51 protein-coding genes (1 of these 51 cut by a window edge) are annotated in these 57,294 nt (G+C 71.7%); 29 read left to right on the forward strand and 22 right to left on the reverse strand.

What is annotated here, in order from left to right:
• Positions 1-149: 149 nt before the first annotated feature.
• Together dapC and fdxA are read right to left on the reverse strand one after the other, a co-directional pair.
• Positions 150-1,235 (reverse strand): succinyldiaminopimelate transaminase, encoded by a 1,086-nt coding sequence (gene dapC, locus SM418_RS01955; protein WP_371938629.1) that lies wholly within the window; start codon positions 1,233-1,235, stop codon positions 150-152.
• A gap of 133 nt (positions 1,236-1,368) precedes the next feature.
• On the reverse strand, positions 1,369-1,695 hold the full coding sequence (fdxA, locus tag SM418_RS01960; RefSeq protein WP_371938628.1) for a ferredoxin: 327 nt from the start codon (positions 1,693-1,695) through the stop codon (positions 1,369-1,371).
• 112 nt (positions 1,696-1,807) lie between these two features.
• Here fdxA and SM418_RS01965 point away from each other — a divergent pair, with 112 nt between their 5' ends.
• Positions 1,808-2,086: a putative acetyltransferase gene (locus tag SM418_RS01965; protein WP_371938627.1), complete on the forward strand. Its 279-nt coding sequence runs from the start codon at positions 1,808-1,810 to the stop codon at positions 2,084-2,086.
• Positions 2,087-2,095: 9 nt separating this feature from the next.
• On the opposite strand, the gene SM418_RS01970 is transcribed toward SM418_RS01965, so the two are convergent.
• The 3 genes from SM418_RS01970 to SM418_RS01980 form a co-directional block, all read right to left on the reverse strand.
• The gene (locus tag SM418_RS01970; RefSeq protein ID WP_371938626.1) at positions 2,096-3,043 is read right to left on the reverse strand and encodes a polysaccharide deacetylase family protein; all 948 of its coding nucleotides are present in this window, start codon (positions 3,041-3,043) and stop codon (positions 2,096-2,098) included.
• Positions 3,044-3,214: 171 nt separating this feature from the next.
• Positions 3,215-4,087, reverse strand: coding sequence for a crotonase/enoyl-CoA hydratase family protein (locus SM418_RS01975; RefSeq protein WP_371938625.1), 873 nt, complete (start codon positions 4,085-4,087; stop codon positions 3,215-3,217).
• Between the two features lie 71 nt (positions 4,088-4,158).
• Positions 4,159-4,494: a hypothetical protein gene (locus SM418_RS01980; protein ID WP_371938624.1), complete on the reverse strand. Its 336-nt coding sequence runs from the start codon at positions 4,492-4,494 to the stop codon at positions 4,159-4,161.
• A gap of 40 nt (positions 4,495-4,534) precedes the next feature.
• On the opposite strand from SM418_RS01980, the gene SM418_RS01985 reads away from it, so the two are divergent.
• From SM418_RS01985 to SM418_RS01995, 3 genes are all read left to right on the forward strand, one after another.
• Complete coding sequence (locus tag SM418_RS01985; RefSeq protein ID WP_371966038.1) at positions 4,535-5,347, forward strand: class I SAM-dependent methyltransferase; 813 nt, start codon at positions 4,535-4,537, stop codon at positions 5,345-5,347.
• Positions 5,348-5,380: 33 nt separating this feature from the next.
• Positions 5,381-6,061 carry a hypothetical protein gene (locus SM418_RS01990; protein WP_371938622.1) on the forward strand — a complete coding sequence of 227 codons (681 nt, stop codon included), beginning with the start codon at positions 5,381-5,383 and terminating at the stop codon, positions 6,059-6,061.
• 135 nt (positions 6,062-6,196) lie between these two features.
• Positions 6,197-7,372 carry an alpha/beta hydrolase family protein gene (locus SM418_RS01995; RefSeq protein ID WP_371966039.1) on the forward strand — a complete coding sequence of 392 codons (1,176 nt, stop codon included), beginning with the start codon at positions 6,197-6,199 and terminating at the stop codon, positions 7,370-7,372.
• Here SM418_RS01995 and SM418_RS02000 read toward each other — a convergent pair.
• Entirely contained in the window at positions 7,369-8,325 is a 957-nt protein-coding gene (locus SM418_RS02000) for a zinc-binding dehydrogenase (RefSeq protein ID WP_371938620.1), read from the reverse strand. The genes SM418_RS01995 and SM418_RS02000 overlap by 4 nt on opposite strands.
• A 159-nt stretch (positions 8,326-8,484) precedes the next feature.
• Between SM418_RS02000 and SM418_RS02005 the strand changes: the two genes are divergently transcribed.
• The 8 genes from SM418_RS02005 to SM418_RS02040 all read left to right on the forward strand — a co-directional run bounded on the left by SM418_RS02005 (position 8,485) and on the right by SM418_RS02040 (position 16,968).
• On the forward strand, positions 8,485-9,078 hold the full coding sequence (locus SM418_RS02005) for a hypothetical protein (protein ID WP_371938619.1): 594 nt from the start codon (positions 8,485-8,487) through the stop codon (positions 9,076-9,078).
• Positions 9,079-9,164: 86 nt separating this feature from the next.
• Positions 9,165-9,860, forward strand: coding sequence for a hypothetical protein (locus SM418_RS02010; RefSeq protein ID WP_371938618.1), 696 nt, complete (start codon positions 9,165-9,167; stop codon positions 9,858-9,860).
• Positions 9,857-11,617, forward strand: coding sequence for a serine/threonine-protein kinase (locus SM418_RS02015; RefSeq protein WP_371938617.1), 1,761 nt, complete (start codon positions 9,857-9,859; stop codon positions 11,615-11,617). The genes SM418_RS02010 and SM418_RS02015 overlap by 4 nt, the downstream gene beginning before the upstream one ends.
• Before the next feature lie 177 nt (positions 11,618-11,794).
• Complete coding sequence (locus SM418_RS02020; RefSeq protein WP_371938616.1) at positions 11,795-12,010, forward strand: hypothetical protein; 216 nt, start codon at positions 11,795-11,797, stop codon at positions 12,008-12,010.
• 241 nt (positions 12,011-12,251) lie between these two features.
• A complete protein-coding gene (locus tag SM418_RS02025) occupies positions 12,252-14,141 on the forward strand; it encodes a P-loop ATPase, Sll1717 family (protein ID WP_371938615.1) in 1,890 nt (629 codons plus the stop codon).
• A gap of 121 nt (positions 14,142-14,262) precedes the next feature.
• Positions 14,263-14,544 (forward strand): hypothetical protein, encoded by a 282-nt coding sequence (locus tag SM418_RS02030; protein WP_371938614.1) that lies wholly within the window; start codon positions 14,263-14,265, stop codon positions 14,542-14,544.
• Between the two features lie 136 nt (positions 14,545-14,680).
• On the forward strand, positions 14,681-16,114 hold the full coding sequence (locus SM418_RS02035; RefSeq protein ID WP_371938613.1) for a hypothetical protein: 1,434 nt from the start codon (positions 14,681-14,683) through the stop codon (positions 16,112-16,114).
• Positions 16,115-16,215: 101 nt separating this feature from the next.
• Complete coding sequence (locus SM418_RS02040; RefSeq protein WP_371938612.1) at positions 16,216-16,968, forward strand: hypothetical protein; 753 nt, start codon at positions 16,216-16,218, stop codon at positions 16,966-16,968.
• On the opposite strand, the gene SM418_RS02045 is transcribed toward SM418_RS02040, so the two are convergent.
• Positions 16,965-17,345, reverse strand: coding sequence for an MmcQ/YjbR family DNA-binding protein (locus SM418_RS02045; RefSeq protein WP_371938611.1), 381 nt, complete (start codon positions 17,343-17,345; stop codon positions 16,965-16,967). The genes SM418_RS02040 and SM418_RS02045 overlap by 4 nt on opposite strands.
• Positions 17,346-17,414: 69 nt before the next feature.
• Here SM418_RS02045 and SM418_RS02050 point away from each other — a divergent pair, with 69 nt between their 5' ends.
• The 5 genes from SM418_RS02050 to SM418_RS02070 are packed head-to-tail and all read left to right on the forward strand — an operon-like array spanning position 17,415 to position 26,286.
• Positions 17,415-17,759 (forward strand): CU044_2847 family protein, encoded by a 345-nt coding sequence (locus SM418_RS02050; protein ID WP_371938610.1) that lies wholly within the window; start codon positions 17,415-17,417, stop codon positions 17,757-17,759.
• Positions 17,760-17,766: 7 nt separating this feature from the next.
• Positions 17,767-19,437 (forward strand): VMAP-C domain-containing protein, encoded by a 1,671-nt coding sequence (locus tag SM418_RS02055; RefSeq protein WP_371938609.1) that lies wholly within the window; start codon positions 17,767-17,769, stop codon positions 19,435-19,437.
• The gene (locus tag SM418_RS02060) at positions 19,438-20,409 is read left to right on the forward strand and encodes an AAA family ATPase (RefSeq protein ID WP_371938608.1); all 972 of its coding nucleotides are present in this window, start codon (positions 19,438-19,440) and stop codon (positions 20,407-20,409) included. It begins immediately after the preceding gene.
• A 25-nt stretch (positions 20,410-20,434) separates the two neighbouring features.
• Positions 20,435-25,663: a caspase, EACC1-associated type gene (locus SM418_RS02065; protein WP_371938607.1), complete on the forward strand. Its 5,229-nt coding sequence runs from the start codon at positions 20,435-20,437 to the stop codon at positions 25,661-25,663.
• A gap of 47 nt (positions 25,664-25,710) precedes the next feature.
• Complete coding sequence (locus tag SM418_RS02070; protein WP_371938606.1) at positions 25,711-26,286, forward strand: TetR/AcrR family transcriptional regulator; 576 nt, start codon at positions 25,711-25,713, stop codon at positions 26,284-26,286.
• Positions 26,287-26,355: 69 nt separating this feature from the next.
• On the opposite strand, the gene SM418_RS02075 is transcribed toward SM418_RS02070, so the two are convergent.
• The 3 genes from SM418_RS02075 to SM418_RS02085 form a co-directional block, all read right to left on the reverse strand.
• Entirely contained in the window at positions 26,356-27,582 is a 1,227-nt protein-coding gene (locus tag SM418_RS02075) for a hypothetical protein (RefSeq protein WP_371938605.1), read from the reverse strand.
• Between the two features lie 173 nt (positions 27,583-27,755).
• The gene (gene rraA / locus SM418_RS02080; RefSeq protein ID WP_371938604.1) at positions 27,756-28,238 is read right to left on the reverse strand and encodes a ribonuclease E activity regulator RraA; all 483 of its coding nucleotides are present in this window, start codon (positions 28,236-28,238) and stop codon (positions 27,756-27,758) included.
• A gap of 27 nt (positions 28,239-28,265) precedes the next feature.
• Positions 28,266-28,721, reverse strand: a complete 456-nt coding sequence (locus tag SM418_RS02085) for an Lrp/AsnC family transcriptional regulator (protein WP_371938603.1) — start codon at positions 28,719-28,721, stop codon at positions 28,266-28,268.
• 180 nt (positions 28,722-28,901) lie between these two features.
• Here SM418_RS02085 and rocD point away from each other — a divergent pair, with 180 nt between their 5' ends.
• The 4 genes from rocD (at position 28,902) to SM418_RS02105 (ending at position 33,551) form a co-directional block, all read left to right on the forward strand.
• Positions 28,902-30,095, forward strand: coding sequence for an ornithine--oxo-acid transaminase (gene rocD / locus SM418_RS02090; RefSeq protein ID WP_371938602.1), 1,194 nt, complete (start codon positions 28,902-28,904; stop codon positions 30,093-30,095).
• 140 nt (positions 30,096-30,235) lie between these two features.
• A complete protein-coding gene (locus SM418_RS02095; RefSeq protein WP_371938601.1) occupies positions 30,236-31,204 on the forward strand; it encodes an LCP family protein in 969 nt (322 codons plus the stop codon).
• 104 nt (positions 31,205-31,308) lie between these two features.
• Positions 31,309-31,938, forward strand: a complete 630-nt coding sequence (locus SM418_RS02100; protein ID WP_371938600.1) for a PadR family transcriptional regulator — start codon at positions 31,309-31,311, stop codon at positions 31,936-31,938.
• Positions 31,935-33,551 (forward strand): DHA2 family efflux MFS transporter permease subunit, encoded by a 1,617-nt coding sequence (locus SM418_RS02105; protein WP_371938599.1) that lies wholly within the window; start codon positions 31,935-31,937, stop codon positions 33,549-33,551. The genes SM418_RS02100 and SM418_RS02105 overlap by 4 nt, the downstream gene beginning before the upstream one ends.
• A 5-nt stretch (positions 33,552-33,556) precedes the next feature.
• On the opposite strand, the gene SM418_RS02110 is transcribed toward SM418_RS02105, so the two are convergent.
• The 3 genes from SM418_RS02110 to SM418_RS02120 all read right to left on the reverse strand — a co-directional run bounded on the left by SM418_RS02110 (position 33,557) and on the right by SM418_RS02120 (position 36,610).
• Positions 33,557-34,060 (reverse strand): DUF6113 family protein, encoded by a 504-nt coding sequence (locus tag SM418_RS02110; protein WP_371938598.1) that lies wholly within the window; start codon positions 34,058-34,060, stop codon positions 33,557-33,559.
• A gap of 125 nt (positions 34,061-34,185) precedes the next feature.
• Complete coding sequence (mshB, locus tag SM418_RS02115) at positions 34,186-35,085, reverse strand: N-acetyl-1-D-myo-inositol-2-amino-2-deoxy-alpha-D-glucopyranoside deacetylase (RefSeq protein WP_371938597.1); 900 nt, start codon at positions 35,083-35,085, stop codon at positions 34,186-34,188.
• A gap of 82 nt (positions 35,086-35,167) precedes the next feature.
• On the reverse strand, positions 35,168-36,610 hold the full coding sequence (locus SM418_RS02120) for a serine/threonine-protein kinase (protein WP_371938596.1): 1,443 nt from the start codon (positions 36,608-36,610) through the stop codon (positions 35,168-35,170).
• A gap of 172 nt (positions 36,611-36,782) precedes the next feature.
• Here SM418_RS02120 and SM418_RS02125 point away from each other — a divergent pair, with 172 nt between their 5' ends.
• Positions 36,783-38,867, forward strand: coding sequence for a S9 family peptidase (locus SM418_RS02125; protein ID WP_371938595.1), 2,085 nt, complete (start codon positions 36,783-36,785; stop codon positions 38,865-38,867).
• Positions 38,868-38,902: 35 nt separating this feature from the next.
• Here SM418_RS02125 and SM418_RS02130 read toward each other — a convergent pair whose 3' ends face one another.
• Positions 38,903-40,654 carry an ABC transporter ATP-binding protein gene (locus SM418_RS02130; RefSeq protein ID WP_371938594.1) on the reverse strand — a complete coding sequence of 584 codons (1,752 nt, stop codon included), beginning with the start codon at positions 40,652-40,654 and terminating at the stop codon, positions 38,903-38,905.
• Positions 40,651-42,405 (reverse strand): ABC transporter transmembrane domain-containing protein, encoded by a 1,755-nt coding sequence (locus SM418_RS02135; protein ID WP_371938593.1) that lies wholly within the window; start codon positions 42,403-42,405, stop codon positions 40,651-40,653. The genes SM418_RS02130 and SM418_RS02135 overlap by 4 nt, the downstream gene beginning before the upstream one ends.
• A gap of 301 nt (positions 42,406-42,706) precedes the next feature.
• Between SM418_RS02135 and SM418_RS02140 the strand changes: the two genes are divergently transcribed.
• From SM418_RS02140 to SM418_RS02160, 5 genes are all read left to right on the forward strand, one after another.
• Positions 42,707-43,969: a PP2C family protein-serine/threonine phosphatase gene (locus tag SM418_RS02140; protein WP_371938592.1), complete on the forward strand. Its 1,263-nt coding sequence runs from the start codon at positions 42,707-42,709 to the stop codon at positions 43,967-43,969.
• 201 nt (positions 43,970-44,170) lie between these two features.
• Positions 44,171-44,860 (forward strand): succinate dehydrogenase cytochrome b subunit, encoded by a 690-nt coding sequence (locus SM418_RS02145; protein WP_371938591.1) that lies wholly within the window; start codon positions 44,171-44,173, stop codon positions 44,858-44,860.
• A gap of 2 nt (positions 44,861-44,862) precedes the next feature.
• The gene (locus SM418_RS02150; RefSeq protein WP_371939006.1) at positions 44,863-46,800 is read left to right on the forward strand and encodes a fumarate reductase/succinate dehydrogenase flavoprotein subunit; all 1,938 of its coding nucleotides are present in this window, start codon (positions 44,863-44,865) and stop codon (positions 46,798-46,800) included.
• Between the two features lie 2 nt (positions 46,801-46,802).
• The gene (locus SM418_RS02155) at positions 46,803-47,555 is read left to right on the forward strand and encodes a succinate dehydrogenase/fumarate reductase iron-sulfur subunit (RefSeq protein WP_371938590.1); all 753 of its coding nucleotides are present in this window, start codon (positions 46,803-46,805) and stop codon (positions 47,553-47,555) included.
• A gap of 60 nt (positions 47,556-47,615) precedes the next feature.
• Positions 47,616-48,359, forward strand: a complete 744-nt coding sequence (locus tag SM418_RS02160; protein ID WP_371938589.1) for an arginase family protein — start codon at positions 47,616-47,618, stop codon at positions 48,357-48,359.
• Positions 48,360-48,419: 60 nt separating this feature from the next.
• Here the strand turns inward: SM418_RS02160 and SM418_RS02165 are convergent, their stop codons facing one another.
• The 6 genes from SM418_RS02165 to SM418_RS02190 all read right to left on the reverse strand — a co-directional run bounded on the left by SM418_RS02165 (position 48,420) and on the right by SM418_RS02190 (position 55,094).
• Positions 48,420-49,406, reverse strand: a complete 987-nt coding sequence (locus tag SM418_RS02165; RefSeq protein ID WP_371938588.1) for a LysR family transcriptional regulator — start codon at positions 49,404-49,406, stop codon at positions 48,420-48,422.
• A 44-nt stretch (positions 49,407-49,450) separates the two neighbouring features.
• The gene (locus SM418_RS02170) at positions 49,451-50,137 is read right to left on the reverse strand and encodes a Crp/Fnr family transcriptional regulator (RefSeq protein WP_371938587.1); all 687 of its coding nucleotides are present in this window, start codon (positions 50,135-50,137) and stop codon (positions 49,451-49,453) included.
• A gap of 334 nt (positions 50,138-50,471) precedes the next feature.
• Positions 50,472-51,242, reverse strand: coding sequence for a succinate dehydrogenase/fumarate reductase iron-sulfur subunit (locus tag SM418_RS02175; RefSeq protein ID WP_371938586.1), 771 nt, complete (start codon positions 51,240-51,242; stop codon positions 50,472-50,474).
• Positions 51,239-53,242, reverse strand: coding sequence for a fumarate reductase/succinate dehydrogenase flavoprotein subunit (locus tag SM418_RS02180; protein ID WP_371938585.1), 2,004 nt, complete (start codon positions 53,240-53,242; stop codon positions 51,239-51,241). The genes SM418_RS02175 and SM418_RS02180 overlap by 4 nt, the downstream gene beginning before the upstream one ends.
• Before the next feature lie 12 nt (positions 53,243-53,254).
• Entirely contained in the window at positions 53,255-54,085 is an 831-nt protein-coding gene (gene sdhC, locus SM418_RS02185) for a succinate dehydrogenase subunit SdhC (protein WP_371938584.1), read from the reverse strand.
• Between the two features lie 349 nt (positions 54,086-54,434).
• On the reverse strand, positions 54,435-55,094 hold the full coding sequence (locus tag SM418_RS02190; RefSeq protein ID WP_371938583.1) for a DNA-binding protein: 660 nt from the start codon (positions 55,092-55,094) through the stop codon (positions 54,435-54,437).
• A gap of 127 nt (positions 55,095-55,221) precedes the next feature.
• On the opposite strand from SM418_RS02190, the gene SM418_RS02195 reads away from it, so the two are divergent.
• Positions 55,222-55,797 carry a hypothetical protein gene (locus tag SM418_RS02195; RefSeq protein WP_371938582.1) on the forward strand — a complete coding sequence of 192 codons (576 nt, stop codon included), beginning with the start codon at positions 55,222-55,224 and terminating at the stop codon, positions 55,795-55,797.
• A 5-nt stretch (positions 55,798-55,802) separates the two neighbouring features.
• Positions 55,803-56,360: an OmpA family protein gene (locus SM418_RS02200; protein WP_371938581.1), complete on the forward strand. Its 558-nt coding sequence runs from the start codon at positions 55,803-55,805 to the stop codon at positions 56,358-56,360.
• A gap of 88 nt (positions 56,361-56,448) precedes the next feature.
• Here the strand turns inward: SM418_RS02200 and SM418_RS02205 are convergent, their stop codons facing one another.
• Positions 56,449-57,294, reverse strand: partial view of a serine/threonine-protein kinase gene (locus SM418_RS02205; RefSeq protein ID WP_371938580.1) — the 3' portion only. It continues 3 nt past the right edge of the window; only the last 846 of its 849 coding nucleotides appear in the window; its start codon lies off the right edge, out of view; the stop codon is at positions 56,449-56,451.

The raw sequence follows: 57,294 nt of genomic DNA on the forward strand, positions 1-57,294 counted from the left end.
CGAGGATCCGATGCGAGGCCGGTATCCGGCCCGGAGTGCCGCCAGGGCAGAGGCGGCCCGTCAGAGGCGGCCCGTCAGAGGCGGCCCGTCAGAGGCGCTCGGCGGCGGCCTCAGAGGCGGCCGTCAGAGTCGGCCGTCAGAGGCGGCCGTCAGAGGCGCTGGGCGGCGGCGGCGACGCGCTCGTCCGTCGCGGTGAAGGCGATCCTGATGTGCCGGGCGCCGGCCGGGCCGTAGAACTCGCCGGGGCCGACGAGGACACCGAGGGACGACAGGTGGGCGACGGTGTCCCAGCACGGCTCGTCCCGCGTGGCCCACAGGTACAGCGACGCCTCGGAGTGGTCGATGCGGAAGCCGTGCCGCTCGAACGCCTCCCGCAGGGCGGCGCGGCGCCGCGCGTACCGTCCGCGCTGCTCGTCCACGTGCGCGTCGTCGGCGAACGCCACCGTCATCGCGGCCTGCACCGGCGCCGGGACGATCATGCCGGCGTGCTTGCGGACCTCCAGCAGCCGCTTCACGAGCGCGAGGTCGCCGGTGACGAAACCGGCCCGGTAGCCCGCCAGGTTGGAGCGCTTGGAGAGGGAGTTGACCGCGAGCAGCCCCTCGTGGGAGCCGTCGCACACGTCCGGGTGCAGGATCGAGACCGGCGGCCGCTCCTCGTCCCAGCCGAACTCCAGGTAGCACTCGTCGCTGACGACGATCGCGCCCCGGCCGCGCGCCCACGCGACGACCTTGCGCAGGTGCTCGGCGGGCAGCACCTTGCCCGTCGGGTTGGACGGCGAGTTCACCCACACGATCTTCGGGTTCACCGGGCCGAGCGCGAGGAGCCCGTCGGTCGCGACGGGCGCGGCCCCGGCCAGCCGGGCGCCGACGTCATAGGTCGGGTAGGCCAGTTCGGGGAAGACGACCTTGTCGCCGGGGCCGGCGCCGAGCAGCGTCGGCAGCCAGGCGACCAGTTCCTTGGTGCCGATGACGGGGAGCACCGCGTCCGGGTCGGCGCCGGACACGCCGGCGCGGCGGCGCAGCCAGCCCGCCACCGACTCGCGCAGCGCGGGCGTCCCGTAGGTCTGCGGGTAGCCGGGCGCGTCGGCCGCGGCGGCGAGGGCCTCCCGGATCGGCTCGGGCGTCGGGTCGACGGGCGTCCCGACGGACAGGTCGACGATGCCGTCCGGGTGCGCCAGCGCGCGCTCCTTGTACGGCGCGAGCCGATCCCACGGAAAGTCCGGCAGCGTGAACACTGGCCCTGCTCCTCACTCTGGAGACCGTGCGGGCCGTGGCTTCCCGAACTCGGGAGGCCACGGCCCGGAAATCGACGCAGAGGGACCCTAGGGCGCGCCGGTGCGGAACGCGCCAACGGGTCCCCCGGGTCGGCTACTCGTCGTGGCTCTGCGGAGGCAGCGCGGCGACGATCGGGTGGTCCTTGTCGATCTTCCCGACCTTGGACGCACCGCCCGGCGAGCCGAGGTCGTCGAAGAACTCGACGTTCACCTTGTAGAAGTCCTTCCACTGCTCGGGGACGTCGTCCTCGTAGTAGATGGCCTCCACCGGGCAGACCGGCTCGCACGCACCGCAGTCGACGCACTCGTCCGGGTGGATGTAGAGCTGACGCTTCCCTTCGTAGATGCAGTCGACCGGGCACTCCTCGATGCATGCCTTGTCGAGCAGGTCCACGCAGGGCTGCGCAATGACGTAGGTCACGTCAGTGACTCCTCTCGGATATCCGGCCCCGCCGCACGTCACGGGTCGCCGCAAGCTCGCTGTGAATAGTATGGCCACCACGGCTCAGTCGATTCGACATGGGGGTCCTCACATGTCCGCCCGCTTCGCCGCGCGGCTGGTGGTGTCCATCAGTGACGCGGACGTGGGCCAGCGGATCTCGCTGCGCCGCCGTCTGCCAACGGGAGAGTACAGCGACGTCGTCGGCGTGCTCGAATCGTGGTCCGGCAAGACGCTCACGGTGCGCCGGCGCGACGGCGAGCTGGTCGAGGTGCCCGAGGAGATCATGGTCGCGGCGAAGGTCGTCCCGCCGCGTCCGCCGGCGCGCCGCCGCCCCCGCCGGGAGGAGCCGGAGCAGCCGGAGGACGGCTGATCGGGCCGGTCAGCCCGAGCCAGACGGCGCAGGGCTCGACGGTGCCTGACTCGACGGCACCGGGCTCGACGGGACGGGGCTCGACGGCGGCGGGCTCGCCGGGGCCGGGCTCGGCGGCGCCGGCCTGGCGGGCGAGGTGGTCGCGGACGGCGCGCCCCCGGGCGATCCGGGCGGCGGCGGGCTCGCCGTGACCGGCTCCGGCCTGCTGATGCGCTCGCTGTAGGTCGCGCCCGGCTTGAGGGGCTGCCCCTGGAACAGCTCCGACACGGTGACGAACGTGAACCCGCGCTTCTTCAGGCCGTCCACCACCTTCGGGATGGACTGGACGCTCGCCTCGTGGATGTCGTGGAACAGGATGATGCCGCCGCGCTTGGGCTCCTTGACCGCGATCCGGGTGTCGCGGGCGACGTTGTGGTAGCGCCAGTCGAGCGTGTCGACGCTCCAGAGGATCAGCGGCATGCCGACGCTGCGTCCGACCCGCTTGTCCGCGGCCCCGTACGGCGGGCGCATCAGCGTCGGCTTCACGCCGCCCGACGCGTCCGAGACGGCCTGCTGCGTCCGCTGGATCTGCGACCGCACCTCGGCGGACGACAGCCCGGTGAGCTGCGGATGGGACCAGCTGTGGTTGGCCAGTTCGTGGCCTTCGAGGGCCATCCTGCGGACCACGTCGCGGTGGCTGCCGACGTTCTCGCCGAGCATGAAGAATGTGGCGCGCACGCCACCCTTCTTCAGCGTGTCGAGCAGGCCCGCCGTGTAGGGGCCCGGCCCGTCGTCGAACGTGAGCGCGACGCACTGCACCCGGTCACAGTCGATCTTCCGCGGCGGGGGCGGCGCCGGCGGCCGGGGCGCCTGCGTCCGCTTCCCCAGGGCTGCGTTCTCCCCGGCGGTCCGCGCCTCCCGCTTGTCCGCGTGGCTGCACCCCGCGACGAGGAGCAGCCCGGCCGCAATGACGGCCATTCTCCTGATCCGCACCACGCACCCCCGAACGTGTCGCTTCGGGGCGGCTAATACCCTCCGTCACGCTAAAGACACACGAAGTCGCGGCGACACATGCCTGACCGTTTCGTCGGCCCCGCCGGGACCAGCCGGGACCCAGCCGGGACAGGCCGGGCCGGGCCGGCGGGCGGGTCAGCGAAGGGGCCAGTCGGGGACTTCGGGCGGGAGGTCCTTGCTGACGCGCATCGGGAAGTCGGCGTCGCGCTTCTCCAGGAAGGACGAGACGCCCTCGATCGCGTCGGCGCCGCCGCCGAGGGCGGCCATGAGGCGGGAGTCGGCGACGTGCGCGTCCCACGGGGACGGGGCCGACAGGCCCGACCACATCAGGCGGCGGATCGCGGCGACGGAGACCGCCGAGGTGTTCTCGGCGATCTCGCGGGCGAGCGCGTAGGCGGCGGGGAGCAGTTCGTCCGGCGCGTGGACGCGGGAGACGAGGCGGCCGGCGAGGGCCTCCCGGGCGTCGAAGACGCGTCCGGTCGCGGCCCACTCCATGGCCTGCGCGATGCCGACGAGCCGCGGCAGGAACCAGCTGGACGCCGCCTCGGTGACGATGCCGCGGCGCGCGAACACGAAGCCGAACCTGGCCTTCTCGCTGGCGAGGCGGACGTCCATCGGGAGGGTCATGGTGACGCCGACGCCCACCGCGGCGCCGTTGAACGCGCCGATGACGGGCTTGAGGCAGCGGGCGATGCGGAGCGCGACCGTGCCGCCGCCGTCGCGCGGGGTGCCGTCCTCCAGGACGTCGTCCTCGCCGGCGTACATGTCCTTCGACTTCTCCTTGTCGAAGGTGTCGCCGCCGCCGCTCAGGTCGGCGCCCGCGCAGAACGCGCGGCCCGCGCCGGTCACGACGACCGCGCGGACGTCGTCGTCGGCGTCGATCCGGTCGAAGACGTCGAGCAGTTCGTTGCGCATGACGAACGTGTAGGCGTTCATCTTCTGCGGCCGGTTCAGCGTGACGGTGGCGATCCCGTCGCGGACCTCGTACTCGATCTCTCTGTACGGCACCTGCGGACCCCTCTCGCGCTGGACAGAACCTGATTCTAGAACGAGACTTCAGCTTCGAGCCGCGGGAGCGTTCAGCTCCGGGCTTCGGGGAAGAGCCGGAGCAGGACGTCCCGGCGCCACTCCCCGGTCTCGCGGCCCGGCGGCGGGACGGGGATCAGCGCGCCGTCCCCGGCCTCGGTGAACCGGACCTCGACGCCCGGGGCGAGTTCGGCGGGAGGCTCGCCGGTGGCCGCGAGGCGCTGCGCGAGGGCGCCGAGGACCCGCGCCCAGCCGTCCCCCAGATAGGGCGGCAGGCCCTCGGCGCGCAACTCGGGCAGGCCGCGCGCGGCGAGGCCGATGGTGCGCAGGCTCAGGCCGTCCGGGCGCTCGGCGCCGACGATCCGTACCTCGGACGTGACGTCCGCCATTGCCAACCCCGCATCCCTCCAGGACTTTCTCCGATAAATTATGACAGTGAACTGGGCCGTGACGACGTACGACTCCGCCTTCGGGTACGTCTCCGCGCACGGTGCGCCCCTGGTCGACCTTCTCGATCCGCAGCCCGGCGAACGGGTCATCGACCTCGGGTGCGGTACCGGGATGTTCAGCGCGGAGATCGCAGAGCGGGGCGCCGGGGTGCTGGGCATCGACGGCAGCCCCGACATGGTCGCGCAGGCGACCGCCCTGCACCCGGGGCTGTCCTTCATCGTCGGCGACGCCCACGACTTCACGGTCGGCGAGTCCTTCGACGCGGTCGCCTCCAACGCGGCCCTGCACTGGATGACCCGCGACCCCGACGCCGTCATCGGGCGCGTGCACGCGGCGCTGCGTCCCGGCGGCCGGTTCGTCGGCGAGATGGGCGGCGCCGGCAACTGCGCCGAGCTGATCGTCGCGATGCAGACGGCGTGGCGGGTGTTCGGCCTCGGCGAGCCCGAACTGCCCTGGTACTTCCCCTCCCCGGCCGCGTACGCGACCAAGCTGGAGGACGCCGGGTTCACGCTGCGGCTGCTGGAGCACGCCGACCGTCCGACCCGGATGACCGAGGGTCCGAACGGCGCCGCCGACTGGGTCCGCGCCTACGCCTCGCGCGCGCTGGCGGACGTCCCGCCGGAGATGGTCGACCCGCTGCTCGACCGGGTCAACGACCTGGCCGCGCCCGCGCTGCGCCGCGAGTCCGGGTGGGTCGCCGACTACGTGCGGCTGCGGTTCGCCGCCGTCCGCCGGTCGGACGGCGCCGCGCCGCAGCCGTTCGGGCCGCTGGCGTCCGACCGGCCGCTGTGATCCCTTCGGTCTGACCCGCCTAGGGTGGGAGGCATGCTGCGGTTGTACGACCATCGGACGGGCCGTGCGGAGCCACTGCCGACCGGGCAGGGGCTGCGCGTCCAGGTCCTTCCCGGAGCGGGGCGCCGCGCGCTGGTGGTCGCCGATCTGTTGCGGCGGGTGGCGCAGCGGGGCGGGCGCCGCGTCCGGCTGGTGAGCACTCCCCCCGGCACGGACGACTACGCGGACTACAGCGTCGCGTCACTCGAGGTGCGCGAAGAGCCGCTGGCCGACGCCGACGTCTACATCTCCGACAGCGTCTCCGGCGGCGTCTCCAGAGGCGCGGACGTGGATGCGCTGTGCCTGGCCGTGCCCGCCGAGACCGGCGGTTCGCCGTCGGACGCGGCGACCGCGCGCCTGGCGATGCTGGAAGTTCCGTACCGGGAGCCCGCCGACCTGTCGGACGCACGGCTGTCGTCCGCGGCCGAGCGGCTGGACGCGTGGCGCCGGAAGGTCGCCGAATGGGCGACGTCCCCGGGCCGTCCCATGAGCCGGGGGTACGCGACGGAGGCTGAGGCCGCGCTGGCGGACGACCTGGACAGCGCCGGAGCGCTCACCGTCCTCGACCGGCTCGCCGCCGACCCGGACGTGCCGCCGGGCGCGAAGCTGGAGACGTTCATCCACCTCGACATGGTGCTCGCGCTCGGGCTGGTCTCGGCGATCGGGACCGCCTGATCACACGTCCGGAGGTCGCCCCGCACCCCCCGGTGCCTCCAGATGGCCTCCTCGATGGCACCTGCCCGGCAGATTAACCGCACCGCGAGGTGACCCAGGCTTTGGCGGTCCCTGGGAGAAGCTAACTTCGATGTCGTGTCGACCGAAGCCCCAGAGTCTCCGGTTCCGCCGGCCCCCGAACCGCCGATCCGACCGCGGCCCCGACGCCGCGCCCGCCCGCTGATGGCGTCCGCCGTCGCGTTCTCCGTGCTGCTGTTCGCGGCCGTCGGCGGCGCCGGCTGGTACTTCGCGGGCGTCGCGATCGAGGTCGACCACTCCGCCGAGTACCCGCTGACCATCGTGGACGCGGGGAACGGCACCGTCACGCTGCCCCGCGCACCGGAGACGGAACGTCCCGGAACGTGGGCGCTCGTCTGGAAGGACGGCCGCGCGTTCCTCGGCCCCGTGGTCGGCGGCGACGAGAGCCACGTCGTGCGAAAGGTCGAGTCGGTCTTCTCGGGTTCCTTGGTGAAGGGCGCGCCGGCGGCCCTCGACCACTGGATGTTCGACGGCGACCCCAAGGAGGCGTTGGGGCTGCCCTTCGAGGACGTCACGTATCCGTCCAAGGTTGGGCCGATGCCGGCGTGGGTGCTCCCGGGGTCCTCTTATGACCGGACATGGGTCATCGCTGTCCACGGACGGAACTCGGACAAGGCGGAGACGTTCCGCGTCATGCGTTCCGTCCACGAGCTGGGCCTGCCGATGATGTCGATCGCGTACCGGAACGACGTGGGCGCGCCTTCGTCCGGCGACCGCAAGAACCATCTCGGCGACACCGAATGGCAGGACCTCCTCTCCGCGATGGGCTACGCGCGTGCGCGCGGCGCCACCGGTGTCGTCCTGTACGGGTGGTCGATGGGAGGCGCGATGGCGATGACCGCCCTGCGCAAAGACCCGCGGTTCGTCCGTGGCGTCGTCCTGGACTCCCCCGTCCTGGACTGGAGCGCCACCCTCGACAAACAGGGTGACGCCCGCAACCTGCCCGGTTTCATGACGGACGTGGCCAAGCAGGTCCTCGAATGGCGCATCGGCATCGACCTGACCGACTACGACCAGCGCCGGTACGCACCCCGCCTACGGAGACCCGTGCTCCTCTACACCAGCAAGGACGACGCGACCGTCGCCAATGATCCCGCCTTCACCTTCGCCAGGACGGCCCCACCCGGCATGGTCACGCACATCACCACCCTGGGCGGCCACACCGAATCGTGGAACGTCGACCCGGCCGCCTACGAACGCTCCCTGAAATCCTTCTTGAAGAGGGTCGGTTAGGCGCGCCGGACCTCCAGCAGCGTCCTGCCCAAGGTGGCACGCGACTCGATGGCGGCGTGCGCGTCCGCCGCGCCCTCCAGCGGGAAACGCTGGCCGATGACCGGATGGAGCCTTCCCTCGGCGGCCTCCCGGAGCGCCGTGTTCGTGTAGTCGCGCAACTGGCGCCCCGTCGCCTGCGGCCACCGGACGAGCGCCACACCGCGCGAAGCCGCCTCCTCGTCCGCGATGCTCGCCCACGAGCCCGACGCGAGGCCGAAGCTGACCATGCGCCCGCCCTCCCGGAGCCGGCCGAACGCGTCCCGCGCGACGTCGCCGCCGACCCCGTCGAGGACGACGTCCAGCGGGCCGGCCTTCTCGGCCCACCCGGGCTCGCGGTAGTCCACCGCGTCGTCCGCGCCGAGTCGCAGCGGGACCTCGAACTTGTGCGCGCCGCCGACCGCCGCGACGACCGTCGCGCCGCGCGCCTTCGCCAGCTGGACGAGCAGCGTCCCGACCCCGCCGGCCGCCGCCTCCACCAGCACCCGGTCCCCCGGACGCGGGTCCACCTCGCTCAGCATCATCACCGCCGTCCGGCCGTCGGTGAGAACCCCCACCGCGTCGTCCAGCGCGAGTCCGTCAGGGACCTCGAACGGGGCGCTCGCGTCCACGACCACCTTCTCCGCGTAGGCGCCGAGGCCGCCGGTGCCGCTCACGACCCGCCGGCCGACGAGCGCGTTGTCGACCCCCGCGCCGACCTCCGCCACCACGCCGCCGACCCCGTTGCCGAGGATGACCGGCGGCTCCCACCTCACCGGGACGGGACTGTTCCCCGCCCGCACCATGGCCTCCACGAACGGAACATTGACGAACTCGACGTCAATGAGCACCTGCCCCGCACCCGGAACCGGATCCTGCGCCTCCCCCGGAACGAGCACCTCCGGCCCACCGAACTCCGTCAGCCACACTGCACGCATCGGAACCCCTTCCTTGACAACGGCATACCCCCTTCACCCTGCCCCCTCAAGTGAGGTTGAGGTCAATCGTCTGCAACGAATCTCTTTTCTCGCCCCACGCTCCTCTGTAAGCTTTCGCGCGTATTCCGCCCCGTTGTCGGCTGCCGCTCAAGGAAGACGATGCGCGCCCGGTTGGTACTCTCCTCCCCGCTCGGGTCACACCACGCCGCCTGGCTGCTCGTCCTCCTGACCGCATGCACCGCCGCCGGATGCGGGTCGTCGGGCCCCTCCTCGAACGGCCAACTCGACCCCAACGGCTCCCTGGACAAGGGCGCCGCCACCACCGCACCCGCCGCCGGCGCGCCCGCGGCCATCCCGACGGCGGAGCTTTACAAGACGGTGCTCCAGCGCTACCGCGCCTACCAGGACGCCTACAAGAAGGCCTACGAGACCAACGACCCCAGCGCTCTCCCCGACGTCGCCTCGGACCCCCTCCTGACCGAGGTCACCGACGACGTCGAGGCCACCAAGGCCAAGGGCGTGATCTGGCGCTTCACGAACACGTTCAACCCCCGCGTCTACGCCCGCTCCAAGGACAGCACCAAGGTCTACGTCATCGACTGCGTCAACACCCTCGCCGCCTACCGCTACTCCGCGAAGACCGGCAAGAGGATCGAGCAGATCCCCGGCGGGGCCTTCGCGTACCGGGCCACCGTCGCGTACGACTCCGGCACCTGGAAGGTCGCCGCTAACGTCCGGGACCGGCAATGCTGACGGTCCGCAGGGAAGGACACCCGATGTCTGCCCACACCCCCACCAGACGCCGGACGACTGCCGCCGCCGTGGTCACGGCAGCGGCCATGACCGTGCCTCTGCTGATCGCCGTCCCCGCCCAGGCCGCACCCTGCAAGGTCACCGGAGGCAAGCACGCGAACTGCAATAAGATCATCCGTACGCCCGGGACCGGAGGAGGCGGAACCGAAACGGGCGGTGGCGGCGGCCCCTGGGTGCCTCCGCCGCCGGAAGGGCTGACCCCGGACGAGGCGCCAGGTGTCGTAGCGGTCCCGGGTGCGCCCGCGCCCGCACCCGCGCCGCCCGACACGGCCGACCTGGTCGCCATGGCGCAGGCCGCCGCCGAGTTCCCCACGCCCACCGTGCATACCGCCCCAGCGGACAAGACGTACGTGAGGCTGCGGACCGCCCTGTGGGTGGACGGCTTCCAGGACGTGCAGACAGAGCCGATCACCGTGGGCGCGCAGACGATCCAACTCATCGCAAAGCCCAGATCCGTGACGTGGAACATGGGTGAGAAGACGTTCGACTGCGACGACGCCGGTACCAAGGACGGCAAGACCTGTAATTACACCTACCTGCGGTCGTCCGCGTCGGAGCCCGGCGGCACGTACAAGATCACGGCGACCATCAACTGGGATGTCGCGTGGACGTGTGTGGGCGCCGACTGCGACTCCGAAGGCGGCGCCCTCCCACCGAACCCCGTGCCGTCGCAGGCCACACCGCTCGTTGTGGGCGAGATCCAGACCAACACGGGCCAGTGACACCGCCCGAATATCGGCTGCCCGGATTCGTCGAACTCGCGGAGTTAGGGACGGGCGCACAGGGCGAGGTCGTCCTCGCGCGGCACCAGTCCGGGGGCGGGCCGGTGGCGATCAAGTATCTGGCGACCGCCCTGCTCGGTGACACGACCGCGCGGAGCATCTTCCGCCACGAAGCCCAGATGCTCAAGCGGGTGAACGACCCGCATGTGGCGCGACTGCTCGACTACCTGGAGTCGCCTTGGGGCGCGGCGCTCATCCTGGAGGCGGTGCCGGGACGTCCGCTCCGCAAGGTGCTGGACGAGCACGAGGGGGCACTGACCGCCGAGGCCGCGTTGGCGACGTTGAAGGGCTCGCTGCTCGGCCTGGCGGCGGCGCACGCGGTCGGGGTCGTCCACCGTGACTACAAGCCCGGGAACGTGCTCGTCCAGGACGATGGGCAGAGCAAGCTCATCGACTTCGGGGTCGCCGTCCTCACCGGCCAGGGTGGCCAGGCCGGGACGCCCGCGTACATGTCCCCGGAGCAATGGGCGGGCGGGCCGGCCACCCCGGCGACCGACCTCTACGCGGCGACGTGCGTCTTCGTCGAATGCGTCACCGGAAAGAAGCCTTTCGGCGGAACGACTCTCGCCGAGTTGAAGACGGCGCATGAGGAAGGCTTCAGATCATTCGACGCCGTTCCCGAGCCGTTGCGTCCACTCATCCGGCGGGGCTTGGCGAAGAATCCGAGTGATCGGGCCGGAAACGCGTACGAGTTCGTGAGCGAGTTGGAATCGGTCGCCGCCCGGGCCTACGGGGCGGATTGGGAAAGGCGCGGATTCCTCGCGCTCGGCGCGATCGCCGCGGCGGTGGCGACGGCCGTCCCGCTGGCAATGCTCGGCAGCGCCCTTCTGGCACCCGGCGCAGCCGGGACGGCCGCCGCGGCCTCCACGGCGGCGGGCCATGTGGCGGCGGGTCTCGCGCAGGGCGCGACGTCGGTCGACATGATGGCGGAGGCCGGCGCTTCCGTGTCCAAGGGCTTCCTGAGCAAGGTCGGCGGCGCGAAGGGAGCCGCCGGAATCGGGGTCGCGGGTGTGGGCGGCGTGATCGCGGCATGGCTCTTCTGGCCAGGCCCGAGCGTGGGCGGGACAAGCCAGGCCGGGGTGCACGCCTACTTCACCAAGCCGGGCGTCCTTCTCGGTCAGGCCAACCTGCCCGCCTCCGAGACCCCCTACATCGACCTCAAGTACTCGGTGACCCCGGCCAGAGCGAAGACCGGAACGGAAGTGCGCATCGTGGAGCAGTTTCGCGCGCGCACACCTGGGAGTCTCTACTACACCCCGAGCGGGGAACGCCAATGCCTGGGGAGTGAGGTGAAACCACCGAAGACCCATTGGTACCAGTGGGGAATCGGGCTCAACAAAGACCAACTGGCCGGCAAGAACGCCGAAGTGCTGGCGTTCTACCGCATCCCTCCCGCCAAACGCGACGGCATCCCGCAGAAGACGTCGAATGCAGTCGTCCTTCCCGTCCGGAGCGACACGACCGACGAGCACCAGCCGTTCGTGCCGGCGGAATGCGCCGTCATGAGCCGATGGACGACCACGATTCGGATCGTCCTGCCCGACCGCAAGCTGCTGCCACCGGGCAAGTACCTGGTGACCCCGCGCGTACCCATGAAGATCACGACAGCGGTGCGAGGCGACGAGGCCATTCCGCCGGAGTCGGCGGGGGCCAGGATCGACGGAACGCTGCCGGTGATCGAGGTGCTGGACGGCTGAACGAGACGGTGCGGTCGGCTCGACCGTCCTGCCGTTAGATCATTTCTTCGGCAAGTGATATCTCAGCCCCGCCAAAACCACGTCATCAGCATGCCCTAAACATACTGTAAGCAAAGACCCTCTAGCAGTTGATCTGCCTGCCTGTCATCCTTGGATTAGGAAAACGAGGGGGACACAATGGACGATTATCACGATCGCCTCCGGCAGCGGAGCAACGACTACTACCGCTGGCAGCGGGAGACTTCCTCCCGCCGGGATTCCGAGGAGCGGCGCCGGCGGAACAGCGACGCCCTGCACCGCAACTGGGAGGAGAACGGATACCCGAGCTTCTGGGAGATCGTCGGCGGTTTGATCATTTTTGTCATCGCCGTCGCGGCGATGTCCGGGCGCTGATCCTTTTCGATGAAGGACCCCGCTCTCCCGGGCGGGGTCCTTTCAATATCGCCTATTTTACGACAAACCCCCCAGCCAACCCGCCGCCGTGAACACCGGAACCTGAAGCATCCCCGGCCCAAATGAATGATCTTTTCATGGACGATCCATGACCGAATGCCGGTGATAGGGTGGCGTCCCGAGTCGGCGGCCCATATGCCGGAACCCGGTGCGTCGACGCGACGGATCTTAGTGGGGGATCATGGCGAACAGCCGGCTGGCGGAGCTGTATTTCGGCCGCGACGACGCCGAGATGGACATCGCCGAAGGCGGACTGCTGCGGGCCGGCTTTCTGCGCACGGCCACCTACGAAGCCGCCCGGCGGGCCCGCAAACATCTGATCATCGGGCGGAAGGGCTCGGGCAAGAGCGCCATCTGCCGGACGCTGGCGGCCGCACGAGATCCAGAACTGACCACCGTCCTGGTGACGCCGGACGCGTTGTCGGCCGACGAGATCCGCCGCTTCGAACTGCAGGGCATTCCGCACGAGATGGCCAAGAAGCTCATCTGGCGGTACGTGCTCGCCACCCATGTCGCGCGGCATCTGGTGACGCACGCCGCCGACGCCCACGGCAAGGCCGGGCGGCGCGCCGTGTCGGCGGTGCGCGATTTCCTCGCCGCCAACGGCGAACTGGACGACCAGCGGCCCAAGTTCTGGCAGATCGTCGAGAGGCTGCGGACGTCGCTGTCGCTGGAGGCTTTCGGGGTGGGCGTCACCTGGGATCTCGGCGGCCCTTCCGAGGGCATCCGCACCGCCAACCAGCTCGACGTGGTGGAACGGCACATCAAACAGGCCATCAGCGATCTGGAATGCCCCGCCGAGCACGGGCGGCTGCTGTTGCTGGTCGACCAGATCGAGGACGTGTGGTCCAACGACGGCGAGTCCGACAGCCTGGTGATCGGCCTGCTGCGCGCTGCCCGCGACGTGACCAGCGGCCTGCCGGGCGTCTCCTGCGTGGTGTTCCTCCGCAGTGACATCTACGACCTGCTCCAGTTCCCCGACAAGGACAAACTGCACGGCGACGAGATGCGCGTCGACTGGTCGCCGTCCCGGCTGCTCGACCTGACCCTCATCCGGGCACGCGCCTCCTTGGGCGCGGACATCACCGCGGAACAGCTGTGGTCCGAGATATTCCCGCCCAGGGTAGGCGGCGTTCCGGTGGGCGCCTATCTGGTGCAGCACACCCTGCTGCGCCCCCGGGACATCATCCATCTGTGCAATCTGTGCCGGGACACCGCCGAGCGCAACGGCCACGACCGGATCACCGAACGGGATCTCGTCGATGCGGTCGATCAGTATTCGGACTGGAAGCTCAACGACCTCGCCAACGAGTACCTCGCGAACTATCCCTTCCTGGACGGCCTGTATCCGATCTTCCGTGACCACGGCTACGTGGTGACGCGGCAGGCGTTCAGGCAGCGCGCCGCGGTGCCGCTGCAAGCCTTGATCGCCCGGTTCCCCGAACGCGCCGGCGGGCTCACGAGCGACGCCGTCATCGATGTCCTGTACGAGATCGGTTTCCTCGGCGTCCGCCGGAACGACCACATCGTCTACGCCCACAATCACCACGACCGCATCGAGTCGACCGACCGGGAGTTCCACATACACCCGTGCTTCCGGTCGGCGCTTCGCGCGACCCTCGCCACCAGCAAGCCCCGGTATGACGGCGCCATCGTCGGGCAGATGGTCGGCGTCGACGTTTACGCGGGCACCCAGAACATAGCGATCCAGCGCGGCGGTCCGGAGTTTCAGATACTCCAGACCGTGATCGACGGTGTCCGGCGCCTGCTCGACCGGCTCGACGACGCCGGTTTCCCCACGGAGGTCCGGGAGGACTTGTCGACCAACCTGCGGCGCATCCTCGGCGACGCCGAGGCACTGCGTGCCGAGCCCTGGCAGATCACCGTCGGGATCGACCATATTCAGGCGTTTCTCAGCAGCTACGTCCGACGGCTCCTCCACGACGGTTTCGCGGACGGCCCGCAGACGACCGCTTACATCCGCTCCATCGACGACTTCACACGCCGGGCGCGCGGCATGGTCTGGATGCCCTACCGCGGCGGGTACGGCGGCAGCGGCAGTGAGGGCTGACCTCGCTCTCTCGCGGGGCGACGTGTTCTGCTGACCGGCCCGCCGGTCAGTGCGGCTGAGGGCTCTGGCCAAATGGGCCGACGCCAGGGTCGAGACCCAGCAGCGCGGCACCATGGGGATCATGGCCGTGCTCATGGGGCTGTCCGGGCTGTACGCGGCGGTCGCCGCGGTCAACGCCGTGGTGATCGCCGGCGCCGAGCGCGGGACGGAGTCCGCGGTCGCCCGGGTGACCGGCCTGAGCCGCGCGCAGGTCGTCCGGATGGCCCTGATCGAGTCCGCCGCCGTCACCCGCGCTCTTCGCGACGAGGCCCTCGCCGACGGCTCTGGTCACCGCCCGCGAGTGACGCGTGCCCGCCGCTTCCAGAGCTCCGACGGGGTGCTGGCGTGGCCGAGGGGGCGGTAGAGGCGCTGGTAGGATCACGGCCGATGCATGGGCGGTAGCGAGTGACGTAGCCAGGAGGCCCGCCCCGGCGCGGCGCCGCCGGTCTCGGATCGGCGCAGGAATCCTGTCCGCCCGCTCGTCCACAGTTAGGTTCCCGGTGTCGTTCTCCCCCTCGGTCGTCCGCCGCAACTGGCTGCTCTGCGTGGTGCTGCTCGCGGGTGCGGTGTTGCGGGCGGTCACCATGCTGGGGTTCCGGGGCGTGCTGTGGTTCAACGACAGCTACGACTTCGTGCGGATCGCGGACGATCCGTTCCCGCATCCGCTGCGGCAGTCCGGTTACGGGTTGTTCCTGTGGGGGCTGAAGCCGTTCCACAGCCTGGCGCTGGTGACGTTGTTGCAGCATGCGGCGATCGTCGGGCTGGCGATACTTGGCTACCGGATGCTGGTCCGGGACTTCGAGGTGCGGCGGACGTGGGCGGCGCTCGCCGTCACGCCGATCCTGCTGGACTCGTACCAGATCGAGCTCGAGCATCTGCTCCTGTCGGACACCTTGTTCACGGTCCTGGTGTTCGGGGCGATGCTGCTGCTGGCGAAGCCGGGGGCGGCCGGGTGGCGGCGCGCGGCGGCGGTGGGCGGGCTGCTGGGCGTGGCGGTCGTCACGCGGACGGTCGGCGTGCCGCTGTTCCTGATCGTCGTCCTGTATCTGGTGGTGCGGCGGACGAGGTGGCCGGCGTACGTCGCGCTCGCGGCGACGTTCGTCCTGCCGGTGGGCGCGTACGCGACGTGGTTCCAGCAGGAGCACGGCCGGTTCGGGATGACCGGGGTGGACGGCGTCTTCCTGTGGGGACGGACGGCCGCGTTCGCCGACTGCGACGCGCACACGCCGCCGCCCGACCTGGCGAGCCTCTGCCCGTACGGGGACAAGGGGAGCCGGCCCGCCTCGTCCCACCAGATCTGGGAGGCCAACTCCCCGACCGGGTGGTCCAACGGGAAGGCGTTCGACGAGGAGACCAACGCGCGGGCGCAGCGGTTCGCGTTGTGGGCGATCCGGAACCAGCCGCTCGACTACCTGCGGGTCGTTTCGTACGACTTCTTCGTCCGGACGTTCTCATGGCACCGGTCGCAGTACCCGACGGTGGGGACCGAGGCCAGGTACCACTTCCCGACGAAACCCACCGCGCGTAAGCCGAACCTCCCCGTGCTCGGCGGAGGCAACCGGCGGACGGTCGTGTACGAGTATTCGCACGGCACGGGGCGCACGCACATCGTGGAGCCGTACGCCGGTTTCATGCGCGGCTACCAGGAGCGTGTGAGCGTGCCCGGCACGGTGCTCGGGATCGTTCTGCTCGCGGGTGCGGCGGGGATCGTGTGGCGGCGGGCGCGTGCGCGGACGGCCCTGTTCTGGACGTCTGGCGTCACACTGCTGGCGATCCCGCCGATCACGGTGGATTTCGACTACCGCTACATGCTGCCCGCCCTGCCGTTCGCGTGCTTCGCCGCCGCGATGGCATGGGGGCGTCGCGTCCCGGCCGTGGCCGCTCCGGAGCCGGAGCCGGTCGGGGAGACCGAGCCGCAGCCCGCCGACGCCTGACTCAAACGCCCCCGCGCCCGAAGCCGGTCGCGATCACACCCGCCGCGAAATGAGTACGAACGCGGATACCGCCCGGCTCGTGCCCACGCGATCATGATGGGATGCGCCGACTCGCGATCCTCCTGGTACCCGCCCTGCTGGCCGCTGGCTGCGGCAACGTCCCCTATGCCGGGGGCGGGACGGCGGAGGAGCGGGCCACCGACGACGCGCGCAAAGCCGCCGACCGGGCCGGCGACAAGCTCTACACCAGCCGGGTCTGGCCCGCGCAGGACATGGCGCACCGGGCTGCGGACCTCGACGGCATCGAGGTCATGCGGGTGACCGGAGCCTCGACCGCCGGGTCCGGGATACGGCTCGTGCTCAGGACGACCGGCACGGCGCCGGAGGACGGTCTTTACCCGACGCAAGACATCACGGTGAAGCGCTGCTTCGAGATGTCGTTCTCGACGGCGACCGAATGGCAGGAGTACGGGACGCGCCACGTGGAATGCCCGCCGGGAGAGCCGCTGGAGTTCGAGCCTTGGCCGAAGACCCCGGACATCCCGCACGAGAAGCTCGCGAAGGCGCTGCCCCGCGTCCCTGCCGGAGGGCGGGCGGACGAGGCGAAGGTCCGCGCGGCGGTCGCCTCGCTCCATCTGGACCCGGCGATCAGTAGCGAGTTCCTGACCAGGGGGGACGTGGTCGGCCTGGTCCTGAAGGTGAAGCCGTACCTGTCGGACGCGTTCGACTGCGTCCTCGCCCGGGTCGCGCCGGGCCGGACGAGCGTGTGGTCGCCGCCGCGGATCCAGCGGATGCCGGGCGAGGGCGGCTGCTTCGCCGGCAACGCCGTCGATCCGATGCCGCCGCCGCACTAAGGCCGTCCCGGCCGGGTTACAGGCGGTCCGCCGCGCTCAAGGCCGAGGCGCGCGGCGGCGACCTTCTTCGGGACGACCATCCGCCATGCGTCGACGACCAGCTCGCGCATTTCGGGCTCGTCGAGCGCGGCCGTCCATGCCTGCACCCAGTTGAAGCGCATCTCCGATTCGCGGGGCAGGTGGAATTTCGCCGGTTCGGAGGCCACCAGCGCGGCCCGCTCCTCCTTCGGGAACGCGAAACCCATCACGGTCTCGTCCCGCGAGAAGGCGACGTAGACGATCGAGCCGACGCGGAACTTCACCCGGTCCCGGACGAGATGCTCCGACGTGCGGGGCAGCGTCTGCGTGAGCGCCCGGACCTGCTCGACCGTGATCATTTGTCCTCCTGTGGCCGTGATGCCGACGGCAGAGCACCCCGAATCACATGATCTTGTTAGATTTGCCGCGTGAACGAACTGGTGCGCTGGCAGACCGAACACGGGACCATCATCGTGGAGAGCGACGATGAGGAACCCGGATTCCAGTCGGTGTCCCGCACGGGCGAGATCTTCCACGAGGCGGCGGGCAAGTTCGAGGACGCGTTCCAGAACGTCCGGGAGGCGGCCCAGTCGGCGCTCGCGGCGCTGCGCGGCGGCGACCTGGACCCCGACTCGGTCGAGCTGGAGTTCGGCGTCAAGCTCAACGCGGCGGCCGGGGCCGTCGTCGCGAAGACTTCCGTCGAGGGGCATCTGAAGGTGAAGATGACCTGGGGGCAGCCGGTCGCCGGAGCCGGGGCCGCTGGAGAGGCGTAGCGGGACCGTGGACGACTGGCAGTTTCGCGCCTGGGTCGGCCCCCCGTCCGGCGGAAAGCTCGGCGCGGCCTTCCTCGTCACCGGGACACGGCTGCTGACCTGCGCGCACACCGTCCACGGGCTGGAGGAGGCCCGCGTCGGGTTCCCCGGCCTGATGGAGGATCTGCCCGCCAGGGTCGTCCGGCGCGGCGGCTGGCGGCGGGCCGGCGACCTCGGCGACGTGGCCGTCCTGGAGCTGGCCGCGCCGGTTCCGCTGGCGCCCGCGCGGCTCGCCGCGCCCGGCAAGGCCCGCGACCTGGCCGCCGCCGGGCGGGAGTTCGGCGTCTGCGGCTTCCCGCGCCGCAGCGACGGCGACGAGCGGCACGCGACGGTGCGGACGAACCCGGTCTGGGTCCGGCGGCGGGAGTGGTGGGAGCTGCGGGCCGTCGACGGGAGCCTGGAGAAGGGGTACAGCGGGTCGGCGGTGTACGACATGTCGACCGGCGAGGTCATCGGCATGATGTCGGACGCCGAGTTCCACGGCGAGTCCCGCAGCGATCTGGGCTCGATGCTCCCGCTCGACCGGATCCGGGTGTACTGGGAGGAACTGGACGATCTGCTGCCGCTGGAGTGGCTCACCGCCCCGGCCCGGCGCGAACTGCGGGAGCTCCTGGCCGGCGTCCCCTTCACGCCCGCTCTCGCCGCCGAGCTGGAGGCGGTCACGGGCCGTCTCCCGCTGGAGGAGTTCCAGTCGGCCTGGCACTCGGTGCGGCACGTCGCCGAGGGCTTCCAGGAGGAGCACCTCGTCCGCTACCTGCGGGCGGTGCGGCGGCTCTCACCGGATCCGCACGCCCGGCGGCTGACCACGTGGTCGGCGCGGCACATGCCGGACGTCGCCCGGCCGCCCGGCGCCTCGCGTCCCGAGCCCCCGTCGGTGATCGTGCGGCTGGAGCGGCTGACGCACGGCGACGCCTTCGACATCACCGTGCACCTCTGGACGGACGGTGCGGCGGGCCGGTCCCGGCGGGCGGAGGCGGTGCCGAAGCCGCGGGTGCAGCAGGTCATCGAGGAACGCGTCGCCGAGCTGGCGCCCGCCCTCTTCCAGCGCGAATGGATGATCGAGTTCGCGGTGCCGCAGAAGTGGCTCAGCACGCCGTTCGAGCAGTGGTACGTCGACCCCGGCAGGACGATGCGCATGCGCCGCTACCCGGTGGTCGTCCGGGACGTGCGGCGGCTGCGCCCCGACTCCTTCGAGCGCGACCAGGCGTACGAGCGCTGGCGCCTGCTCAACGAGCTCGGACGCAGCGACCCGCGGCGGATCACCTGCGACACGGCCCGGGACAGCGGCGTCTTCAGCGACCTTCTCGAGGCCAACGTCGACTACTGCGTGCTGGTCTACGGGGCTCGTCCGCCCGACGAGTCGCTGCGGGCCGCGCTGAGCAACGGCGTCCCGGTGATGCTGTGGCCGCGGACCCGGTGCGGCGCCGCCGCCCACGACGAATGCCACGGCCACGACGTTCAGGAGAGCCTGGCGGAGGCGGTCAAGGGCGCGCACCCGGCCGACCTGCCCCGGCTGGCGCGTGACCTGCGCAAGCGCGCGCTCGTGGCCAGGGACGAGCCGCACTGCGGACACGACCTGACACTGCTGTGGGACGATCCGTCCCGGCTTCCCGATCCCCCGCTCGCCATGGAGGTATAGGTGCCCGACTGGCTGCTCTACACCGGAAGCCGTCGCCCCCACGACGGCATCGACCGGTTGCCTCCACCGCCGCCCTGGCGCGCGTTCGCCGGCGAACCGGTGCTGAGCGTCCCGCCCGGCAGCTCCGGGAACGAGCACCAGGCGACCACGTACCGGCCGTCCGACGATGCCGTGCAGCAGGTCAACGCCGCGTTGTACCTGCGTCGCCCGCTGCTGGTGACCGGGCCGCCCGGTACCGGGAAATCCACCCTGGCCTACGCGGTGGCCCACGAACTCGGTCTCGGCCCCGTCCTGCACTGGCCCATCACCAGCCGCACCACACTTCGCGACGGCCTCTACCAGTACGACCCCCTGACACGCCTGTACGCGGCCGGGCGGGACGGCGCACCGGCCGACGAGGACATCGGCCGCTACATCCGCCTCGGCCCGCTCGGGACCGCGCTCCTCCCCTACGGGCGGCCGCGGGTGCTGCTCGTGGACGAGATCGACAAGAGCGACATCGACCTGCCCAACGACCTCCTCACCATCTTCGAGAAGGGCGAGTACGAGCTGCCGGAACTCACCCGGCGGGCCGACCCCGCCGCCGAGGTCATGACGGCGGACGGGCCGGGCGCCCGCGTCACCGTCACCGCCGGGACCGTCCGCTGCAACGCCTTCCCCCTGGTCGTGATGACCAGCAACGGCGAACGCGAGTTCCCTCCCGCGTTCCTGCGTCGCTGCGTCACCGTGGAACTGCGCCAGCCGTCCGGGGAGGCCGAGCTGTCCGCGATCGTCCGTGAGCACCTCGGGACGCTGGCCGACCAGAGCGACGACCTCGTCCGCCGCTTCTTCGAACGCTCCGCATCCGGCACCCTCGCGACCGACCAGCTCCTCAACGCCGTCTACCTGTGCCGCCACGCCGGCACCGAGGACCGCCGGGCGCTGGCCGACCGCATCATGCCCTACCTGACCGGTCCGGTCGATGACGACTGACGGCCGGGGCCGGGGGTCGCCTCCGGTGAGTGAGATCGATCGGTTGCGGGGAGCGCTGGCGGCGATCGGACCGCCGCCGGACGCCCGCGAACTGAGCGAGATGCTGTGGCTCGCCTGCCACATCACCCCGGCCGAAGAGCTGCCCGCCCCCGCCGCGCCGGCACCGCCGCCGGCCGCACCCGACGCCGCGGAGGTCCCGCAGCCGCCTCCGCCCGCGCCCGCGCCGCCGCCCGCGCGGGAGCCGCTCACCGGCCTGCATCCGCGTCCCGCGCCCGGCGCCGAACCGGCAGGCGAGGCGTCGGAGGTGCTCGTGCCGACCGCGCCGATGCTGGCGGACTCCCTCGGCGTGCAACGCGCGCTCCGTCCGCTCAAGCGCCGCGTCCCGTCCCGGCACCGCCGCGAACTGGACGAGGAGGCGACCGCCGCGCGCATCGCCGACACCCGCCTGTGGACGCCCGTCCTCGTCCCCTCGCCCGAACGGTGGCTCACCCTCGGCCTGGTCGTCGACACCGGGCCGACGATGCGGCTCTGGCGTCCCCTCGCCCGCGAACTGACGGAGACGCTGATCCGCCAGGGCGCGTTCCAGAACGTCCACGTCAGCTATCTGGACGAAACGGGCCGGGTGTCGGCCGTGCCCGGCGCCCCGCCCCGGGATCCGGGCACGCTGCTGGACGCGTCCGGCCGCCACGCGGTGCTCGTGCTGACCGACTGCTCCGGCCCGCACTGGTGGAACGGACGCGCCGCGCGGGCGGTCCGCCGCTGGGCGCAGGCGGGACCGACGGCGATCCTGCAGCCCCTCGCCGAACGCCTCTGGCGCCGCACCGCCGCGCCGACCACGCCCGGCCTCGCCGTCCTGCCCCGCCCCGCCGCCCCGAACACCGGCCTGCGCTTCACGCCGTTCGACGGCGCCGCGGCGCCCGGCGTGCCCGTCCCCGTCCTGGAGGTGGCGCCGCGCTGGTTCGGGACGTGGGCGCGCCTGGTCTCCGGCTCCGGCCCGCAGCCCACCGCGATGGCCGCCCTGGCGGCGCAGCCGCCGGGCCCGGCCCCGGTCCGGCGCGAACGCGAGCTGCCGGTCGCCGAACGCGTCCGCCGGTTCCTGTCGACGGCCTCCCCGGACGCCGCCGAACTCGCCGCCCACGTCGCCGTCTCCGTCCCTTCCCTGCCGGTGATGCGCCTCATCCAGCACCGCATCCTCGGCGGCTCGGGGCCCGGGCAGCTCGCCGAAGTCCTGCTGAGCGGCCTGCTCCGCCCGGTCGGCGACGTGCGCTACGAGTTCGTGCCGGGCGCTCGCGAGGCCCTCCTCGACACCCTCCCGCGCCCCGAGGCCCTGCACACCCGCCACGTCCTCGAAGCCGTCTCCGCCGAGATCGAACGCCGCGCCGGCACCGCCGCCGAGACCTTCCGCGCCCTGCTCCCCACCGACGGCGGCCCGATCACCCTCACCGCCGACACCGACCACTTCGCCCTCCTCACCCCCGAGACCCGCACCCACATCGCCCCGGGCCCCGCGCCCGGCGCCGACCTGCTGCGGCTCCTGGGCGTCCCCACCGGCGACCCCCTCGGCCACTGGGACGGCCCCCCTCGCGAAACGGTGCTGGGCCTGGACAGCGGCGGCCAGGTCACGCTGGACGTCCTCCACGGTCATCCGGCTCTCCCGCACGGCCTTCTGACCGGCTCGGGGGAATTCCGCGACGCCCTGCTGCGGACGATCGTTCTCGGTCTCGCCCTGAACCACTCACCCGCCACCCTCAATTTCGTCTTCGCAGGCTTCCTCCGCGAGGCGTTCTTCACCGGCCTGGACGACCTCCCGCATATCGCCGCCATCGCGCGGGACGGATCAGCGAACTCCAAGCCGATCGGCCAGCTGGTCACGGCGCTGGAAGCCGAGCTGACCCACCGCGAGCGCATCCTGGAGCGCGCGGGCGTCACCACGTGGGACGACTACCAGGCGGCAGTCGCCGAGGGCGCGTCCTTCGACCCCTTGCCCGCCTTGGTCGTCATCATCGACAACATCGGCCCGCTGCTGGACATACGCACCGATTACCTGGACGCTCTCGCCGAACTCTGCACAGCGGGTGCCCCGTTGGGAATCAGGTTCATCTTCTGCGCGTCGGAAGACGAACTCCTGCCTCGTCTCCTCAAGGAGCACATCGGCTGGAACGCCGGGCCCAAGGGGGATGACGGTGCCTTCCTGCACGTCTTCGCGGACCGTGCCCACCCCCACTTCCAGCCCGTGCTCGTATCGCTCGACACCGCCGCCCCCGTCATCGAGCGAATGCGCCAGCGCGGCCCCCAAGCCAGGCAAATCCCCTGGCCAGCGGAACTCGCCACGCAACAGAGCGTGCCCCAATTCGACGTTCTCAGGCTGAACGGCGGCGGCCCCAGCGGCATGTTCCATGAGACGTGGGCGCTCCCCGCGTCGGAGCCGCGAAACCCGGCCATCGGCCATGACGCCGACGGCAACGTCCTCACTCTCTACCCGCTCGACTTCTCGTCGGGGCTCCCGCACGGCCTGATCGTCGGCGGCCCCGAGTCCAGGCGGCGCATCGTCCGCGCCATCGCACTCGCCCTGGCCGCCGGCCACTCCCCCGCGAACCTCAACTTCGCCTTCGCCGGCCTGGGCGAACATCCCCTCGGCGAACCACTCGACCTCCCCCATGTCCGCTACTCCGCAGACGAACTGCTCGGGCATCCGGACAGGCTCCAGCGCTTCTTCGACTTCCTGTCAGAAGAGTTGGACGCCCGCGCCAACGCTTCACCGCGCACCCTCCCGGGAGCCTCCGACTTCGATCTCGGCAAGGACCGCCGACCTGAGACATCGCCGCGCCTGCTCGTGGTGGCCGATGTGTCGCTGACGCTCCCCACGAGCAGGCCCCAGATCGGCGAAGCGCTCCTCTCGCTGGCGCAACGGGGCAGGTCTCTCGGCGTCCAATTGCTGCTCACGTCGACCACCACCGAGAACACCACGATCTGGGACCGCTTCCTTCCCCTTCTCGGCTGGCGCATCGCGGCCGGCCCCCGTCCACCCGCCGAACTCCAACGCGTCATGGGACGAGCGAGCCTCGCCTTCCCCGACCGGCGGACGGCGTACCTCCTCGCCGGCGGCGGCTCGCCGCGGCGCTTCACCGTGGCGGAAGAGCCTCCCGAACCCGTGGTCGAGAACTTCGTCCGGCGGACGCGCGAGCACAGGCCGGCACCCACGGCCCCGGACGGGGGCCCGGTCCTGGCCAATCCCAGGCGCTCCCGCGCCGTCCTGATCGGCGTATCCGAATACACCTTCCTGCCGGATCTCCCCGCCGTCCGGAACAACCTGGAGGGGTTGAAGCGGGCCTTGTGCGACCCGGAGGTGTGGGGCCTGCCGGAGCGCAACTGCGTCGTCTTGGCGGAGCCGTCGAGCGCGGCCCAGATCGTGGACGCCGTCGACAGCGCCGCCCGGGAGAGCGAGGACGCGCTGCTCGTCTATCTGGCGGGGCACGGTGTGCGCGACGAGACGACCGACGCGTTCTCACTCGCCCTTCCCGCATCCGGGCCGGGCGGAGTGGACAGCGTCCTCCCCTACGACCGGTTGCAGCGCGCGATCGCCATCCCTGACGGCCCTCGCCACAGGGTCGTGCTCCTCGACTGCTCCTTCGGCGGACTCGCCCTGAGGGACCTCCCGCTTCGGCCGCCATCCTCTGACGGCGGGATGTTCGTCATGTCATCGGCATCGGGGAGCGAGCCCGCGAACATCGCTCCGGGCGCGGCCTACACGGCGTTCACCGGTGAGTTGATCGCCACGCTCGAGGAGGGGCTGCCCGGCGCGCCGGCCGGGCTCGGCATGACGATGCTCCATGGAACCCTCCGGGAGCGGCTGATCGCCAAGGGCCGCCCGCGTCCGGCGGCCGGGTACGTCAACGACGGCGGGGAGGCCACCTGCCTGTTCCGTAACCGCGCATATGTGGCGCCTCGGGCGTCGCCGCCGGAGCCGCCCGGCACCTCGGCACCCGGCGCCGCACGGCCGAGCGGGCCGAACCCCCTCACCGATGCGGCCCTGCTCGATCGGAGCATCCGGGAACTCGACCGCACCGTCGCGGACGTCTCGGTCAGGGCGACTCTCCGGCGTCTTCTCGAAGGGGAGGCCGCGGCGATCCGCGAGGGTCGCCCTCCCCGTCCCCGCAATCTCGTCGTCACGACCCCCTACGGACCGCAGGTCGAGACGCTGGCGCAGGAGTACGGGCGGGTGCTGGCCCGGCTCGGCGTCCTCTCGCACGGCAGCGTCAGCAAGATGTCCTGGCTCGGGATCGGCGGCCGGCTTCCCGACGCGGCCGAGTCGGTCCCCAGGCTGTTCCAGGCGTTCCGTGGGGGCGTGCTGCTGATCCAGGGCGCGAACGAGCAGGATCCGGCGAACGGCTACTTCCGCCCGGACGTCGTCCAAGCGCTGGTCTCGCTGATGGGCGGCGAGGCCGACGACTCGCTGATCATCCTGTGTGGAGGCGCCGAGCGGGCGGAGACCGTTCGCGCGGCCGTTTCCGGATTCGACGAGCACTTCGCGGTACTGGACTCGATCGGCGAGACGGGCGCTCCCGGCCTGCCGGACATGGTGCTTGTGAGCGAGCTGCCGGCCGACACCGGCGGCCGGATACCGATCGGGGTCGAGAGCGACACCCGCGAGCCGGTGTTCGTGGACTTCGACGAGGATTACCATCTGGTGATCGCGGGGCCTCCCGCGTCGGGCCGCGCGAACCTGGTGCGGCTGCTCATCGAGGGGATCAGGACGCGCCGCCGCGACCGCGAGCCGCGGATCCACGTCTTCGACGCCCACGGGGTCCTCCGTTCGATCGCCGAAGAGGCCGGTCACCCGGAGCCTGTCGGCGCAGGCGTCGGGTACACCGATTCACCCGAGGTCTTCGCCCGCATCGTGTCCAAAGTGAACGGCCCGCCCGTCAACGAGGTCTTCCTGTTCGTGATCGACCGCGACCTCGACGACGATCCGCTGTCGGGACTTCCCCGAATCCTGCTCAGCGCGATCGGCCACCGGGTGCACATCGTGCTGACGCGCCTGCTGACCTTCCCCGACCACCCCCTGGACCCCTTGGTCTCCACGCTGCACGACGTCGGGGCACCCGCGCTCCTGATGGGCTACAGCTACGGCGAGGAAACCCGGCTGTACGGGGCCGAACCCCCGCCGAGGAGCCTCGCGGTGGGCCGGGCCGTGCTGGCACACCGAGGCCGGCAGCGCATCGTCCAGATCGCCCACACGTCGTCCCGGCCGTGACCGCGTGATATTGGATCGGACGGTCTATAAGGTGTTAGCGTTCAGGTATGGGGCGTCCCAGGAAGTTCAAGGAGGAACGGGCGGTCGAGGCCGCCATGCGGGCCTTCTGGGCGGACGGGTACGAGGCGACCTCCACGCAGGAGCTGTGCGAGGCGACCGGTCTCGGGCGCAGCAGCATCTACAACACGTTCGCGAGCAAGCGGGAACTGTTCGTCAAGGCGCTCACCCACTACATGGACGGCAGGACCGCCCGCCTCGTCCAACTGATGGAGGACGGTGAGAAGCCGCTGCGGGAGCGGCTGCGGACCCTGCTGGAGTGGGCAGTCGCGCCGGACGAGGCCGACCCCGCCGGGTGCCTCGTCGTGAACGCGACGGTGGAGTTCGGCCCGCACGACCACGACATCGCGGAGCGGCTCGAACGGCACCGGCGGCAGCGGTTCGCGGTGCTGAAGACCGCCATCGAGGACGGGATGCGCTCCGGCGAGATCGACCGGGGCAGGGACGCGCACGCCCTGGCGCATTTCGTGATCTCGACAATCAGCGGCATCCAGGTCGCCGCGCGCGGCGGCGCCGACCGGAAGACGCTCCAGAGCATCGCCGACACGGCGATGAGCTCCCTCTGAGAGCGGACGGCCCCACCCTTGAAGGGCCGGGCACGGGGTTGTCCGCGCCCGGCCCTTCAAGGGCGTACCTCAGGAGCAGGAGGCCGCGTGGAAGCCCCACAGCGCGCGCCGGCCGGGGTGCTCGGCGACCGTCCAGACGCGGCGCTGGCCGCGGTAGCAGGAGAGGTCTTCGGGGCCGTGGGAGATCGTCCGGCGCTCTACCTTGGCCCAGCCGCTCGAGGTGCGGTGGGTCGTGAGGAGCTTGCCGCGCTTGGTGCCGTGGCTCTGGGTGAACCACCAGCGGCCGTGCGTACGGACCGCGCCCTGGATCCTGTCGGCCGGAAGGTGGGCGCCCCACCTCGGGCGGACGGGGCCGCCGCCGGACAGCGCGTCGAGCCGCCAGCCCACCACCCGCCCCTGCGGCCAGTTCGGGCGGCAGTACTCGCCCGAGATGAGGACGTGCGGCGACGAGGTGCGGTCGACGGAGAGCCAGGACATGCGCAGCGGGCCGGTCCCCCGGCACTTGCCGCCGACCTTGCCGTGGGCGAACTCCCAGCTGCTGGACTGCGGCATCACGTAGCGGAGCCCGTGGCCGTAGTACTTGCCGTGGTGGAGGCCGACCCAGCCGGGGTGGCCGGTCGAGCCGTCCCCGCTCTTGCCCAGGTCGTAGATGTGGCGCATGTCGAACTCGCGCACACCGTGGCGGGTGTCGGCGACGTAGAGCTTGTCGCCGTACCAGACGATGCCGCCGGCGTGGATGCCGATGTCGGAGTAGGTCGCGCGCCCCTGCCTCATCTTCGGTTCGACGAGGAGGACGTGCCGGTACGTGCGCCGGGCGGGGTTGACGAACGTGAGCTTGACCTTGCCGCCGTTGTGCCAGGAAACGAGGATCGGCCTGCCGCCGCCCGCCCACCGTTCGCCCGCCACCGCGTCCGAGACGGTCGTGACGCCCTGCGGGATCCAGCTCCGGGTTGCGGTGTCCGCCTTGTTGAAGCAGTACACGAGCGAGTGGGCGGGCACGGCCGCGGACCTGGCGCAGCCATGGCCCATCTTGTCCTGGCCGCCCGCGTTGAGCAGCGCGTCGACGCTGCTGCGGTGGAGTTCGCCGCCGAGCGCCCGGAGCGGCTCGCTCCGGTCGGCGCCGCGGCGCAGGACGAAATCGCGGGGATTCAGGTCGGCCGGGGCCTTCGCGGAAACCGCCGTCACGGGCGCCGCCTGCGCGACGCCGGGCGTGCCGGCCACCAGCGCGGCCAGCGGGACACCGGCCGCGAGGGCCGCGACACCGGGCCGCCGGATTCGTGTCACCGTACGCTGCATGATCATCACGTTGCGTGACATAACCCTGGCCGGGTCGCGGTAAAGGCGGCCGCATCTCCCGCGATGGGCAAGTTATGTTTACGTCCGCCGGAGGAACCCGCAAGATCACCCGAGCGGCCCGGTCACACGGACGGCTCGGTCACACGGACGGCCCGGTCACACGGACCGCCCGGTCACAGGGGCAGCTTGCGCTCGGCGAGGACGATGCCGTCCTCGTCGCTGTAGAGCCAGTCGCCCGGACGGAACTCCACGCCGCCGAACGACACCGGGACGTCCACCTCGCCGGCGCCGTCCTTGGCGCTCTTGCGCGGGTTCGAGCCGAGCGCCTTCGCCCCGAGGTCGAGCCCGCGCAGCGCGGGCACGTCCCGGACGGCGCCGTTGATCACGACGCCGGCCCAGCCGTTCGCCACCGCCGCCGCAGCGATCATGTCGCCCATCAGCGCGGACGCCAGCGAACCGGCGCCGTCCACGACCAGGACCCGGCCCGCGCCGGGGGTGTTCAGCAGCTTCTTCACCAGGCCGTTGTCGCGGTGGCAGCGCACGGTCGAGACCGGGCCGGCGAACAACGTCCGCGCGCCGTACTGGCGGAACTGCGTCTCGCAGCTGCGCAGCTCGTCCCCGAAGTCGTCGATGAGGTCAGCGGTCGCGAAGTCCATAACGGCAGACTACTGTCCGGTAACCGATCAGCCCGAAGGCGCGTCGGTGGGACGGCCGATCAGCCGGGACAGCACGATCGACGTCTTCGTCGCGGTGATGTTGTCCTCCCGGCGCAGCCGTTCGAGGGCCTGCTCCAGATGCTGGATGTCGCGGGCCCGCACGTGCACGAGCGCGCTGGCGTCGCCGCTGATCGTGTACGCCGCGACGACCTCGGGGTGGCCGCGGACGCTGGAGTAGATCTCCTCCGGGGACGTCGCGCCCGTGCAGAAGATCTCGATGAACGCCTCGGTCGTCCAGCCGAGCGCGGCCGGATCGACGACCGCCGCGAAGCCGTTGATCACGCCGTCCGCGCGCAGCCGGTCGACCCGCCGCTTCACCGCCGGGGCCGACAGCCCGACCTTGTCGCCGATCTGCGCGTACGATGCGCGGCCGTCCTCCAGGAGTCGCGCAACGATTCGACGGTCCAGGTCGTCAAGACGCAACAAATAACACCCCTGAAGTCGGTTTTCGTCATTGGTCGGCGGTCATTTCCGAACATACGCTGGGAAGTGGACCGGCGGCCACCTGACCCGCCCGGCCTCCTCCCCCTCGGCACCGGACCGCGTCCGGTGCCTCAGCCACGCCCCGGCCGGGCCGGCCGGGCCGAGCCGCGAAGGAGCCTCGTGACGCCGACCGACCAGCTGCGAGCGCTGTCCGAGGACCACAGCGCGCACAACTACCACCCGCTCCCGATCGTGGTCGCCGAGGCGGACGGCGTGTGGCTGACCGACGTCGAGGGCCGCCGCTACCTCGACATGCTGGCCGCCTACTCCGCGGTCAACTTCGGGCACCGCAACCCGCGCCTCACCGCGGCCGCCGAGCGGCAGCTCGGCCGGGTCACGCTGGTCAGCCGCGCCTTCGACCACGACCAGTTCGGCCCGTTCGCGGCCGAGCTGGCCGAGCTGTGCGGCAAGGACATGGTGCTGCCGATGAACAGCGGCGCCGAGGCCGTCGAGACCGCGCTGAAGACCGCCCGCAAGTGGGGGTACGAGGTCAAGGGCGTCCCGGCCGGGCAGGCGAACATCATCACGTTCGAGGGCAACTTCCACGGCCGCACCACCACGATCATCAGCTTCTCCACCGACCCCGACGCCCGGGACTCCTACGGGCCGTACACGCCGGGCTTCCGGACCGTCCCGTACGGGGACGTCGAGGCGCTCAAGGCCGCGATGGACGACGCCACGGTCGGCGTGCTGATCGAGCCGATCCAGGGCGAGGCCGGTGTGAACGTCCCGCCGAGCGGGTTCCTGCGCGCGGTGCGGGAGCTGTGCACGGCCAACGGCTCCCTGATGATCGCGGACGAGATCCAGTCGGGCCTCGGCCGCACCGGCGCCACGTTCGCCGTCGAGCACGAGAACGTCGTCCCCGACGTCTACATCCTCGGCAAGGCCCTCGGCGGCGGCATCATGCCGGTCTCCGCCGTCGTCGCCGACCGCGACGTCCTCGGGGTCTTCAAGCCCGGCCAGCACGGCTCGACGTTCGGCGGCAACCCGCTCGCCTGCGCCATCGGACGCGAGGTCGTCGCGATGCTCAAGACGGGCGAGTTCCAGGAGCGGTCCCGGACACTCGGCGCGCACATGCACGAGCGCCTCGGCGGGCTGCCCGGCGACCTCGTCCGCGAGGTGCGCGGCCGCGGGCTGTGGGCGGGCGTCGAGCTGCACGGCGAGGCCCGGCCGGTCAGCGAGCGCCTCATGGAACTCGGCGTCCTCGCCAAGGAGACCCACGAGACCACCCTCCGCCTCGCGCCGCCCCTGGTCATCGAGCGCGCCGACCTCGACTGGGCCCTCGACCAGCTGGAAATCGCCCTGAAGGGCTGAGCCTCCGATCCGAAAAGCCGGCGGTCAATGGCGTCCGGCGGCTTTTCGCTTGCTAATGCGGAACCGCGAGTCGTCAAAGAATCGGCCGCCGTCCGCACGGCGGCGCGGCCCGGCGCGGGCTCGGCGGCAGTGTGGTGGGCATGCTGCGGAACAGGAGCCGGCGCCGGGTCGTGATCGGCTGCGGCGGGCTGGCGGTCGGTGTCCTGATGCTGCTCGCGGGCGGGCTCTACCTGCTGCAACGGGCGTACGACGGAGAGGTCAGGCGGATCGCGGGCGCGATGCCGAGCGGTGGCGGGCGGCCGGCCTCCACCGGTCGCGGCGAGAACTGGCTGCTGATCGGCTCCGACCGCCGCGCGGACATCCCCTCGATGGGCTCCCGGGCGGACACGATCATGCTGGTGCACCTGTCCGGGCGCGGCGACCGGGTCTCGCTGATCTCGATCCCCCGGGACGGGTGGGTGCCCGTCCCCGGGCACGGCGTCACGAAGATCAACGCGGCGTTCGCCTACGGCGGGCCGTCGCTGCTGATCCGCACCGTCGAGCAGCTCACGCGCGTCCGCGTCGACCACTACGGCGCGGTCGACTTCGGCGGGTTCGTGAAGATGACGGACGCGCTCGGCGGCGTCGACGTCACCATCACCGACGACACCTACGACCCGAAGCACGAGCGCCGGTGGAAGGCGGGGAAGCAACATCTGGACGGCCTCGCGGCGCTCGACTTCGTCCGGCAGCGGTGGAACCTGCCGGGCGGCGACCTCGACCGGATCAAGCGGCAGCAGGCGTTCCTGCACGCGCTCGCGGCCAAGGCGCTGGACACCCGCAACCCGCTCAAGATCGACCGGTTCGTCCGGGCCGCGACGGGCTCGGTGACCGTGGACGACTCGGTCACCGCCGGCACGCTGCGCGGGCTGGCGCACCGGCTGCTCGACACGTCCCTGATGGAGTACCTGACCGCCCCGGTCGCGAAGATGGCCGAGCGGGACGGGCAGAGTGTCGTACTCCTGGACGATGATGGCGTGCGGTCGCTGTCCACCGCCGTCCGGGAGGACCGGGTGGGCGACTACGTGACCCGCAACGGCGCGGCCAACTCAGTCGACGCCGTACGCTGACCCGCCCAACCTGCACGTTCATGCCCGACATGCCCCAAGGTGACAGAGGCCGTCCGATTGGATTAGTCTAAGCGGACTAATCGGAATCGACCCGAGGCCCGGCCATGTCCCGACCGCTCACCCCGCTGGCGCTGACCGTGCTGCGAATGCTGTGCGACAGCCCGATGCACCCGTACGAGATGCAGCAGCGCATCCGCGACCACGCCTACGACCACGCCGTCAAGATCACGCACGGCGCGCTGTACCACTCGGTCGAGCGGCTCGCCGCGTCCGGGCTGATCGAACCGCTGGAGACTAGCCGCGAGGGCCGCCGGCCCGAGCGCACCACCTACGCGGTGACGGCCGCCGGACGCGACGCCGCGCAGATCCGCCTCGCCGAGCTGCTGCGCAACCCGGCCGCCGAGTTCCCGCTGTTCGGCACCGGTCTGGCGTTCCTCAACCTGCTGTCCGAGGACGAGGTCGCCCGGCTCCTGCGCAGCCGCGCGGTCAAGCTGGAGGCGACGCTCGCCGGGCACCAGGCCGCGCACGAGGCGCTCCTCAAGCAGGGCCTCGACCGCTACAAGCTCATCGACCAGGAATGGCTGATCGCGCGCGCCCGCGGCGAGCTGGAATTCGTGCGGGGCCTGGTCGACGACCTCGATTCCGGCGGCCTCACCTGGAAGGACGACGACGTGCAGATCCGCTGCCACCCGCGGCCACGACCGCCACAGCATGACGACGAGGGGACCTCATGAGCAAATGGCGCGGAAATCCCTGGGCGATCCTGCTCACGCTCTCCCTGGGATTCTTCATGACGCTGCTCGACCTGACGATCGTGAACATCGCGATCCCGAGCATGACCGACAAGCTGGACGCCTCGCTGGACCAGGTGCTGTGGGTCGTCAACGCCTACGTCCTGGTGCTGGCCGTGCTGCTCATCACCGCCGGCCGGCTCGGCGACCTGTGGGGCAAGAAGAACCTTTTCATCGCCGGGGTCGCGGTGTTCACGCTGTCCAGCCTGGTGTGCGGGATCGCGCAGGACCCGGCGCAGCTCATCGCCGCCCGCGGCGTGCAGGGCCTCGGCGCGGCGCTGCTGATGCCGCAGACCATGTCGATCATCATCCAGGTGTTCCCGCCGGAGCGGCGCGGCGCCGCCCTCGGCGTGTGGGGCGCGGTCGCCGGGGTGTCCACGATCGCCGGGCCGACGGTCGGCGGGCTGCTCGTCACCAGCCTCGACTGGCGGTGGATCTTCTTCGTGAACCTGCCGATCGGGATCCTGGTGCTGGCCCTCGCCGTGCCGATCCTGCCCGGCCACACCCGCACCGTCCGGCACCGGTTCGACGTCGTCGGCGTGCTGCTGGCGTCCGCCGCCCTGTTCTGCGTGACGTTCGCGCTCACCGAGGGCCAGAAGTTCGAGTGGAACGAGGGCATCTGGGGGCTGATCATCGCGGGTCTCGCGCTGTTCGCCGTCTTCGTCGTCCAGCAGCGCAACCGCCAGGACGGTGAGCCGCTCGTCCCGTTCTCCCTGTTCAAGGACCGCAACTTCACCGTCCTGAACCTCGTCGGCGCGGCCGTCTCGATCGGCATGATCGGCATGTTCCTGCCGATGACGATCTACCTGCAGTCGGTGCTCGGCTACAGCGCCCTCAAGGCCGGCCTCGTCATGGCGCCGACCTCGCTCGTGTCGATGTTCCTCGCGCCCGCCGCGGGCCGGCTGTCCGACCGGATCGGCGGCAAGTTCATCCTGATGGGCGGCCTCACCCTCTACGGGCTCGGCCTGATGTGGATCGTCATCGCCGCCCAGGTCGGGACGGACTGGAAGGCGTTCACCCCCGCGCTCGTCGTCACCGGGATCGGCATCGGCGGCGTGTTCGCGCCGATGGCCACCGAGGCGACCCGGAACGTCCCGCCGCGGCTCGCGGGCGCCGCGTCCGGCGTGAACAACACGATCCGGCAGGTCGGGTCGGTGCTCGGCAGCGCGGCGGTCGGCGCCGTCCTGCAGAACCAGCTCGCGTCCTCGCTGCGGGAGGAGGCCCCGGCCCGCTCCGCGGCGCTTCCGCCGGACGTGCGCCCCGGGTTCGTCAAGGGGTTCGCGAACGCGGCCAAGGGCGGCCTGGAGGTCGGCGCGGGCCAGAGCGGCGCGAAGCAGCAGCTCCCCCCGGGCGTCCCGCCGAGCGTCGCGAACCGCGTCCACGAGCTGGCCGGACAGGTCTTCTCGCACAGCTACGTGCACGCGATGAAGCCGACGATGTGGCTGCCGATCGGCGTCATCCTGCTCGGCGCCGCCGCCTGCGTCACCCTCAAGGGCCACAAGAGCAACGAGGCCCCGGCCCACCTCGACCCGGAACCCGCCCCGATGGCGACCTGACCGCGCTAGTCGCGGGTACGGCCCGCCCTGCCGAGCAGCCATTCGCCCGGCGGGCGGGCCGGTGGGACCAGCATGATCCCGGCCACGGCGGCGAGCATGCCGCCGACGATGAACAGGTACCCGGCCGCGGTGGCCGGGACGACGAGGTCGCCCTCGCTGCGCCGCACCGACATGACGAACACCACGATGCCCCAGACGACCGCGGGGATCGTCGCGCCGAGCCGGCCGCCCATGCCGAGACCGGACAGCCGGGCCATCGCGAAGACCAGCGCGACCAGGACGATCGCCGCGACCGGGACCGGACCGACCGTCCAGTCCTGGACGAACGAACCGACGACGCCGAACACCCCGCCGAACAGGGCGAGGGCCGCGTAGGCGGCACCGGACACGAACGCGTCCAGCGGGCCTTCGCCGTCAGCCCGTTCCAGGGCGGACGCGCCGGCGCCGCCGTCCGCCGGGAGGCCGTCCTTGGCGAGGCTGACCCGCGCCTCGTCGTCGTCCTTGTGCACGGAGGTCAGGGTACCGGCCCTGGGTTCCAGGGCGGGCAGCCGCTGAACTCCGGGCAAGCACTGGACTCCGGGCAAGCACTGGACTCCGGGCAGGCGCTGGATTTCCGGTCGGCAGCCCGGCCCGGTCAGGCGTCCGGCTCGGTCAGGCCCGCGAAAAGGTCGCGCTCGCGGCGGCCGGCGCCGACCGGGCCGAGCTCGCCGGCCTGCAGGACGAAGTACTCGGTGCCGAACGCCTGCTGGCCGAGGTTGTTCGACAGCGCGAAGAACGGGCCGACCTGCTCGGGCGCGACGACGATCTGGGTGCGGTGGGCGCGCAGCGCGGCGAGCTTTGCGGGCAGGTGGGCGCGGGCGTCCACGACCGTCGTGACCTCCCCGTCGGGGACGCCGGAGCCCAGCTCGTCCAGCCCGGCGACGCGCGCGAACGGCAGCTTCGCCTCGCGCATCACCGCGATCGCCCGCGCGAGGACGGTGCGCGGGGTGGCGTAGGCGTAGAACTTGGCGGCCCGCCACGGCTCGGCGCCGTCCTCGAACTCGGGGTCGGCGGCCAGCTCGAACGCCCGCCACGCGACGCCGTGCGCCTGGATGTGGTCGGGATGCCCGTAGTTGCCGCGCTCGTCGTAGGTGACGATCACCTGCGGCCGGATCTCCCGGATCACCGCGACGAGGGCCGCCGCGGCGGTGTCGACGTCCGCCCGCCAGAAGCAGCGCGGATCGTCGTTCGTGGGTGCGCCCATCATGCCGGAGTCGCGCCAGCGGCCCGCCCCGCCGAGGAAGCGGTGGTCGCGCACGCCGAGCGCCTCGCAGGCCGCGGCGAGCTCCCCGATGCGGTACTCGCCGAGGCGGTCCTCCTTGTCGGAGGCCAGGTGGCGCAGGTCCTCGGGGATGACCTCGCCCTCCTCACCCAGGGTGCAGGTGACGAGACAGACATGGGCGCCCTCGGCGGCGTACTTGGCCATGGTCGCCCCGGTCCCGATGGACTCGTCGTCCGGATGGGCGTGGACGAACAGGATCCGCGGCTCCTTCATAGTCACCGAGCCTACTCAGGGCCCGGCATCGCGGCGATGACCGCCCTGCCCCGCACATCCCGGCGGGCGCCCCGGGCCGGGGTCAGCCGCCCCCGCCGCCGCCCGGTGTCGCACCACCGCCGCCGGCTCCGGTACCGCCGTCGCCGCCACCGCCACCGCCTCCGCCGCCGGTCGTCGGCGGCTCCGTCGGCGGCGTGCTCGTGGTCGGCGGCTCCGTCGGCGGCTCGCTGGTGGCCGGCGGCTCCGTCGGCGGCTCGCTGGTGGCCGGCGGCGGCGGAGTGCTCCGGCGCGTCCGGGTGCGGGTCGGCGTCGGCTCGGTGGGCTCCTCGCTCGTCGGGGTCTCCGAGACCGTCCCGGAGTCGGTGACCGCCGGCGTGGTCGGCGGCGTGGACGGGCCGTCCCCGCCGCGGGTGGCCGCGAACACGCCGACGACGAGCGCCAGCACGGCGAGCGCGGCGACCGCGGCGAAGATCGGCCACTTGGACTTGCGCTCGGGCTGCCAGTCGTCGTACCTGGCCCGGCCCGCGCCGGGCGGGGGCCCGCCCGCGGGCGGGATGTTCCCGGTGTAGTCGGCCGGGGCGACGCGGCGCGTCCCGCCGCCGCCGGGCTGGGTCGAGCCCATCATCCCGGCCGCGCCGAACCCGCCCGCGGCGAGCGTGGAGCCCTCGGCCAGCATCGTGTTCGCCTGGGCGGGGTCGTCCATGCGGGTCTGCCCGGCGCCGCCCGGCCCGCTGCCGATCAGCGCCATCATGAGCTGCTGCGCGGTCGGCCGCCGCTCGGGCTCCTTGGCCAGGCAGGCGCCGATCAGCCGGTCCAGGTCGGCGGGCACGCCGTCCAGCATCGGCGGCTCGTGCATCACCCGGTTGATGACCGCCATCACGGTGTCGTCGCCGAACGGCGGGCGCCCGGTCGCCGCGAACACCATCGTCGTCGCCCACGCCCACACGTCCACGGCCTCGGTGAGCGTGGCGCCCGCCACCTGCTCGGGCGCCATGTAGGACGGCGTACCGATCGCCTTGGTCGCGTTCGTCTGCCCGGTGTCGAGGGCCCGCGCGATGCCGAAGTCGATCACCCGCGGGCCGTCCGGCGCCATGATGACGTTGTGCGGCTTGAAGTCGCGGTGCACGATCCCGGCCTGGTGGATCGCCACCAGCGCCGTCGCGGTGCCGATCGCGAGCCGGTCGAGCGCCGCCCCGCCGATCGGGCCGCCCTCGGTGACCTGCTTGTACAGCGACGGGCCCGGCACGTACTCGCTGGCGATGTAGGGCTGGTCGCCCGCGACGTCGGCCTCCAGGACCTGCGCGGTGCAGAACCGCGCGACCTGCTTGGCCGCCTGCGCCTCGCGGACGAACCGGGTGCGCGCCATCGTGTCCCCGGCCAGGTCGGCGCGGAGCAGCTTGATCGCGGCCCGGTTCCCGGAGGCGTCGACGCCCGCGTAGACGACGCCCTGGCCGCCCTCGCCGAGCCGTTCGACGATCTCGTACGAGCCAAGCCGCCGGGGATCTCCCGGCTGCAGCTCCGGCATTGACCACTCCTCAGCCCGCGACGAAAAAAGTGCTTGGGGAAGCCTTGAGCTTACGCGAGCGCGGACCCGGGCACGGGACATTCCCCGTCCACCTCGCGACGACCCGTGATCATAGGGGCCGGGAGGCCGCCGTGCGCAGCGGTTCCGGAGCATCCTGGCAGACTCGGATGTCATGAGCATCAGCTATCCGCGGCAGAGCGCCCGCACCCGACGGTTCAGCCTCGGCGTCCCGCGCGCCTTCCAGATCGCGCCGGACGAGTCGCGCGTCGCGTTCCTGCGCACCAGGGCGGGCGACGATCCGGTGACCTGCCTGTGGACGCTGGACACCGCGACCGGCGAGGAGCGGTGCGTCGCCGACCCGGCCGCGCTGGACGTCCCCGGCGAGGAGAACCTGCCCGCCGAGGAGCGCGCCCGGCGCGAGCGGGCCCGCGAGCAGGCGGGCGGCATCGTCGGCTACGCCACCGACCGGGGCATGAAGCAGGCCGTGTTCACCCTCGCCGGGCGCCTGTACGTCGCCGACCTCGACACCGCGCTGGTCCGCGAGCTGCCCGCGCAGGTGCCCGTGTTCGACCCGCGTCCCGACCCGGCCGGGCGGCGGATCGCCTACGTGTCCGGCCGGACGCTGCGGCTGATCGAGATCGACGGCACCGACGACCGGGCGCTCGTCCAGCCGGAGTCCGACCAGGTCTCCTACGGCCTCGCCGAGTTCGTCGCGGCGGAGGAGATGGACCGGATGCGCGGCCACTGGTGGTCGCCCGACGGCGGGACGCTGCTGGTCGCCCGGGTCGACGAGACGCCGGTGCAGCGCTGGCACATCGCCGACCCCGCGAACCCGGACCGTACCCCGGCCGAGATCGCCTACCCGGCCGCCGGCACGCCGAACGCGCTGGTGTCGCTGGTGCTGCTCAAGATCGACGGCCGGCGCACCACCGTCGCGTGGGACCGCGGCATGTTCCCCTACTTCACGGCGACCGCCTGGGACCGGCACGGCCTGCTGATCGTCGTCCAGCCGCGCGACCAGCGCGCGCAGCGGGTGCTGAGCGTCGACCCGTCCAACGGCGAGACGTCCCTCGCGCACACCGAGCACGACCCGGTGTGGACCGACGTCGTCCCCGGCCTGCCCGCCCGGACGAACTCCGGCGGGCTCGTCTGGACCACCGAGGACCGCGACGCCGACACGCGCCGCATCACCGTCGCGGGCAGGCCCGTCACCCCGCCGGGCCTGCAGATCCGGTCGGTCATCGGCGTGGACGGCGAGTCGTTGCTGTTCACCGCGTCGGAGGAGCCGACGGAGATCCACCTGTACAGCCACGACGCGGGCGAGATCACGCGGCTGACCGAGGGGCAGGGCGTCTTCGGCGGCATCCGCTGCGGCGGCGTCACCGTGGTGACGGGCGCGCGGCTCGATCGTCCCGGCACGGAGATCGAGGTGCGCACGCCGTCCGGGACGCACCCGGTCGCCTCGTTCGCCGAGACCCCGGTGATCACTCCGCGGGTCGAGCTGCTGCGCGCCGGCGACCGCGAAATCCGCACCGCCGTGCTGCTGCCGACCGGCTGGACGCCCGACCAGGGCCGGCTGCCCGTCCTCATGGACCCCTACGGCGGGCCGCACGCCCAGCGCGTCCTCGCCGTCCAGCGGATGTACTGCGAGCCGCAGTGGCTCGCCGACCAGGGCTTCGCCGTCGTGATCGCCGACGGCCGCGGCTCGCCCGCGCGCGGCCCGGCGTGGGAGCGCGCCGTGCACGGCGACTTCGTCGGGCCCGTCCTGGACGACCAGATCACCGCGCTGATCGAGGCCGCGCGCAGGCATCCGGCCGCGCTCGACCTCGACCGCGTCGGCATCCGCGGGTGGTCGTTCGGCGGCTGGCTCGCCGGCCTCGCCGTCCTGCGCCGCCCGGACGTGTTCCACGCGGGCATCGCGGGCGCGCCGGTCACCGACTGGCGGTTGTACGACACCCACTACACCGAGCGCTACCTCGGGCACCCCGACGAGGAGCCGGAGAACTACGCCGCGAACTCGCTGATCGAGATGGCCGGGGAGCTGAAGCGCCCGCTCATGATCATCCACGGGCTCGCTGACGACAACGTGGTCGCCGCCCACACGCTCCGGCTGTCGTCCGCGCTGCTGGCCGCCGGACGCCCGCACACCGTCCTGCCGCTGTCGGGCGTCACCCACATGACCCCGCAGGAGGTCGTCGCGGAGAACCTGCTCCACATCCAGGTCGACTACCTGAAGTCGGCCCTGTCCGCCCACTAGCCCGCCTGTCCAGCCCGCCCTGTCGGCCCTAGCCGCTACGTGAAGTCCGCCTGAACTTGCTTGTCGGGCTGGCCTCCGTGCCAGGACGTCCACAGGGCGGCGTAGGAGCCGTTCTGGGCGATCAGTTCGTCGTGGGTGCCGAGTTCGGTGATGCGGCCGTCCTCCACCACCGCCACGCGGTCGGCGTCGTGCGCGGTGTGGAGGCGGTGGGCGATCGCCACGACGGTCCGGCCGTGCAGGACGGCGGCGAGCGAGCGTTCGAGGCGGCGGGCGGCGCGCGGGTCGAGCAGCGAGGTCGCCTCGTCCAGGACGAGCGTGTGCGGGTCGGCGAGGACGAGCCGGGCCAGCGCGAGCTGCTGCGCCTGGGCGGGCGTCAGCGCCGTGCCGGCGGAGCCGACGACGGCGCCGAGGCCGGGCCCGTCCCAGTCGACGGCCGACAGGACTTGGCGGATCTCGTCGTCGGACGCGTCCGGCCGGGCCATCACGAGGTTCTCGCGGAGCGTGCCGCGGAACACGTGGTGCTCCTGCGTGACCAGGGCGACCTCGCGGCGCAGCCCGTCCAGCGGCAGCTCCACCAGGGGGACGCCGCCGACGGTGACGGCGCCGGAGCGCGGGCCGTCCACACCAGCGAGCAGGCGGCCGAGCGTGGACTTGCCCGCGCCGCTCGGGCCGACCATCGCGAGGCGTTCTCCGGGCCGCAGGGCGAGGTCCACGCCGTGCAGGACGTCCTGGCCCGGCCGGTAGGAGTAGCGGACCCCGTGCGCCGTGAGCCGGTCGCCGGCGGGGCTGGCCTCGCCCGGGGCGCGGTCGGGCGGGACGTTGCCGACGCCGAGCAGGCGGGCCAGCGACGCGCCGCCGAGCTGCAACTCGTCCAGCCAGGAGAGCATGGTGTCCACCGGCTCGATGAGCAGCTGCGCGTACAGGGTCGCGGCGGTCACCTGCCCGAGCGTCGCCATGTCGTGCAGGTAGAGGAGGCCGCCGACGAGCAGGGTCGACACCACGGGCAGCACGAAGCTCAGCTCGGCCACGGGGAACAGGACCATGCGCAGCCGCAGCGTGTAGCGCTCCGCCTTGTAGGAGTTCGCGATGTCGGCGTCGCCGCGCGCGTGCCGGCGTCCGGCGAGGCCGAGCGCCTCGACGGTCCGGGCGCCCTGGACGGTCTCGGTAAGCCCGTCCGCGATCCGCGACCACGCCTCGTTCTCCCGCAGATAGCCGAGGTGGGCGCGGGGCAGGTACCAGCGCATCACCGCCACCAGGAACGGGACGGAGACCAGCGCGGGCAGCGCGACGAGGGGGCCGTTCAGCAGCAGCGCGCCGAACGTGAACCCGCCGACGACGATCGCGACGAGCGTCTCCGGCATGGCGTACCGGACGGACGTGCTCAGCGTGTCCACGTCGCGGGACGCCCGGGTGACCAGGTCGCCGGTGCCCGCCCGCTCGACCGTGGACAGCGGCAGCGCCAGCACCCGGTCGACGAACTCCTCCCGCAGCTCGGCCAGCACCCGCTCGCCCAGCTTCGCGGACGCGAGGTAGGCGTACCGGATCAGCAAGCCCTGCGTGATCACGAACCCGGCGATGGCGAGGCCGGTCGCGTCGATGGAGGCCCGGCCGTCGCGGACGTCCTCGACGAGGGCGCCGAGCAGCCGGGGCGTCACCAGGCCCGCCGCGGCGGCCATCGCGTGCAGGACCAGCACCCCGGCGAGGGCCCTGGGATGCCGTAGGACGAGGCGCCGCGCGTACGCCCGCACCTGGACGGGTGTCGCGACCGGCAGCATCTCGGCGCTCACGTTCCTGCCCTTTCCGCGGTCTCGCCCCGGGTGACGGTCGCCGCGTAGCGCGGCTCGATCTCCAGGAGGTCGTGGTGCGTTCCCTCTGCGACGACCAGCCCGTCCTGGACGAACGCGACGTGGTCAGCACGGTCCAGCATCAGCGGGCTTGTCGTGCAAACCACGGTTGTGCGGCCCGCGCGCGCTTGGCCGAGCCTGCTGGCGATGCGTGCCTCTGTGTGCGCGTCCACCGCGCTGGTCGGCTCGACCAGGACGAGGACGTCGGGTTCGGCGGCGAGCGCCCGCGCAAGGCGGAGGCGCTGTCGCTGGCCGCCGGAGAACTCCCGTCCTGCCTCGGCTACATGCGCGTCCAGGCCGACCGAGGCGACGACGTCCTCGGCGCTGGCAGCGTAGATCGCTGCCTTCAACGTGGCCTCGTCGCCGTCCGGGGCCAGGGACTCGTGCAACGTCCCCGAGAAGAGGCGGTCCTCGTTGACGGCGACCAGGATCCGTTTCCGGACGTCCGCGACCGCGTGCAGCGGCACGCCGCCGAAGTCGACGGCGCCGTCCGCGTACCGGCCGAGCCGGTCGGCGATCGCCTGCGCGTCGCGCGGGTCGGCCGCCGCGATAGCGGTCACCCGCCCGGGCCGCACGACCAGTCCGGACGCGATGTCGACCAGCTCGGCGCCCGCCGCCGGACGGGCCGTCCCGGCGTCCGGCAGCTCGGGGTCGATCGCCAGCAGCGCGGTCACCCGGCCGGCCGCGACGAGGCCCTTGGTGATCTTGCTGGCGGCCTCGCCGAGCGTCTTCAGCGGGACGATCAGGAACACCGCGTAGCCGTAGAACGCGACCAGCTCGCCGACCCCGATCGCGCCCCGCGCGGCGAACCGCGCGCCGGCCCAGGTCACCAGCGCGACCAGCAGCCCGGGCAGCAGCACCTCGGCGCCGTTCATCCGGGTCTCGGCCCGCGCGACCGCCGTTCCGGCCGCGCGCACCCGCTGCGACTCGGCGCGGTAGCGGCCGGAGAACAGCGCCTCGCCGCCGATGCCGCGCAGCACCCGCAGGCCCGCGACCAGGTCGGTGGCGTGCGTGCTCAGCTCGCCGACCAGCTCGCGGTGCGCCAGCTCCCGGTCGCGGTAGGGGCGCAGCAGCGGCGCCGCGATCGCCAGGATCAGCGGGACGCCCACCAGCACGATCAGGCCGAGCGGCGGCGAGGTGCTCAGCAGGATCCCGGCCACGACGACGATCGCGACCACGGCGCCCGACCCGCGGGAGAGGATGTCGAGGGCGTCGCCGATGTGCGACACGTCGGACAGGCCGATGCTCACCACCTCGCCCGCGCTCAGCCGCTTCGGCAGCGTCCCGCCGAGCCGGGTCGCCTGCCGGGTGACGATCTGGGCCGTCCGGTAGGCCGCCGAGAGCCAGTTGAACACGGCGAACCGGTGCCGGAGGGCGCCGGTGACCGCCTGCGCGGCGCCGAGGCCGAGCAGCACGCCGGACCAAGCCAGCAGGGCGCGCTCGTCCCGCGCCGCGAGGCCGTCGCCGATGGCGCGGCCGATCGCGGCGGGCATGAGGGCCTGGCTGAGCATCCAGACCACGCCGAGGAGCGCGCCGGCCGTGACGCTGCGCCACTGGACGCGCAGCAGCCACACCAGGTAGCGCGCGGAGGATCCGCCGTCGGCGCCGGAGGCGCTCCGGGGGGCGCGGGGGTTCCTCCCCCCGCGGACAGCATGGTCGGGCCTGCCAGGATCTTTCTCCGGCAACGGCTTCACGGCACGAAGGTTATGCAGCGGAACGTCCGAAGTTCGACTGGTTTTTCACCTGGCCCGATGCGTTTCGGACGGACCGGAAAACATGATCAGGACGCATGCCAGGGGTGCACCGGGACGCGCGAACACGCTAAGGTCTGGGACGTACGGAGCGACGCTTCCTCCGCTCCTTGAGCCGGGACCCTGGCGGCTAGGCCAATGCCGCTGCCCCGGCGCGGCCCGTCACGCCGTCCCGTACCAGCGGAACCAGCGGGGCGTCTTCGGTCGTTGCCAGTGCCGTCAGCCCGACTTCCCGGAAGCCTCTGTGAGCACGATCAGCCATCAGACGTACCCCTTCACGCCGGGGGCCGAGGACAGGATCGACCTGCTCCTCATCGACGCCGACCCCTCCGACGTCCTCATGGTCGAGACGATGCTGGCCGAAAGCGGCATGGACGTCAGCATCTCCACCGTCGCCGACCTCACCGCCGCCCGGCGCTCGCTGACGCGCCGCACCCAGTGCATCCTCGTGGACCTGTCCACGAGCGGCATCGACCGGCTGGACGGGCTGCGGCAGGTGCTGGCCCTGTCCGAGACCGCCGCCGTCGTCGTCCTGACCGGTCTGGACGACGCGCACCTCGGCGTCCAGGCGGTCGCCGCCGGCGCCGAGGACTACCTCGTCAAGCAGGAGGTCGACGCACCGCTGCTGGCCCGCGCGGTGCGCTACGCGATCGAGCGCAAGCGCTCGGAGGAGACCGAGCGGCGGCTCGTCGAGGCCCGCATCCTCGGCCGGGAGAACGCCCGGCTGGAGCGCGGGCTGCTGCCCGTCCCGCTGATCGACGACCCGTCGCTGCGGCACCACACCCGCTACCGGCCCGGCCGGCGGCGCGCGCTGCTCGGCGGCGACTTCTACGACACGGTGCAGACCGAGGGCGGCGCCGTCCACCTGATGATCGGGGACGTGTGCGGGCACGGCCCGGACGAGGCGGCCCTCGGCGTCCAGCTCCGGATGGCCTGGCGCACGCTCGTGCTCGCCGGGCACACCGGCGAGCAGCTCCTCGGCACCCTCGACACCGTCCTCGGGCACGAGCGGCGCAGCGAGGAGATCTTCACCACGCTCTGCATGATCACGATCGCGCCGTCCCGGCGGACCGCCCGGATGCACCTCGCCGGGCACCCCGCGCCGCTGCTGTTCCGCGGCCACCTCGGGGAGGACGGCGAGGTCGCGGCGCTGCCCGAGTACGCGCACGGCCCCGCGCTCGGCCTGCTGCCGGGCGCCGAGTGGCCGACGACCGAGATCGACCTCGGCGAGTCCTGGGGCCTGATGCTCTACACCGACGGCCTGATCGAGGGAAAGGTCGGCACGGGCTCGGACCGGCTCGGCACCGACGGGCTCGTCGACCTGGCCCGCGCGGCGCGCGGCAGGGTCGGCCGGGAGCCGACGCGCGGCCGTGACGGCACCGCCGGACGCGGCCTCGTCGACGACCTCGTGGCCGAAGTGGAGCGCCTCAACGGGGACGCCCTGACCGACGACCTGGCCGTCCTGCTGCTGTCCCGGCAGGCCGGAGCGCCCTCCGCGGGGCACTGACCACAAGCCCCTGACCTCCGTCAATGTCTTCTGGATCACTTGATCGCGGAGTTCCCGAACCCGCTGTGAGGTCACTCACCGGGCAGGACGTCACGGAACGGCCACAACGCCCGCGCAGCATGGGTTCATAGCCTGCGGCTATCGCCACGAGTGCGCTGATGACTTGGAACTATTCTTCGATCCGGACATAACGTGCAGGTCGTGGCTATAGCGATACCTGCGATCTACCGATCGACCGTCGGCAAGAAGGCCGTCATGGCGGTGACCGGCGGCATCCTCGTGCTCTTCCTGATCACGCACATGCTCGGGAACCTGAAGATCTTTCTCGGCGCGGAGGACTTCAACCACTACGCGCACTGGCTGCGCACGATCGGTGAGCCCGCGGTACCGCACCGGACCGTCCTGACGCTCCTGGAGGTCGTGCTCGCCGTCTCGATCGTCCTGCACATGTGGTCGGCGGTGTCGCTCGCCAAGCGCGCCGCCCACGCGCGCCCCGTGAAGTACCAGTCGAAGAAGAAGTCGCACGCGCAGGGCTACGCCGTCCGCACGATGCGGTACGGCGGGATCATCATCGCGCTCTACGTCATCTGGCACCTGCTCGACCTCACGTTCTTCGTCGTGAACCCCAAGGGCTCCGACGCGACCCCGTACGAGCGGCTCGTCGCCGACTTCGACCCGTCCCGCTGGTACATCACCGTCTGGTACGTCGCCGCGGTCCTGCTCGTCGGCCTGCACCTCAACCACGGCATCTGGAGCGCGTTCCAGACGCTCGGGCTGCGCAGCCCGCGCAGCCACAACGCACTGCGGGGCCTCGCCGCGACCGTCGCCGCGGTGGTCACGCTGGGCTTCGTCGCCGTCCCCGTCTCCATCACGCTCGGATGGGTGAGCTGACCATGACCGACAGCTTCTACAAGTCCGGCGAGCCGATCGCCGACGCCAAGGCCCCGAAGGGCGCCATCGAAGAGCGCTGGACGACGCGCAAGTTCGAGGCCAAGCAGGTCAACCCGGCCAACAAGCGCAAGAAGAAGATCATCATCATCGGGACGGGCCTCGCCGGCGGCTCCGCCGGCGCGACCCTCGGCGAGGCGGGCTACCACGTCCAGCAGTTCTGCTTCCAGGACTCGCCCCGCCGCGCCCACTCGATCGCCGCGCAGGGCGGCATCAACGCCGCGAAGAACTACCGCAACGACGGCGACAGCGTGTACCGGCTGTTCTACGAGACGGTGAAGGGCGGCGACTTCCGCTCCCGCGAGTCGAACGTGTACCGGCTCGCCGACATCTCCCGGAACATCATCGACCAGTGCGTCGCGCAGGGCGTCCCGTTCGCCCGCGAGTACGGCGGCCTGCTCGACAACCGCTCGTTCGGCGGGACGCAGGTCTCCCGCACCTTCTACGCCCGCGGGCAGACGGGCCAGCAGCTGCTGCTCGGCGCCTACCAGGCGCTGATGCGGCAGGTCGAGGCCGGAAACGTCGAGCTGTACCCGCGGCACGAGATGCTCGACCTGATCATCGAGGACGGGCGGGCGCGCGGCGTCGTCGTCCGCGACCTGATCAACGGCGAGATCAAGCACTACACGGCGGACGCGGTCGTGCTGGCGTCCGGCGGCTACGGCAACGTGTACTTCCTGTCCACGAACGCGATGGGCTCGAACGTCACCGCCTCCTGGCGCGCGCACCGGCACGGCGCCCTGTTCGCCAACCCGTGCTACACGCAGATCCACCCCACGTGCATCCCCGTCAGCGGCGACCACCAGTCCAAGCTGACGCTCATGTCGGAGTCGCTGCGCAACGACGGCCGCGTGTGGGTGCCGAAGAAGGGCGGCGACACGCGCAGGCCGTCCGACATCCCCGAGGACGAGCGCGACTACTACCTGGAGCGCATCTACCCGTCCTTCGGCAACCTCGTCCCGCGCGACATCGCGTCCCGCGCGGCGAAGAACGTCTGCGACGAGGGACGCGGCGTCGGCCCCGGCGGCCTCGGCGTCTACCTCGACTTCGCGGACGCGATCGGGCGGCTCGGCCGGGACAAGGTCGAGGCCAAGTACGGCAACCTCTTCCAGATGTACGAGCGCATCACCGGCGAGAACCCGTACGAGACGCCGATGCGCATCTACCCCGCCGTCCACTACACGATGGGCGGCCTGTGGGTGGACTACGACCTGGAGTCCACCATCCCCGGCCTGTTCGTGATCGGCGAGGCGAACTTCTCCGACCACGGCGCGAACCGGCTCGGCGCGTCCGCGCTGATGCAGGGCCTGGCCGACGGCTACTTCGTCCTGCCGAACACCATCGGCGACTACATCGCCCGCAACCCGTTCGAACCGGTCTCCGAGTCGGCGATCGGCGAGGCCGAGGAGCGGGTCCGGTCCCGGATCGAGCGGCTCCTGTCGATCGACGGGGACCGCTCCGTCGACTCCTTCCACCGCGAGCTCGGCCACATCATGTGGGAGTACTGCGGCATGGAGCGCACCGAGCAGGGGCTGCGCAAGGCCCTCGGCCTCATCCCGGCGCTGCGCGAGGAGTTCTGGACGCGCGTCAAGGTCACGGGCAAGGGCGAGGAGCTGAACCAGCAGCTGGAGAAGGCCGGCCGCGTCGCCGACTTCTTCGAGCTGGCCGAGCTGATGGTGATCGACGCGCTGCACCGCACCGAGTCCTGCGGCGGCCACTTCCGGGCCGAGAGCCAGGACGAGGACGGCGAGGCCAAGCGCGACGACGACAACTTCAGCCATGTCGCCGCATGGGAATGGGCCGGGGAAGGCGAGCAGCCCGTCCTCCACAAGGAGGCCCTCAACTTCGAGTACGTCAAGCCCACGCAGAGGTCGTACAAGTAATCATGAAGCTCACACTTCGCGTCTGGCGCCAGAACGGCCCCGAGGACAAGGGCCGGATGGTCGAGTACAAGCTCGACGACGTCTCCCCCGACGCCTCGTTCCTGGAGATGCTGGACGTCCTCAACGAGAAGCTCATCGCGTCCGGCGAGGAGCCGGTCGCGTTCGACCACGACTGCCGCGAGGGCATCTGCGGCATGTGCTCGCTGGTCATCAACGGCACCCCGCACGGCCCGGAGCGCGCCACCACCACGTGCCAGCTCCACATGCGCAAGTTCGCGGACGGCGAGGTCATCGACGTCGAGCCGTGGCGCGCCAAGGCGTTCCCGGTCGTCAAGGACCTGGTCGTCGACCGGTCGGCGTTCGACCGGGTCATCCAGTCCGGCGGGTACATCACCGCCCCGACCGGCACCGCGCCCGAGGCGCACTCGACGCCCGTGCCGAAGCCGGACGCCGACCGCGCGTTCGAGGCCGCGGAGTGCATCGGCTGCGGCGCCTGCGTCGCGGCCTGCCCGAACGGCTCGGCCGCCCTGTTCCTCGGCGCCAAGGTCACCCACCTCGGCCTGATGCCGCAGGGCCAGCCGGAACGCTGGGACCGCGTCGTCTCCATGCTGGAGACCCACGACGAGGAGGGCTTCGGCGGCTGCACCAACACCGGCGAGTGCACCGTCGCCTGCCCGAAGGAGATCCCGCTCGACGTCATCGGCCGCCTCAACGGCGACTACCTGAAGGCGACCGCGGGCGGCAGGAAGCGCTGACGGTCCCACGATCTCGGCCCCGCCCGGAGTACCGGGCGGGGCCGTTCTACGCTGAGACGCATGATCACTCTGGTCCCGTACCACCAGGACGGGCGGCTCCCCGACTCGTCCTTCCCCCTGCCCGGCCTCGACTTCGTCCCGGTCACCCGCGAGCTGCCGGACGGCGACGTGTGGGAGCGTCTCGCCGCGCTGTACGAACTCGTCTCCGCCGAGGTCGCCGACCAGGTCGCGGGCGGCACGCGGCCGGCCGTGGTGTCCGGCGACTGCCTGACCGCCGAGGCCGTCCTCGCGGGCCTGCAGCGTGCGGGCGTGGACGCGTCCATCGTCTGGTTCGACGCGCACGGCGACATCCACACGACGGAGAGCTCCACGTCCGGCTACATCGGCGGCATGCCGCTGCGCCAGATCCTCGGCGCCGACACCGGACTGCTCGCCGACCGCCTCGGCCTGCGTCCCCTGCCCGAGGACCGCGCCGTCCTGGTGGACGCCCGCGACCTCGACCCCGCCGAGGCCGAGTTCCTGGCGTCCTCGAAGGTGCGGCACAGCCCGGTGGACGACGTCGCCCTGCCGGACGGGCCGCTCCTCCTGCACATCGACGTGGACGTCATCGACGCCGCCGACCTGCCCGGGCTGAAGTTCCCGGTCGGCGGCGGGCCGTCGTACGACGCGGTGGTCACGTCCGTCCGGCGGATCATGGCGACCCGCCGCGTGGCCGCGCTGGACATCGCCTGCCCCTGGCACCTGCCGGAGGGCGACGCCAACGTCCTTCGGGGACGCCTCCTCCGGGATCTACTGACCGCCTGATCCACCATCACGGGAGATGCCGGGGATGCCTTCCGGCGGCGCATGTGCGAGACCGGCGAGCTACGGCGGCTGTACGTCGACCAGGTTCTCGACGCCCGCCGGGAGGGTTCCGGCCGCGCCGGCCTCGACGATGAACGTCTGCAAAGTCTCCTGGAAGGCGCGTGCTGCGTGGGTGAGTTCGACGTCCTTGCGGTGGGCGAGGGCGATCGTCCGGAGAAGGCCCGGACCATGGCGCCCACGGCGAGCCTCCTCGTCGGCCAGGACGAGTGGCGTCCCCCGCAGGCCGGGGCGTCCGGCGAGGACCATGCTCGGGACGACCGCGATACCGAGACCGACCTCCACGAAGCGGAGCACAGCGTCCATCTCGCCGCCCTCAACGGCGAACCTCGGCTCGAACCCGGCCGCCCTGCAGGCGCTGATGGTCGCCTCACGCAGGTCGTATCCGGGACGGAACATCACCAGAGGACGGTCTTGCAGATCCTCGATGCGCAGGTACGAGCGGCGCGGCAGCTGCGCGGGATTGTCCGCCCCTGCCGGAGAGGCCACGACGAGGTATTCGCGCAGTATCGGCGTCGTGTCCAGGGGCGGGTCGCCTTGGAGCGGAAGGATGACGAGGGCGAGGTCCAGTGAGCCACGCGTCAGTTCTCTGACGAGGTCCCGCGAGCCGCCCTCTTCGACGATGAGCTGGATCCCCGGATACGCGTCGTGGAAGCGACGCAGGACATCCGCCAGCAGGCCCGCGCAAAGGGACGGTGTAGCGCCGAGCCGCACCCGCCCACGCTTGAGGCCCGCCAGCTCTTGCACCTCCAAGCGGGCGGTGTCGACATCGGCCAGGATGCGCTTGGCCAAAGGCAGCAGTGCCTCACCGGCGGGCGTGAGCGTGATGTTGCCGCGCGCGCGCCGGAACAGGGAGACGCTCAGCTCGCTCTCCAGCGCGCGGATCTGCTTGGACAGCGACGGCTGCGCGACCCGCAGGATCTCCGCGGCCTGCGTGAAGTGGCGCACCTCCGCGACCGCGACGAAGTAGGTGAGCTGCTGAAGCTGCATCCTGCACAGAGTACGACCAGGCCGCCCGGCCGGGACGACCCGGGTTACCGCGCGTGGCGGCGGAGGGCCTGGAGGTCGTGGACGATCAGCCGCCGCCGTCCCGTCTCGATCCAGCCGTGCCGGCGCAGCGTGCGCAGCGCCTTGCTCACCGCCTCGCGGGACGCGCCGACCCAGCCCGCCAGCTCCTCCTGCGACAGGTTCAGCGTGATGCGGACGCTCTCCTCGCCCGTGCCCGTCCGGTGCGGAACGCCGAACCGCTCGGCCAGCTCGACGAGCCGCTGCGCGACCCGCCCGGTGGCGTCGAACATGCCGAACTCGACGCGCTTGCGGTCGGCGTCGCGCCAGCGCTGGCACAGGATCCGCATGATGATGATGGAGACCCGCCCGTGCGCCTGCAGGAACGACATGAACTCGTCCACCGTGAGCGCGAGCGCCCGCACCGGTTCCAGCGCCTTGACCGTCGCCGACCGCGGCTCCCCGTCGATCGCGGCCACCTCACCGAGCAGCGCGCCCGGCCCGCGCACCGCCAGCAGCGCCTCGCCGCCCTGCTCGTGGTAGGAGAACGCCTTCACCCGGCCGCGCAGCAGGACGGCCACCCAGCCGGGCTGCTCCCCCTCGGTGAAGAGCGTGTCCCCCCGGGCGAACTCACGGACGCGACCGCGTGCTTCCAGGTCCTCGCGTTCCGCCGGGGTGAGTTCGGCGAGGAACGAGCCCGGTTCGAGGGCGCTCATGCCCACCACGCTAAAGGGATCCGGCCCCGCCCGCCTCCCGGGAGCGAATCACGGTTCAGTATCGCGTTGTGTGCACAATTCCCTACTCGTGCGGCCGGGCGTACGCCAGAGTTGCTTCCGGCGTGCACGATCGGAGGGCCGTCCGGCGTTCACGCCGTCCACGGGGAACGACGGGGACGGCGGGCGGCGGTCCGGGGGCGCGCCGCCCGCCGTATTCCGGGAGCGTCGCACGCCAGAGCGCCGCTCCCGCAGCGGAGAACGGCGGGAACGCGAAGGTCCCCCGCCGCGCGGGGCGGCGGGGGACCTTCGCGAGAGAACTCGATGCGCGGAAGGCTCAGGCGGACGGGGTGTCCTGCCCCTTCTTCACGATGCCGAGCTTGCTGCCGAGCCACACCACCGGGTCGTACTTGCGGCCCACGACCCGCTCCTTCATAGGGATCAGGGCGTTGTCGGTGATCTTGATGTGCTCGGGGCAGACCTCCGTGCAGCACTTGGTGATGTTGCAGAAGCCGAGGCCGTGGTCGTCCTGCGCGATGTTGCGCCGGTCGGCCTGGTCGGCCGGGTGCATCTCCAGCTCCCCGATGCGCATCAGGAAGCGCGGACCGGCGAACTGCTCCTTGTTCTCCTCGTGGTCACGGATGACGTGGCACACGTTCTGGCACAGGAAGCACTCGATGCACTTGCGGAACTCCTGCGACCGCTCCACGTCCACCTGCTGCATGCGCAGCTCGCCGGGCCCGGCGTCGCCCGGGTCGAACGAGGGGATCTCCCGCGCCTTCTGGTAGTTGTACGAGACGTCCGTGACCAGGTCGCGGATGACCGGGAACGTCCGGACCGGCGTGACGGTGACCGTCTCGTCCGGGTCGAAGGTCGACATCCGGGTCATGCACAGCAGCTTCGGCATGCCGTTGATCTCCGCCGAACACGAGCCGCACTTGCCCGCCTTGCAGTTCCACCGGACGGCGAGGTCGGGCGCCTGCGTGGCCTGCAGCCGGTGGATGATGTCGAGGACGACCTCGCCCTCGTTCACCTCGACCGTGTAGTCGGTGAGCTCGCCGGAGCCGTCGTCCCCGCGCCAGACCCTGAACTTGGCCTCGTAGCTCATCGGTCGCCCTCCTCGTCGTCCGCGGCGCCGGCGGCGGTCGCGCCCGATCCGGCCGCGGCCTCCGCCTGCTGCGTCTCGACCTCCTCGGCCAGCCCCTTCGGCAGCTCCTCGGCGGTCAGGTACTTCTTCAGCTCGTCGTTCTCGAACAGTTCGAGCAGGTCCTCGCGCATCGGCGCCAGCGGCTGCCGCGTCAGCGCGACACGGGGGCTCGCCGGGTCACCGGTCAGCGAGCAGACCAGGTTGATCTTGCGCCACTCCGCCGACATCGCGGGGTAGTCGTCGCGGGTGTGGCCGCCGCGGCTCTCCTGCCGCTCCAGCGCCGCCTTCGCGACCGCCTCCGACACCAGCAGCATGTTGCGCAGGTCCAGCGCGAGATGCCAGCCCGGGTGGTAGCCGCGGCCGTCGCTCACCGCGACCGGCTCGACGGCCACGTTCGCGACGCGCTCGCGGAGCTTGTCGAGCGACTCCAGCGCCCGCTCCAGCTCCCCCTCCTTGCGGATGATGCCGACCAGCTCGTTCATCGTCTGCTGCAGCTCGGCGTGGACGGCGTACGGGTTCTCGCCGCCCTCGCGCTCGAACGGGGCGAGAGCCTCGGTCGTGGCCGCCTCGATCTCGGCGTCGGGGACCGCCGGACGCGCGGCCAGCCCGTCCACGTACTCCGCCGCGCCGAGCCCGGCCCGCCGCCCGAAGACCAGCAGGTCCGACAGCGAGTTGCCGCCGAGCCGGTTGGAGCCGTGCATGCCGCCGGACACCTCGCCCGCCGCGAACAGGCCGGGGACCTTCGCCGCGCCGGTGTCGGGGTCGACCTCCACGCCGCCCATCACGTAGTGGCAGGTCGGGCCGACCTCCATCGGCTCCTTGGTGATGTCGACGTCCGCCAGCTCCTTGAACTGGTGGTACATCGACGGCAGCCGCTTGACGATCTCGGCGGCGCCGCCCGGCATCCGGTCGACGACGGTGAGGAAGACCCCGCCGTGCGGCGATCCCCGTCCCGCCTTGACCTCGGAGTTGATCGCGCGCGCCACCTCGTCGCGGGGCAGCAGTTCGGGGGGACGCTTGTTGTTCTCCGGGTCGTCGTACCAGCGGTCGCCCTCCTCCTCGGAGGTGGCGTACTGCTCCTTGAACACCTCGGGGATGTAGTCGAACATGAACCGCTTGCCGTCGGAGTTCCGCAGGACGCCGCGGTCACCGCGGACCGACTCGGTCACGAGGATGCCCTTGACGGACGGCGGCCAGACCATCCCGGTGGGGTGGAACTGCACGAACTCCATGTTCAGCAGCGTCCCGCCGGCGAGCAGCGCCAGCGCGTGCCCGTCTCCCGTGTACTCCCAGGAGTTGGACGTGACCTTGAACGCCTTGCCGATGCCGCCGGTCGCCAGCACCACCGCGGGCGCCTCGAACACGACGAACTTGCCGGTCTCGCGGACGTAGCCGAACGCGCCGCAGATCCTGCCGTCGGCGTCCTTCAGCAGCCGGGTGACCGTCGTCTCGGCCCACACCTTGAGGTTGGCCTCGTAGTCGCCGTGCTCGGCGTGGTCCTCCTGCTGGAGGGCGACGATCTTCTGCTGGGCGGTGCGGATCAGCTCCAGGCCCGTCCGGTCGCCGACGTGCGCCAGCCGCGGGTACTCGTGCCCGCCGAAGTTGCGCTGGCTGATCTTGCCGTCCTTGGTGCGGTCGAACAGCGCGCCCCACAGCTCCAGCTCCCAGATGCGCTCCGGGGCCTCCTTGGCGTGCAGCTCCGCCATCCGCCAGCTGTTCATGAACTTGCCGCCGCGCATGGTGTCGCGGAAGTGGACCATCCAGTTGTCGTTGGCGTTGACGTTGCCCATCGCGGCGGCGGCGCCGCCCTCGGCCATCACCGTGTGGGCCTTGCCGAACAGCGACTTGGAGATGATCGCGGTCTTCTTGCCCTGGAGGCGCGCCTCGATCGCCGCGCGCAGGCCGGCGCCGCCGGCGCCGATCACCACGACGTCGTACGAGTGCCTCTCGATCTCAGTCATGATTCCTTGGCCTCAGTTGAAGATACGGGGGTCGTTGAAGACGCCGCCGGCGACGAGCGCGACATAGGCGTCAGCCACCACCAGCGACCCCAGGGTGATCAGCGCGTACATGCCGTGCCGCTCGTTGATCTTGGACACCCAGCCCCACATCCGGTACCGGAAGGGGTGCTTGGAGAAGTTCTTCAGGCGTCCGCCGACGATGTGCCGGCAGGAGTGGCACGACAGCGTGTACAGCCACAGCAGGACCACGTTCGCCACCAGGATGACGGTGCCGAGCCCGATGCCGAAGCCGCCGTCCTTGCCGTGGAAGGCGCGGATCGCGTCGTAGGTGTTGATGAGGGAGATGAGGACCGCGGCCAGCCAGAAGTAGCGGTGCAGGTTCTGGCCGATCAGCGGGAAGCGGCGCTCCCCGGTGTACTTGCCGTGCGGCTCCTTGACGGCGCACGCCGACGGCGACGCCCAGAACGACCGGTAGTACGCCTTGCGGTAGTAGTAGCAGGTCAGCCGGAACAGCAGCAGGAACGGCAGCGAGATCGCCGCGAACGGGATCCAGCCGCGGGTGCCCGCCGGGAGGAAGGTTCCGAACTCCGCCGCGTTGCCGGTGTGCCCGTTCACCGTCACGTTGTCGCAGATCTCGTTCAGGCAGGGCGAGTAGAACGGCGTCAGGTAGTGGAACTCCGGTACGTAGAACGCGGCGCCCCAGAAGGCCCGGACGGTCGCGTACACCACCCATGCCGTGAAGATCACGAAGGTCGTGATGGGGTACAGCCGCCAGTTGTCCTTGCGGAGCGTACTTTCCTTGATCTGGGCGCGCGTCTTGGCCGGCGCCTCCACAGTGCTCATCGATCGCTCTCCTGAGCTCGGGTCGTCGTGTCCCCGTACCACGGTCCGCGCGCAAAGCGGCCGTCGCGCCCGGCCCGCCGGCCCATCGCGTCCTCGCGCCATGAGCCGCCGGCCATGCGTCCCGGCCGGCCGCGCTCCGGCGGCCGGAGACCGTGCCGCATGCGGGCGGTGACGCCTCGTATGCGCTTCCAGCGAAGCGACCCTATGCCACTCACCGGGAGCTGTGACATACATAACAGCCACACCCGCATGTGAGCCTGACCACAGACTTTAGCCCTGTCGCGGGCGCCTCGCACGGCCCGCGGTCCATAACCAGTCGTTATGGCGGAGTGGAATCGAGACGAGCGCGCTACGGAATGGCCGAGCTGTCGCCGAGGACCCGGCCGAGGACCGTCCGGGCGAAGTGGGCCTCGGCCTCGCTCGTCCGGCCCGTCCCGTACACGCGGAGGACCTCCGCGAGTTCGGGGTAGCGGTCGGCGATGAGGTCGGCCGCGGCGTCGATCTCGGCGGCGGACGCGACCTCGCGCAGGAGGGCCTGCACCAGCCGAGCCGGCTCGGCCTCGGGCCGCTCGGCCAGGGCGCCGGAGGGGCGGGGCCGCTCGTCCGACGGCAGGGCGCGTCCGGCACCGGGTTCGCCGCCCCGGCCGGCGGCGGGGGCGCGTTCGGACGCGGCCATGCGAAGCCCCGAGGTGGTGGCCGCCGTCTCGCCCCTGATCTCCTCCAGGCGCGCCTTGACCTCCGCCGCCTCGAGCGTCCCGAACGCGGGATCGGCGACGAGGTCCTCGACCGCCATGAGCCGGTGCAGGACGGCCGGGTTGCTGATCTTGGCGCGGTGGCCGGACATCAGCTGCGACAGCATCGGCGCGGACAGCCCGAGCACGCCGGCGAGACCGGACTGCGACAGCCCGAGCCGGTCGAGCAGCGGCCGGACCCGGTCGCCGAGCGGCTCGCCGTACCACTCGACCTGGAGCGCGCGGTTCCGGGCGACCGCGTCCTCGGCGACGCTCACTCTTCCCCCTTGACTCTTCGCAAATGCAAACGCTAGATTTACGCCTGCACACACCAGCATGGCCTCTACGTCATGTTGCCACGGAAGACGCAGATTTGCATATGCGACATAACGGGGAGGATCAAGCATGCGTCCGACGTTTCGCCTGGTGGCCGCCATCGCGGCGACCCTGCTCCTGGCCGGCGGGATGACCGGCTGCTCGGCGCTCGGGAAGGAATCCGGCTCGTCGTCCGGCCGGTCGTCGTCGTCCGGCGACGGCTCGGACGTCTCGCTGGGCCAGGCGGGCTTCGACAACGCCGCCAAACCGGTGGTGGCGGGCACCTTCGACAGCCCGATGGCGGAGGGCGCCAAGGTCGACATCGCCATCATGGGGCTGCGGGTGAGGGGAGAGCTCGCCACACTGACCGTCCAGCTCACGCCGCGCTTCCCCGGCGTCGCGCCGGACCGCATCAACGCCTACCGCCTCAACGGCGAGCACGGCCTCGGCACCTCGCTCATCGACCCGGTCAACCTCAAGCGGTACGTGGTGGTGAAGGACTCCGGCGGCAAGGAACTGGAGACGGACGACATCTTCGTGAAGATGACGAACAACCAGGCCACGCCCTTCTACTACACGTTCGCCGCCCCGCCGGAGAACGTGAAGTCCGTCGACCTGCAGATCGGGTCGTGGCCCACGTTCCGCAGCATCCCGGTCGAGCGGTGAGCCCCATGCGCCGACCGGTCGTCATCGCGGCCGTCCTGGCCGTCGTGCTCGGCGCTCCGGCCGTCGCCGGGGCCGAGCCCAGCGTGCCGGACGAGAACCTCGCCAAGAGCGTCCTGCCCATCGAGGCCGGCCGCGCCGTGTACGACATCGACCTGTCCCGGGCGGTGGTCTCCCTCGAAGAGGAGGAGAGCAGCGGCTCGCAGGTCACCGTCAGCATTTCCGCGGACGTCCTGTTCGACTTCGGCAAGGCGACGCTCACCGACACCGCCCGACGCCGCATCGCGCGCCTGGCTCCCCGGCTGCGCGACGCCAGAGGCACGATCCAGGTCTCGGGGCACTCCGACTCCATCGGCGAGCCCGGCTACAACCTGACGCTGTCCGAGCAGCGCGCCGAGGCGGTCAGGGCCGGGCTGCTGGACGCGCTCAAGGGGACGAACCTGCAGGTCCAGGCCCAGGGCTACGGGGAGACCAAGCCCGTCGCGCCCAACGACCAGGGCGGCAAGGACGACCCGGAGGGCCGCGCCAAGAACCGCCGCGTGGAGATCACTTACGAGAAGGCGTGAGGAGCGTGCCCGCGGCGGGCCTCGCAGGCGCCGCGGTCGTCCCGGCGGGCCGCCGGCCCTCGCCGCCCGATGACCCGACCGGGTTCGGTCAGCGGGGCGGCGGGCCGAGGTGGTCGAAGATCTGCAGGGGTTCGCCGTCCAGCGTCCGGACGGGGAACCGCAACTCCAGGCGGCACGCGGCCAGCGCCCGCCGCGCCATGCCCGCGTTCTCCGGACGCTGCGCGGGCTCGTCCGCGCAGAGCCGGGCGACCACCGACCACAGCAGCGGCGGCACCCCGGCGGGCGGCGGGCCCACCCGCTGCCGGGGCGCGGGGTCGCCCGCGCCGGTCAGCATCCGCCAGCAGACCATCCCGGCCGCGTACAGGTCCTGGCGCGGCCCCGGACGGTCCCATTCGAGCACCTCGGGCGCCAGGTATCCGGGGGTGCCCACGGTGAACCCGGTCGTGGTGAACCGCATCCCGTCGTCTCCGAGGGCGATCCCGAAATCGGCCAGCCGCACATGCGGCGCCCCGACCGGGCTCGGCTCCAGCAGCAGGTTGGCGGGCTTCACATCCCGGTGGACGACCCCGGCGCCGTGGATGTGGCCCAACGCGGCCAGCATCTGATCGAGCACCTCGGCCGCGTACTCGGGCGGCAGCCTGCCGTAGTCCCCGAGGAGCGTCTCCAGCGAACCACCGCTCACCAGGTCCATCGCCAGGAGAACGTCGTCATCGGTCATCCACGACGCGTACGGCGTCACCACATGCGGATGCGCCAGCCGCAACGCCCGCTCGCGGACGACCCGCTGCATCGACGTCGGTCCCCGCCGCCGGACGAGCTTGGCCGCGCAGTACCGCCTCTCCGCATGGTCGTAGGCGCGCCACACACGGCTCGTCCCTCCCGTCCCGATCCGGTCGAGCATGGTGAACCGACCGCCGATCACCCACCCCGCGTC

Origin of the sequence: Actinomadura chokoriensis (genome assembly GCF_041463665.1) — a bacterium.
In the GTDB taxonomy this organism is placed as follows: Bacteria; Actinomycetota; Actinomycetes; order Streptosporangiales; family Streptosporangiaceae; genus Spirillospora; species Spirillospora chokoriensis_A.

Excerpts from the sequence above, each read along its gene's own strand:
- SM418_RS02095 (WP_371938601.1), top strand. The coding sequence starts at position 30,236 with ATGCTGCGGAACAGGAGCCGGCGCCGGGTCGTGATCGGCTGCGGCGGG.
- SM418_RS02165 (WP_371938588.1), bottom strand. The coding sequence starts at position 49,406 with ATGCAGCTTCAGCAGCTCACCTACTTCGTCGCGGTCGCGGAGGTGCGC.
- SM418_RS02175 (WP_371938586.1), bottom strand. The coding sequence starts at position 51,242 with ATGAGCTACGAGGCCAAGTTCAGGGTCTGGCGCGGGGACGACGGCTCC.
- SM418_RS02200 (WP_371938581.1), top strand. The coding sequence starts at position 55,803 with ATGCGCCGACCGGTCGTCATCGCGGCCGTCCTGGCCGTCGTGCTCGGC.
- SM418_RS02005 (WP_371938619.1), top strand. The coding sequence starts at position 8,485 with ATGCGCGCCCGGTTGGTACTCTCCTCCCCGCTCGGGTCACACCACGCC.
- SM418_RS02020 (WP_371938616.1), top strand. The coding sequence starts at position 11,795 with ATGGACGATTATCACGATCGCCTCCGGCAGCGGAGCAACGACTACTAC.
- SM418_RS02150 (WP_371939006.1), top strand. The coding sequence starts at position 44,863 with ATGACCGACAGCTTCTACAAGTCCGGCGAGCCGATCGCCGACGCCAAG.
- SM418_RS02160 (WP_371938589.1), top strand. The coding sequence starts at position 47,616 with ATGATCACTCTGGTCCCGTACCACCAGGACGGGCGGCTCCCCGACTCG.
- SM418_RS02180 (WP_371938585.1), bottom strand. The coding sequence starts at position 53,242 with ATGACTGAGATCGAGAGGCACTCGTACGACGTCGTGGTGATCGGCGCC.
- SM418_RS02045 (WP_371938611.1), bottom strand. The coding sequence starts at position 17,345 with ATGATCACGGTCGAGCAGGTCCGGGCGCTCACGCAGACGCTGCCCCGC.
- mshB (WP_371938597.1), bottom strand. The coding sequence starts at position 35,085 with ATGAAGGAGCCGCGGATCCTGTTCGTCCACGCCCATCCGGACGACGAG.
- SM418_RS02070 (WP_371938606.1), top strand. The coding sequence starts at position 25,711 with ATGGGGCGTCCCAGGAAGTTCAAGGAGGAACGGGCGGTCGAGGCCGCC.
- SM418_RS02075 (WP_371938605.1), bottom strand. The coding sequence starts at position 27,582 with ATGCAGCGTACGGTGACACGAATCCGGCGGCCCGGTGTCGCGGCCCTC.
- SM418_RS02105 (WP_371938599.1), top strand. The coding sequence starts at position 31,935 with ATGAGCAAATGGCGCGGAAATCCCTGGGCGATCCTGCTCACGCTCTCC.
- rraA (WP_371938604.1), bottom strand. The coding sequence starts at position 28,238 with ATGGACTTCGCGACCGCTGACCTCATCGACGACTTCGGGGACGAGCTG.
- SM418_RS01970 (WP_371938626.1), bottom strand. The coding sequence starts at position 3,043 with ATGGCCGTCATTGCGGCCGGGCTGCTCCTCGTCGCGGGGTGCAGCCAC.
- SM418_RS02010 (WP_371938618.1), top strand. The coding sequence starts at position 9,165 with ATGACCGTGCCTCTGCTGATCGCCGTCCCCGCCCAGGCCGCACCCTGC.
- SM418_RS01985 (WP_371966038.1), top strand. The coding sequence starts at position 4,535 with ATGACAGTGAACTGGGCCGTGACGACGTACGACTCCGCCTTCGGGTAC.
- SM418_RS02100 (WP_371938600.1), top strand. The coding sequence starts at position 31,309 with ATGTCCCGACCGCTCACCCCGCTGGCGCTGACCGTGCTGCGAATGCTG.
- SM418_RS01990 (WP_371938622.1), top strand. The coding sequence starts at position 5,381 with ATGCTGCGGTTGTACGACCATCGGACGGGCCGTGCGGAGCCACTGCCG.
- SM418_RS02195 (WP_371938582.1), top strand. The coding sequence starts at position 55,222 with ATGCGTCCGACGTTTCGCCTGGTGGCCGCCATCGCGGCGACCCTGCTC.
- SM418_RS02030 (WP_371938614.1), top strand. The coding sequence starts at position 14,263 with ATGGCCGTGCTCATGGGGCTGTCCGGGCTGTACGCGGCGGTCGCCGCG.
- SM418_RS01980 (WP_371938624.1), bottom strand. The coding sequence starts at position 4,494 with ATGGCGGACGTCACGTCCGAGGTACGGATCGTCGGCGCCGAGCGCCCG.
- SM418_RS02025 (WP_371938615.1), top strand. The coding sequence starts at position 12,252 with ATGGCGAACAGCCGGCTGGCGGAGCTGTATTTCGGCCGCGACGACGCC.
- SM418_RS02040 (WP_371938612.1), top strand. The coding sequence starts at position 16,216 with ATGCGCCGACTCGCGATCCTCCTGGTACCCGCCCTGCTGGCCGCTGGC.
- SM418_RS02125 (WP_371938595.1), top strand. The coding sequence starts at position 36,783 with ATGAGCATCAGCTATCCGCGGCAGAGCGCCCGCACCCGACGGTTCAGC.
- SM418_RS02170 (WP_371938587.1), bottom strand. The coding sequence starts at position 50,137 with ATGAGCGCCCTCGAACCGGGCTCGTTCCTCGCCGAACTCACCCCGGCG.
- SM418_RS02000 (WP_371938620.1), bottom strand. The coding sequence starts at position 8,325 with ATGCGTGCAGTGTGGCTGACGGAGTTCGGTGGGCCGGAGGTGCTCGTT.
- sdhC (WP_371938584.1), bottom strand. The coding sequence starts at position 54,085 with ATGAGCACTGTGGAGGCGCCGGCCAAGACGCGCGCCCAGATCAAGGAA.
- SM418_RS02120 (WP_371938596.1), bottom strand. The coding sequence starts at position 36,610 with ATGCCGGAGCTGCAGCCGGGAGATCCCCGGCGGCTTGGCTCGTACGAG.
- SM418_RS01965 (WP_371938627.1), top strand. The coding sequence starts at position 1,808 with ATGTCCGCCCGCTTCGCCGCGCGGCTGGTGGTGTCCATCAGTGACGCG.
- SM418_RS02155 (WP_371938590.1), top strand. The coding sequence starts at position 46,803 with ATGAAGCTCACACTTCGCGTCTGGCGCCAGAACGGCCCCGAGGACAAG.